We start from the raw sequence: 57,671 nt of genomic DNA on the forward strand, positions 1-57,671 counted from the left end.
GAGCTGATCCTCAAGGAAGGGCCTGAGACGATCGCAGCCTTCTGGGGCGAGCCGGTGATGGGTGCTGGCGGCGTTCTGGTGCCGCCGGACGGTTACTGGGCCGGCGTTCAGCAGATCCTCAAAAAACACGACATCCTTCTCGTCGCCGACGAGGTCATCTGCGGCTTCGGCCGCACCGGCAAGATGTTCGCCTGCGAGACGCTCGGCATCGAGCCGGATGTGCTCGTCGTGTCCAAGCAGATCTCGTCGTCCTACATGCCGCTTTCGGCGATCATCATGAGCGATCATTTCTACCAGCCGATCGCCGACCAGTCCGATCGCATCGGCGTCTTCGGTCACGGGTTCACCGCATCCGGCCATCCGGTCGCAACCGCCGTCGGTCTCGAAAACCTGAAGATCATCCAGGAGCGCGATCTGGTCGGCAATGTCGCCCGGCTGGAAGCGAACTTCCTCGGCGGGCTGGCGGAACTGGCAAAGCACCCGCTGGCGCATTCGTCGCGCGGCGTCGGCCTGCTCGGTGCGCTCGAAATCGCGCCCTGGGCTGATGGCAAGCCGGGCGATGCCGCAGCAGCCGTTGCTGCTGCCTGCGAAGAGGAAGGACTGATCATCCGCAACATCGCCGAAGCCCTGTGCTTCTGCCCGCCGCTGATCATCACTGCCGAGCAGATCGACGAGATGTTCGGCGCCGTCAAGCGCGCGCTCGACAAGGTGCAGGCAGCGCGGGCCTGAGGTTAAGGAGTGAAGGAATGAACATGATGCAGAAGACCGATCTCGGCGAAATGACCGCGGCCCAGCTTTCCGAGTTGTTCGCGAGCGGCAAGGCCTCGCCGGTAGAGGCTGCGAAAGCGTCGCTGGAACGGATCGAGAAATTCAATCCAAGCGTCAATGCCTTTGCCCATGTCGTGCCGGAACTGGCGTTGGCCGCAGCAAGAGAGTCCGAAGCGCGCTGGAAGAAGGGCGAACCGCTGTCGCCGATCGATGGCGCACCGACGACGATCAAGGAACTGACGCCGGTCAAGGGTATTCCGTGGCGGCGCGGTTCGGCGCTCGGCGAGACGACGCCTTCGACGAAGGAGTTCCTGATCATGGAGCGCCTGCGCGGCGCGGGCGTCACGGTGCTCGGCACCACGACCTCGCCGGAATTCGGCTGGAAGGGCGTCACCCACGGGCCGGCCTTCGGCAATACGCTCAACCCCTGGCGCACGGATCGTGCGTCGGGCGGTTCGTCCGGCGGTGCGGCCGTTGCGGCGGCGCTCAACATGGGCGTGCTGCACGAAGGCTCCGACGGCGCCGGCTCGATCCGCATCCCGGCGTCGTTCTCCGGCGCGTTCGGCATCAAGCCGACCTATGGATGGATCCCATCCGACACGCCGACGGCGCTGTTCGAACTTGCCCATCGCGGTCCTCTTGCGCGCACCGTCGAGGACGCGGCCCTGTTCATGAACGCCACGACCGGTCCGACGCCAAAGGCCATGTACGGCTATTGCCCGACCCCCGTGCCGGATTGGCGCGAGGCAATCAGGGGCGCAAGCGTCAAGGGCCTGAAGATCGGCTACAGCCGCACGCTCGGTTACGCCGAGGTGGAACCGGATGTTGCAGCCGCCGTCGAGCGTGCTGCGAGCCGCCTAGCGGACATGGGCGCGATTATCGAGGAAGTCGACCCGGGCTTTGCCAATCCGCAGGATGCGTTACTGGCTCTGTGGTATGCTGCGGAAGCCCGCACCGTGGAAATGGTCAATCCGACGGAAGAGCAGAAAGCGCTGATGGATCCGGGCCTGATCCGTATCTACGAGAAGGGCAAGGTCTATTCGGCGATCGACTATGTCACTGCCGAGCAGGTTCGTGCCGATCTCAAGGTGACGATGGCGCTGTTCCACGAGAAATATGACGCGCTGATGCTGCCGACCATGCCGACGACGGCGATAGAGGCCGGCGTCGACTTCCCCGGCGGCGTCGAGGGCAAGGACTGGTCGGACTGGTCGCCGTTCACCTATCCGTTCAACATGACGGGTCAGCCGGCCGTCTCCGTGCCGTGCGGCTTCGATGCCGGCGGTCTGCCGGTCGGCTTGCAATTCGTCGGCGCGCGCTTTCGCGATGACATCGTGCTGAGGCTTGCAGCCGCCTATCAGGCCGCCTATCCGGAAGAGATGCTGAGCGCTCCGCGGGTCGCCTGACACGGGAATGACAAGGGATGACGATGCGGGGGCGCCAAGCCTCCGCATCAGTACAACAACAGAATACGCATGGGGATGAAACGCATGGCTTCGACAGCCGGTCAGGCAGCGACGGGTGGATTGGGCGCAGAGCTCGAGACGGGTGTAAACGCGGTGCCGCCGGATCAGGCGCAGCGTATCGCCCGTGACAGGTATGGACTTGAAGGCCGGGTCGAATGGCTATGGGGCGAAAAGGACAGCAACTATCGCCTGACGCTGGGGGACGGGACCGAATACCTTCTGAAAATTCTCAACCCGGCGGAAAATCCGGCCATGACGAGCATGCACAGCCAGGCGCTGCTGCATGTCGAGGCGGCTGATCCGGGGATCCCGATCCAGCGCATCATCCGCACGCTCGACGGTGAGGCCGACTTTCGCATGAGCGATGACGACGGCGGTACGCGCGGCGTCCGCATGGTGACATTCGCTCCCGGCGTGTCGCAGAAATCGCAGCCTCACTCGGCCATCCAGCGGCGCCGCATCGGTGTTCTGCTTGGCCGGATGCAGAAAGCACTTGAGAGTTTCACGCATGAGGCCGCCCATCACCGCATCACCTGGGACATGAGCCATGCCGCAAGCGTGCGCGACCTGCTGCCCGTGTTCGGCGATGGCGCCCAGCGCGCGCGGCTCGAAAGCGCCATGGCAGATTTCGAAGATCTCGTCCTGCCGCGGATGAAGGATTTGCGGGCGCAGATCATTCACAACGACTTCAACATGGAAAACATCCTTGTCGATGAGAGGGAGCCGGATACGATCAGCGGCATCATCGATTTCGGCGACATGGTGCATGCTCCCCTGCTGTTCGATGTCGCCGTGGGCGCCGCTTACCAGATCGGCAATGCAGGCGATCCCATCGAGGCCATGTGCGACTTTCTTGAAGGATACGCGACGGAAAAATCGCTCGCTGACGAGGAGATCGCGCTGCTCTATCCGGCAGTTCAGACCCGCATGCTGATGCGTCTGGCCATTCCCGAATGGCGAGCAAAACTGTTTCCCGAGCACCGGGAACTCTACACCCGCAACAGCCCCACAGTCTGGGATCAGTTTGCACGGCTCGACGCCGTCTCAAAGGACGACGCCATCGCCCGCCTTGCAAACGCCTGCCGTTCATAACGCATCAGAGGGAAGAGACATGAACAAGCCAGCCACGACGATGATCAACGGTTTCGATGCCTCGCGCCTTGGCAGCCTGCCCGAACGGGAACGCTCGATGATCGAGCGACGCCAGACGATGCTCGGCCCATCCTACCGGCTGTTCTACGAGAACCCTCTGCATCTGGTGCGCGGCGAGGGTGTGTGGCTCTACGACCCGGACGGCAATGCCTATCTCGACACCTATAACAACGTGCCGTCCGTCGGCCACTGCCACCCGCGGGTCGTGGCCGCGATTGCCGAGCAGGCGGCGGTGTTGAACACGCACACGCGCTATCTCGACGAGAAGATCCTCGACTATTCGGAAAAGCTGCTCGCAACATTCCCGGATGCGCTGGATCGGGTCATGTATGCCTGCACCGGCAGCGAGGCGGTCGATCTCGCCATGCGCCTTGCCGGCTATTACACAGGCGGAACCGGCATCATCATCACCGAAAACGCCTATCACGGCACGACGGCGGCGGCTGCCGCCATTTCGCCGTCCCTCGGCCCGAACATGCCGCTCGGCATGCATGTAATGACGGTGCCGGCACCGGATGGCTATCGTGCCGATGGCCGGGATGTCGGCGAAGCGTTTGCCGAAGGCGTATCGAAGGCGATCGCCTTCATGCTGCGCCACGGCATCAAGCCGGCGGCCTTCATCGCCGACAGCATCTTTTCCACCGACGGCATCTTCTCCGAGCCTCCCGGCTTCCTGAAAAAGACGCTCGACGTCGTGCATGATGCGGGCGCGCTTTACATAGCTGACGAGGTGCAGCCCGGTTTCGGCCGCACCGGCTCGCATATGTGGGGCTTCATGCGCCACGACATCGTTCCCGATATCGTCGTCATGGGCAAGCCGATGGGCAACGGGCTGCCGATCGCGGCCGCCGTGATGAAGGGCGAGGTGCAGGAGCGTTTCGGCCGCGATATCCGTTATTTCAACACGTTCGGCGCCAACCACGTGTCTATCGCCGCCGCCAATGCCGTGCTCGACATCATCCACGACGAGGACCTGATGGGCAATGCGCTCGCAACCGGCAACTACATGATGGAGGGGATGCGCCGGCTGCAGCAGGATTTCGACTGCATCGGCGATGTTCGTGGCGCCGGCCTGTTCCTTGGGCTGGAATTCGTCAAGGATCGCGACAGCCGCGAACCAGATGGCGCCCGCTCGCTCGCCGTCGTCAACCGCATGCGCGAGCGCCGGGTGCTGATCAGCGCCGCCGGCATTCACGGCAACACGCTGAAAATCCGCCCTCCCCTGCCCTTCGGGCGCGAGCATGCCGACATTTTCCTCAAGACTCTGGAAGAGGTGCTGCACGAAACCGAATGATCGCCTGCCCCGCCTCTGCTCCCTGATCATCAAAGGATCGACCATGACTGCATCTCCGGACATCAACGCCGCGCGGCTTTGGGCCGACATCATGACGATGGGGGCGATCGGTGCGACGCAAGGCGGGGGAAGTTTCCGTCCAGCGCTTTCGGATGCCGATCGCGAGGGCCGCAATCTCTTCCGCCATTGGGCGGAGGAAGCTGGCCTGACTGTGACCGTCGATGCGATCGGCAATATGTTCGCCCGGCGCGAAGGACGCGATCCTTCGCTTTCGCCGCTGATGATCGGCAGTCACCTCGACACGCAGACGCCCGGCGGCAAATTTGATGGCGTTCTCGGTGTGCTAGCCGGCCTCTCGGTCGTGCGCGCGCTCGACGAGGCCGGTGTGAAGACGCTCCGGCCGATCGAGATCGCCAACTTCACCAACGAGGAAGGCGCGCGATTCCAGCCTGGTGTCATGGGGTCGGGCATCTTCGCGGGGATTCTGCCATTGGATGAAGCACTGAGCCGCAAGGATGACGGCGGGGCCATGCTGGGCGACGAGCTTGCCCGCATCGGCTATGCCGGTTCGCTTCCGGTTGGCGGCCGGCCGATCCATAAGTATCTGGAGCTTCATATCGAACAGGGACCTGAAATGGAAAAGGCCGGTGTGATGATCGCCGCCGTTTCCAACAGCTCCTGGGGATGCAGCGGCTTTATCGATATCAACGGCGAGAACGGTCACTCGCAGACGGCGGCCATGTCGAAGCGTCGCAATTCGCTCGTGGCCGCGGCGAAGTTCATTCTCGAGATCGAGGCGATCGGGGCGGAAAACGAACCCGACGGCATGGTCAGCGCAACCGTCATTCGCAACTGGCCGAACAACCGGGTCAATATTCCGCACCTGACCAAGCTTTCCTATGTTGCCGTACATGCGACGGAAGAAGGTCGTGCGACAATCATCCAGAAGATAGAGGACGCGGCCAGGCGGATCGCCGCTGAAACGGGCCTTTCGATCGAAGCGACGACATCGCATTACCGCCAGCGGCTGGATCTTTCCGAAGATCTTTCAAACCGGGTTCTGGATGTGGCCGAGGCGCGCGGATATTCCTCGATGAAACTGCCGACGCTGACATCGCACGATGCGCTGGCCATGCATCACCTCTGCCCGGCTGCGATCATTTTCGTACCGTGCAAGGATGGGATTTCTCACAGCGAAAAGGAGTGGTGCGAGCCTGAAGCGGTGGCTGCGGGTGCAGCGGTTCTGCTGGACATGGCGCTGATCGCGGCCAACGAGGCCTAGCCATCTTATCATTTGTTCATGTGCAATCTCCGAGTATAAGGCGGTATGTTGGTATATCGGGCGGACATGCGAGGTTTTTGAGTGAATTCACACGCCAGACTGGGGGCGGACGAGATGGGAGGCAGCGTGCCGAAGGCGCTGTGGGCCTACAATGTCATTCGCGATGCCATCATCACCATGAAGCTCGCGCCCGGTGAGACGCTGAACGAAAAGGAGACGTGTGCCGAACTCGGCATCTCCCGCACGCCGATGCGCGAGGCCGTCTTGCGGTTGGCGCAGGAGGGGCTCGTCAACATCGTCCCGAGCGGCGGTACCTTCGTCAACAAGATCGTCATGCGCAAGGTGATCGAGGGCCATCTCGTGCGCTCGAGCCTCGAGATGCGTACCGTCCAGCTGGCTGCCCGCAATTTCACGGCCGTTTACGAAAGGGATCTGGACCTTTTGATATTTCGCCAGCAGGAAGCGGCGAAACGGCAGGATATCGACGAGGCCTTCAAGGTCGACAACGACTTTCATCGGCTGCTCTGCCGGATCGCCGGTTTTCCCAATGTCTGGCAGACCATTCACAATGCCACCGGGCAGCTCGACCGCGTGCGGCGGCAGGCCTTTCCGAAGATGGGCTATTTCGAGGAAGTGCTCGACGAGCACGTCGCTCTTTATGCGGCAATCAAGGCACATGACGAACACGGTGCCGCGCAACTCCTGAAGTCCCATCTCGGTGGAATTCTGGCGGTGGTGCAGTATGTGATCAAAACCGATGCCGACATCATCAGCGGCGAGGATGACATCACGCTCCTGGAGGCATTGGCAGACATCTGACGCAAGGGCTCTGCTCATATCAGCACGGAGTGGAGCACTCACTTCTCCAGAATATCGCGATTTGGAAGATACGATTATCCGTTTTCAGTGGTCCCTGAGGCCGATCTTGGGGACCGATCTTGTTTTTTGATTTTGAAATAGGCGGGGTTGGCTGATGGCAATGGTGATGAGTTGGAGCGAGTGGTTCGCCAAGGACGGGCTCGCACTTGCCGGTCTGGTTCGAAAGGGCGACGTAAGCGCCAGCGAGCTTGGCCAGCAGGCGAAGGCGGCGATCGAGGCGGTCAATCCTGAAATCTGCGGTGTCGTTGAAATCTTCGACGATGCGGTGGCCGATGCCGGCGTCAACGGCGCCGATCCTGAAGGGACGTTTGCCGGTCTGCCCTTTCTGCTCAAGGATCTCGGCCCGACGCTCGCGGGGCGCCTGCAGGAACAGGGTTCCTTCTATATGAAGGGCAATCGCGCGACGGCCGACACATTTCTGACCGGCAAGATAAAGGCCGCGGGTCTCAATATCATCGGCCGGACGACGACGCCGGAATTCGGTTGCTGCAGTTCGGCTGAAAACCCCGCCATGTATGTGACCCGCAATCCGTGGAATACCGATTTTACCAGTTGCGGCTCGTCGGCGGGATCATCGGTGATGGTCGGGGCGGGCGTCGTGCCACTCGCGCATGCCACCGATGGCGGCGGCTCCATCCGCATTCCGTCCGGCACCAACGGCGCCATCGGGCTGAAATCGTCGCGCGGTACGTTCTCGATCGCGCCGCTCAATTCCGATTTCACCTCGGTCGTGTCGACGCAGGGCTGCATCAGCCGCACCATTCGCGATACCGCGGCCTTCGTCGACAATTGCCGCGGCGCCGCGCCTGGCGAATTCATGCCTTACTGGATGCCCGAGGAACCGTTTCTCAAGGCAATCGAGCGTGATCCAAAGAATTTGCGCATCGCCGTCTCGCATGAGTGGGGGCCGTATCGCTCGACGCCGCATATAGTGGCCGAACTCGACCGCGTCGCGCGCTTCCTGGCCGATCTCGGCCATCAGGTGGAGTGGGTCACGCCCAAGGTCGATTTCGAAAAGGCTTATGCAGCGCAAACAACCTGTTACATCACCAATTTCGCCCAGACTGTGAACAATCTCCTGAGGATGCGAGGACTGGAGAAGCCGCCTGCCGATCTCATGGAGCCGATGAATATCCGCATCTGGGAACAGGGCAAGGATGCCAGCTATACCGAGCGCGCCGACATGCAGATCGCTTTCAACGAGACGGCGCGTTCGTTTGCAGCCTTCTTCGAGGACTGGGATATCGTTCTGACCCCGATCACCGCGCGCGAGACGCCGCCGATCGGCACGACGCAATATCTGACCACGACCGACAATCCCTCGGCTCTCGACTGGTTCGCCAACCTGTGGGGCTTCTTCCCCTATACGCCGCTCAACAATCTCTGCGGTACGCCGGGCCTGTCACTGCCGCTTGCAAAACATGCGAACGGCCTACCGCTCGGCATGCAGATACAGGGAGCGATGGGATCGGACGCCCTTTTGCTGCAACTGGGCGCGCAGATAGAGCGGGCGCTCGATGGCCGCTGGAACGGCGGCGATCTGCCCAGGGTTCACGTCACCAATCTCGGCTGACCCGTGTGGCGCGCGGGCGGCCTACGCTCGCTACCGGATCCTGTGGTTTGCGGCCGTGGGTGCATCAAAGCCGCTTGGCAGAAAAGAGGTCTTCGCGCTAAGACATTGGCATGAGCGACAATGTCATCAAGTTTCAGCGCCCGCAGCAGCCCAAGCCTCCCCGCCAGACCCCGCCGTGGCTGAAGCGGGTCCTGACCGTAGTTGCGGTCGCGGCAGCACTCGTCGCCGTCTGGGCCTATTTCCAGTTTGCCAGCGGGGGCACGCCTCCGGCACTTCCGGCGCCCTGAGCGCTCGCCGCCTTCCTTAGTCGCCCGGCGGCAAGAGCTGCTGCTTGCCTTCCTTGACGGTCTGCATCGCCACGTTGGTAGACGTGCTTGCGACAAAGGGAAGGGTTGAAATCTTCTCCCCGAGAACGATCCTATACCGACGTATGTCTCTTGTGCGCACTTTCAGGAGGTAGTCGAAACGTCCGGCGATCATGTGACAGGCCTCGATTTCACGGATCTTGCGCGCAGCTTCGTTGAAGCTTCGCAGCGCCTCCTCGCGCGTGTCGCTCAGTTTCACCTCGACGAAGGCGATGTGGTCGAGCCCCATTTTCTCGGCGCTGATGATCGCGCGAAAACCCTCGATATAGCCTTCATCGATCAGCCGGCGCAGGCGCTGCTGGCAAGGCGTCTTGGAAAGACCGATGCGATTTGCCAATTCGGTGATCGACAATCGCCCATCTACCGACAATTCCTGCAGAATTCGGGAATCGAACTGGTCCAATTCACTAGAGATATGAGTTTTGGAGGCCATTATGGCGATATATTCCTCGTAAATCAGTCGAAATGAGTAGTGAAACGCGAAAAACAAGGCAACTCGAAAAATGGGGGCGTGGTATTTTCCGCGCCACATAGAAACCTCGCTTCGTGACAACCGGAAAGCACCATGACGCAGCCTCACGCCATCGACCCTGCCGCCGACGTTCCTGCCCCGTTCGCGAGTTTTGCACCTCCTGTGCGCGAGCAGGGTGAGATGCGTCGCGCGATCACTGCGGCCTATCGTCTGCCTGAAGCCGATTGCATGGCGAGCCTGCTGCCCGAGGCAACCTTGCCGGAAGCTCTGGCCAACAAGGTGCGCGATACCGCCCGCAGCCTGATCACTGCGCTGCGCGCCAAGCACAAGGGGACCGGTGTCGAGGGATTGGTGCAGGAATATTCGCTGTCGAGCCAGGAAGGCGTGGCGCTGATGTGCCTTGCAGAGGCGCTGCTGCGCATTCCCGACATGGCGACCCGGGATGCGCTGATCCGCGACAAGATCGCCAATGGCGACTGGAAGTCGCATGTCGGCGGCGGGCGTTCGCTGTTCGTCAATGCGGCGACCTGGGGGCTCGTCGTTACCGGCAAGCTGACCAATACGGTCGACGGCCGCAATCTTTCGGCGGCATTGACACGGCTGATCGCCCGTTGCGGCGAGCCTGTCATCCGCCGTGGCGTCGATATGGCGATGCGCATGATGGGCGAGCAGTTCGTCACCGGCGAGACGATCGCCGAAGCGCTGAAGCGTGCGCGGACGCTGGAAGATCGTGGCTTCCGCTACTCCTACGACATGCTCGGCGAAGCCGCCACGACGGCTGCTGATGCCGAGCGCTATTACAAGGATTACGAGACAGCGATCCACGCGATCGGCCTCGCTTCTGCCGGTCGCGGCATCTATGATGGTCCGGGCATTTCCATCAAGCTTTCGGCGCTGCATCCGCGCTATGTGCGCTCCCAGTCCGAGCGGGTCATGGCGGAGCTTCTGCCGAAGGTGAAGGCGCTGGCTGTCATCGCCAAGCGCTACAATATCGGTCTCAATATCGATGCCGAGGAGGCCGATCGGCTGGAACTGTCGCTCGACCTGTTGCAGAGCCTTTGCGAAGATCCCGATCTGGGCGGCTGGGAAGGCATGGGCTTTGTCGTGCAGGCCTATGGCAAGCGCTGCCCGCGCGTGCTCGATTTCATCATCGATCTTGCCCGCACAAACAAGCGCCGCATCATGGTCCGCCTCGTCAAGGGCGCCTATTGGGATGCCGAAATCAAGCGCGCGCAGGTCGATGGCCTGAGCGACTTCCCGGTCTATACCCGCAAGGTACACACCGACGTTTCCTATATTGCCTGCGCGAAAAAGCTTCTGGCGGCAACCGATGCTGTATTCCCGCAATTCGCCACCCACAACGCGCAGACGCTGGCAACCATCTACCATCTGGCCGGTCCAGATTTCGTCAGCGGCAAGTACGAGTTCCAATGCCTGCACGGCATGGGAGAGCCGCTCTATGACGAGGTTGTCGGTCCGTCCAAACTCGGTCGGCCGGCCCGCATCTATGCGCCGGTCGGCACGCATGAGACGCTGCTCGCCTATCTCGTCCGACGCCTGCTGGAAAACGGCGCGAACTCGTCCTTCGTCAACCGCATCGGCGACGCATCGGTTTCGGTCGATGACCTGATTGCCGATCCGGCGGAGGTCGTGCGCGGCATGGCGGAAGTCGGCGCCCGCCATGACCAGATCTCGCTGCCGCGTGATCTCTACGGCGCCCGCGCCAATTCCGTCGGTCTCGACCTGTCGAACGAGGTTGCTCTTGCGGGAATTTCCGCCACGCTGAAGGCTTCCGGCGCCCGCCGGTGGGTCTCCGCGGCCGCAGATGGCGCGATCGCCGATGCCGAGGATGGCCGCCAGGTTCTCAATCCGGGCGATCGGCGTGATGTTGTCGGTATCGTCAAGGAGATTTTCGAGGCGGATGTCGAGAAAGGCATGACGACGGCGTCCGAAGCCGCAGCAGGCTGGTCCGCCGTTGCGCCGGCGGACCGCGCCGCCTGCCTGGAGCGGGCAGCCGATATCATGGAGCGGGACATGCCCGACCTCCTCGGCCTGATCATGCGCGAGGCCGGCAAGTCCATGCCGAACGCGATCGCCGAGGTGCGCGAAGCCGTCGACTTCCTGCGCTACTATGCCGAACAGGCGCGCCGGACGCTCGGCCCCGGCCATCGCCCGCTCGGCCCTATCGTCTGCATCAGCCCGTGGAATTTTCCGCTCGCCATCTTTACCGGCCAGATTGCCGCAGCACTCGTGACCGGAAATCCGGTTCTGGCAAAGCCGGCCGAGGAAACGCCGCTGATCGCTGCACAAGGTGTTCGCATCCTGCATGAAGCCGGTATTCCGGCAGGCGTGCTGCAGCTGATGCCGGGTGACGGCCGGATCGGTGCCGCGCTCGTCGCTTCGCCGGCAACCTGCGGCGTGATGTTCACCGGCTCAACGGAAGTCGCGCGTCTCATCCAGGCGCAGCTCGCCGCGCGCCTGCTGCCGAACGGCAAGCCGATCCCGCTGATCGCCGAGACGGGCGGTCAGAATGCCATGATCGTCGATTCCTCGGCGCTGGCCGAACAGGTCGTCTTCGACGTCATCGCCTCGGCATTCGACAGCGCCGGCCAGCGCTGTTCGGCGCTTCGCGTTCTCTGCCTGCAGGAAGAGGTCGCCGACCGTATCCTGACCATGCTGAAAGGCGCGCTGAGGGAGCTGACGATCGGCCGGACAGATCGCTTGAACATCGACATCGGCCCGGTGATCAGCGAGGAGGCAAAGGGAACCATCGAGGCTCATATCGCCGCCATGCGCACGCTCGGACGCAAGGTGGAGCGGATGCCGCTTGGACCGGAGACGGAGAACGGCACATTCGTCGCGCCGGCAATCATCGAGATCAACTCGCTGAAGGACCTCGAGCGGGAAGTCTTCGGCCCGGTTCTTCACGTCGTACGCTACAGGCGTGATGATCTCGAACGGCTGATCGAGGATATCAACGGCACCGGCTACGGCCTCACCTTCGGCCTCCATACGCGCCTTGATGAAACGATCGCGCAGGTCACCGATCTGGTCCGCGTCGGCAACATCTATGTCAATCGCAACGTCATCGGCGCGGTCGTCGGCGTGCAGCCATTCGGCGGGCGTGGTCTTTCCGGCACGGGTCCTAAGGCGGGTGGGCCGCTGTATCTCGGGCGGCTTGTCGACAACGCGCCGGTGCCGCCGCGCCACAGCTCGGTACACACCGATCCGGCGCTGACCGATTTTGCCCGCTGGCTTGGGCAGCGCGGTCGCAATCGTCTGGCGCAGGATGCCCGTGAGACCGGTGCCGTGTCGGCGCTCGGCATGGTCACCACCCTGTCCGGTCCGGTCGGTGAGCGCAATCTCTACGCGCTGCATGCCCGCGGCCGCATTCTTCTCGTGCCGCAGACGGAAGTCGGTCTTTATCGCCAGCTGACAGCCGCTCTTGCCACCGGCAATGAGGTTGCCATCGATGCGGCGGTGGATCTGAAGCAGGCCCTGCGCGATCTGCCGGCAAGCGTTGCGGTAAGGATCTGCTGGAGCAGCGACTGGAAGGCCGATGCGCCGTTTGCCGGTGCACTGATCGAGGGCGATGCCGTACGCGTCAGCGATGCGGCACAAAAGATCGCCGCCCTGCCCGGCCCGCTGGTTCTGGTGCAGGCCGCGACGTCGGCGGAGATCGAGGCGAATGCCGAGCCCTATTGCCTCAACTGGCTGCTGGAAGAGGTCTCTACCTCGATCAACACGACCGCTGCCGGCGGCAATGCGAGCCTGATGGCGATCGGCTGACGCACGCGGAGCGTCCCATGGTCTCTTGATTTCCTCGGAAGGCGCTCGTCGGCGCCTTCCGCATGCTGCATCCATTGTGGCCCGCATTCTGCGCATTCCTTGTTCATGACATAGACGCCGTGATCTCGCTCGGCCCGTCTTCGGTACCGGCCCTCCGGTGTCGGTCTGGCAATCGCCATCCAAACCGCAAAACATAAGAGTCTATTGCAATCGATGCCGTCCGCGCCGTGGCGGGTGCTTCGGTGCGGCAAGCCTGACGGCCGATGCGGGTGAAGCGCCGAGCGTCCGAAAATTATCATGTGCGAATAGCAACGGGTAAAATCGTCGCACCCTTGCAAACCTGACAAAAATCAGTTTAAGGGGGAGCGCTATATTGTCGCAGAGTCCGATGACGTTACACTTCGTCACCATTGCAGTCCCGCAAAATAGCCGTAGTAACGGTGCCGGGAATGCTCACTCGAATGCGGCAATAGTCGATCGCTTGATAGCTTTACCCTATCGATCCCGTTTCGCCTCCGCCTCATGCGTGGCAAATTACCGCAGCTGGACGCCTGTCGGAGACCTGTGCACGGACGAGGCCCATTCGGTGCGCGGCAGTGGCGCGATCGTCATCAACACCATCACATCGGGCAAGCGAGACACTCGCTGCGTCCCGTCGAGGTATCTTCCGGTCAGCGAAGGGGAGTTTTTCTCCCTCGCCGGGAGCTCCTCATCCGCAATCCACCGGTCTGACGCCGAGAGGGGCAGGAATGTCGGAGGCATCAGGCATGCCGCCGTACAAATTGTCCTGGCTGAAAGTCGGGAGATGAAGAAACGCCGCTCACGCTTCGTAGCGTGCGCGGCATCACGCAACCGCTTGTCCGAGGGCACCCCAGGGACGAAGGCGACGGTTGCTTACAGAGCCATGACCTAAGAGAGGGATATTCTTATGGCAGTTGCAGGAGCATCCGGAGGCAGCGCGTCGAGCGCCGGCTTCCTGGATAAGGAACACATCATAGCCAAGCCTGGCTTCAACCGGTGGCTCGTGCCGCCGGCAGCGCTTGCCATTCACCTTTGCATCGGCATGGCCTACGGCTTCAGCGTTTTCTGGCTGCCGCTGACCCGCGCGATCGCCGGCGATCCGGACCCGTCCTGCGCCAGCATGTCGGGTCTTCACCGCGCTGTTCACCACGAGCTGCAACTGGCGCGTCGCCGACCTCGGCTGGATCTATACGCTGTTCTTCGTTCTCCTGGGTTGCTCGGCAGCCATTTGGGGCGGATGGCTTGAAAAGGTCGGCCCGCGCAAGGCCGGCTTCGTATCGGCACTTTGCTGGTGCGGTGGTATCCTCGTCGCGGCCATCGGCGTCATGACCCATCAGCTGTGGCTGATGTGGGTCGGCGCCGGCGTCATCGGCGGTATCGGTCTCGGCCTCGGCTACATCTCGCCGGTTTCGACGCTGATCAAGTGGTTCCCTGACCGTCGCGGCATGGCGACTGGCATGGCGATCATGGGCTTCGGCGGCGGCGCAATGATCGGCGCTCCGCTTGCCAACCTGCTGATGAACCACTTCCGCACCGATGTTTCGATCGGCGTGTGGCAGACCTTCATCTGCATGGCGGCGATCTACTTCGTCTTCATGATGGGCGGCGCCTTCGGCTACCGCATCCCGCCGGCTGGCTGGCGTCCGGAAGGCTGGACGCCGCCGGTTGCCAAGTCGAGCATGATCACCACCCGCCACGTACACCTGCGTGACGCGCACAAGACCCCGCAGTTCTGGCTGATCTGGGCCGTTCTTTGCCTCAACGTATCGGCCGGTATCGGCGTTATCGGCATGGCGTCGCCGATGCTGCAGGAAATCTTCGCCGGCTCGCTGATCGGCCTGCCGGGCGTCACCTTCGCCGAACTCGACATGGCTCAGAAGGGCCAGATCGCCGCGATCGCGGCCGGTTTCACCGGTCTTCTGTCGCTGTTCAACATCGGTGGCCGTTTCGTCTGGGCGTCGGCATCCGACAAGCTCGGCCGCAAGAACACCTATTACTGCTTCTTCATCGTCGGCATCCTGCTCTACGCGCTTGCTCCGACGCTTGCTGAAATGGGCAACAAGGCGCTCTTCGTGCTGGCATTCGGCATCATCCTGTCGATGTATGGTGGTGGTTTCGCGACCATCCCGGCCTACCTTGCCGACATCTTCGGTACCCAGTTCGTCGGCGCCATCCATGGTCGCCTTCTGACGGCATGGGCAACCGCCGGCATCCTCGGCCCGGTCGTCGTCAACTACATCCGCGAAGCACAGATCAGCGCCGGCGTTCCGACCGGCCCGGCACTCTATACCGGCACGATGTATATCCTCGCCGGCATGCTTGTGCTCGGTCTGATTGCCAACTCGCTCGTTCGCCCGCTCGGCGACAAGTGGTTCATGTCGGATGAGGAAGTGGCTTCGCTGCAGGCAAAGACCGCTGCCGCCAACGCCGGCCCGACCGGTTCGTTCGGTATCGGTACCGGTGGCCTCGATGCCAAGGCTGCATTCGCCTGGGCCGTCGTCGGCATCCCGCTTCTGTGGGGCATCTGGGTGACGGTCAAGAGCAGCTTCGCGCTGTTCGGCTAAGCCGCAACGATAAGGTAAGGGGCGGTCCTGCCGCCCCGCTCAAACGGAAAGGCCGGATCATCGCTTTGGTGATCCGGCCTTTTTCGTCTGTCTGCCAGGGAATTATCGCGCCCTGATATAGTTGCTCAATCGCTCGGCTGCATCCTCGATCTGTTTCGGGTCCCGCAGATAGCAGGCGCGCATGAAAGCTTCCCCGCCCGGTCCGAAAGCGGTTCCTGGCGCCATGCCGACGCCCGTGGCATCGACGATCCTGAAGGCTTCGTCGCGCGCATCGGTGACGCCGTCGATCTTGAGAAAAGCGTAAAGCGCGCCGGGCGGCTTGCGCGTCTCGACGCGGTTTGTGGCAACCAGCGCGTCACAGAGAATGTCGCGCGAGATACGGGCGCGCTCGATATTGGCGCGGACGAAATCATCGCCGTGATCAAGCGCCGCGATCGCCCCCTTCTGCATGAACTGCGCCACACCGGAGGTCGAATACTGGATAAGATTGGTCAGCGTCTGGCCAATCTCGGCTGGTGCGACCATCCAGCCGACACGCCAGCCCGTCATGCACCAGTTCTTGGAGAATGACTGGGCGAAGATGATCCGGTCCTGTCCGTCCATCACATCCATGAAGGAGGGCGCGCGGCCGCCGTCGAAGTAATAAAGGCCGTAGATCTCGTCGGCGATGATCCACAGGCCATGCTTGCGCGCAAGGCCGAGAATGTCCGCGAGGTCCTGCTTCGTCGCCGTCCAGCCCGTCGGGTTGGAGGGAGAATTGATGAACAGCGCCTTGGTCTTCGGCGTGATCGCCGATGCCAGGCGGTCGATATCGATCTTCCACTGGCCATCGACGAAGTCGAGCACGACCGGTTGCGGCTTTGCCTCGGCGACCGTGATGGCGTTGACGACATTCGGCCATGCGGGGGCAAGATAGATGATCTCGTCGCCGGCGGAGGCGACCGTCTGGATCGCCAGCACGATCGATTGCATGCCCGAACCGGTGACGTAGATATTGTCGACGGACAGATCGTGGCTGTAATGGCGCTGGTAGTAGCGCAGGATCGCCTGACGAAGCTCGGGAATGCCCTGCGTCCAGGTGTAAAAGGTCTCGCCCGCCGCCAGTGCCTCGCTCGCTACCCTGGTGATGAAATCGGGGGTCGGAAGATCGCCTTCGCCGATCCATAGCGGCAGAAGGTTGTCGCGTCCGCGCGCATGAGCGACGATTTCGCCGATGCCGCTGCGGGGTGCGGCCGCGGCGCGGGCGCTGATATCCGGTCTGATAATGGTCATGGGTGTCTCGGCCAAAGGGAGAGGATCTTGCGGGACGCTAGGAGTAGGTGCGTCGCAAATGCCCGTCAACGGTCGATCTCGATCGATGTCTAAAGCCTTGCTCTTGTGCTGCGCGGGGTGGCCAGAAGCAGGTTCGTTTCGCTGGCGGTAATGCCCTGCACCAGCCGGATGCGGCGCAACACGTTGTCGAAATCGGCAAGCGTCGCGGTGCCCAGTTCGACGATCAGGTCCCAGCGGCCATTGGTCGTGTGGATTTCGGAAATCTCCGGAAAGCCGCCGAGCGTCTGGATGACGCGGTCGGCGACGCGACCCTCGATCTCGATCATCATGATGCCGCGCACCGGCAGTTCCACCGCATCGGCCCGCAGGATGACGGTGTAGCCGAGCACATCGCGATTGCGCTCCAGCTTTTCCATCCGCGCGCGCACAGTCGCCCTCGACGTGCCGAGGTCTGCTGCAATATCCGATATGCTGCGTCGCGCGTCGTGACGCAAAAGCGTCACCAGCTTGTGGTCGAATTCATCCATGTGCAGATTGATAAATCATGCTGCCGAAATGAAAAGGCACTTTATCGCTTTTGGCAAATCGATCTATTCAATCCGCCACAAAACCATGATCATTTTCTACCAAATGGAGTAAACATATGCATTGCAGACTGATCGGCATTCCACTTCAGGACGGCGCATCGCAGCTCGGCTGCGAGATGGGGCCGAGCGCCCTGCGTGTCGCGGACCTCCAGGGAGCGCTGGAGGAACTTGGTCACGAGGTCAGCGACATCGGCAATGTGGTGATCGGCGATCTGCCCGATGTTCGGCATCCGAACCCGGCGGTGCGCAATCTGCCGCAGATCGCCGCCTGGACGGAGCTTCTGACCGAGGTCGCCTACCGCGAAAGCGGCAAGGGCATGCCGATCTTCATGGGCGGCGACCATGCGCTTTCCGCCGGCACGGTTGCCGGTGTCGCAAGGCGGGCGGCCGAACAGGGCCGTCCGTTCTTCGTTCTCTGGCTCGACGCGCACACCGATTTTCACACCCTCGATTCCACCAGAAGTGGCAATCTGCACGGCTTGCCTGCCGCCTATTACACGGGACGCCCCGGCTTCGACGGCTATCTGCCGCCGCTCTCGCATCCGGTCGATCCGGCCAATGTCTGCATGATCGGTATCCGCAGCGTCGATCCGGCGGAACGCGAGGCGCTGAATGAGGGCTCCGTCACGGTGCATGACATGCGCACGATCGACGAGCATGGTGTTGCGGTTCTGGTTCGTCGTTTTATCGAGAATGTCGAAGCGGCCAACGGTCTGTTGCATGTCAGCCTCGATGTCGACTTCCTCGATCCCTCCATCGCGCCGGCCGTCGGCACCACGGTTCCAGGCGGTGCAACGTTCCGCGAGGCGCATCTGGTGATGGAAATGCTGCATGACAGCGGCCTCGTATCGAGCCTTGATCTCGTCGAACTCAACCCTTTCCTCGACGAGCGCGGCCGCACGGCGAAGCTGCTCGTCGACCTCACCGCCAGCCTGATGGGACGAACCGTCCTCGACCGACCGACAAGGAGTTACTGATGCCGGCCGAACAGAATCTCAACATCGTCCCCTTCATCAGCGTCGAGAACATGATGGATCTCGTGCTGTCCATCGGCACGGAGACCTTCATCAGGGAACTTGCGGCCTATGTGGAGGAGGATTTTCGGCGTTGGGATCTGTTCGACAAAGTGGCGCGCATCGCCTCGCATTCCCGTGACGGAGTGATCGAGCTGATGCCGGCGAGCGATGGTCGATTGTATGCCTTCAAGTATGTGAACGGCCATCCGAAGAATACGAAAAGCGGTCGCCAGACGGTGACCGCCTTCGGCGTGCTGTCCGACGTAGACAGCGGCTATCCGTTGCTTCTCTCGGAGATGACGATCCTCACGGCGCTGAGAACCGCAGCCACATCGGCTGTCGCTGCCAAGTATCTGGCGCCGAAAGGGGCGAGGACGATGGCGCTGATCGGCAACGGTGCGCAGAGCGAGTTCCAGGCGCTCGCCTTCAAGGCATTGCTCGGTATCGAGACCTTGCGCCTTTTCGATATCGATCCCACCGCGACGGAGCGCTGCCGCCGCAATCTCTCCCAGCTGGGTTTGAACATCGTTGCCTGCCGTAGCGCCGAAGAGGCCGTGGAGGGCGCGCAGATCGTCACGACCGCGACCGCCGACAAGCAGAACGCGACGATCCTGTCCGACAACATGATCGGTCCCGGCGTGCACATCAATGCGGTGGGTGGCGATTGTCCCGGCAAGACCGAACTGCATCGCGACATCCTGCTGCGCTCGTCGATTTTCGTCGAATATCCGCCGCAGACTCGCGTCGAGGGCGAGATTCAGCAGCTGGCGGCGGATCATCCTGTAATCGAACTCTGGCAGGTCATTACCGGCAATGCCGTGGGGCGTGCGACGGAGCGAGATATCACGCTCTTCGACAGCGTCGGCTTTGCCACGGAAGACTTTTCCGCACTGCGGTTCGTCTATGACAAGCTTCGCGGCAGCAAGCATTACGAGCGACTGGATTTGCTTGCCGATCCGGATGAGCCGCGTGATCTTTTCGGCATGCTTCTGCGGCGAGAAAAGGCGTGCCGGCAGCCCGCATAGGCGGTTTTTCGACCACATCACGGCTTCGTGATGTGGTTTTTCGGGACGTGGCGTGTCCTGCGCAAACCGTTGGTGCCTCGGCTAAAGGGCGGGGCAAGCGAAGCGGTGCGAGCTGCTTGCGATAATACAAATATGATTTTTTTATGGACATTGCGGACCTGCCGCCCTACCTCTCGCCTAGCGTCAGGTCGACAAAACGTATCTTGAATTGCATATTTTAGCCGGATTGGCAGGCATGCTTCCTTGCATGCGAACAATGCATCGGATTTCTTTGTTGCGGCCTACATTCACAGCGGGGATACTTACTGATCCGCACGATATTTTACGGATATCCTTTTTGTATAGATGGCGATGCGCCTGAATACGGAAGAATGTCACTGAAGGAGAATGCTCGCGCTATCGAGCCCGGGCCCAGATTACATATGGCTTTTGCAACTGAAAATGACGCGTCGGAAAATCCGGCTACGACCAAGATCAGTATCAAGAATGTCTACAAGGTTTTCGGCGAGCGGCCCGATAAGGCACTCGAAATGGTCCGCGCCGGAAAGACAAAATCCGAAATCCACGCCCAGACCGGCTGTTCGGTGGGCGTCAACGATGCGAGCTTCGACATCAAGGCCGGCGAGATCTTCGTCATCATGGGCCTGTCGGGGTCCGGCAAATCCACCCTCCTCCGCCTCCTGAACCGGCTGATTGAACCGACCGCCGGTGCGATCGAGATCGACGGTCGGGACATCACCAGGATGTCGCGCCGCGAACTGATCGAAGTCCGTCGTCGCGACATCAGCATGGTGTTCCAGTCTTTTGCGCTGCTTCCCAATCGCACCGTAATGAACAATGCCGCCTTCGGCCTTGAAGTGGCCGGGATGGGTGAGAAAGAGCGCACCGAAAAGGCGCTGACCGCGCTTAAGGCCGTTGGTCTCGACGGCTATGCCAACAGCATGCCGGATCAGCTTTCGGGCGGCATGAAGCAGCGCGTCGGGCTTGCCCGCGCACTCGCCAGCGAGCCGACCATCCTGTTGATGGACGAGGCCTTTTCCGCGCTCGACCCGCTTATTCGCACCGAGATGCAGGACGAACTGGTCCGTCTTCAGGCCGAACACAGCCGCACGATAGTCTTCGTCAGTCACGATCTCGACGAGGCGATGCGGATCGGCGACCGCATCTGCATCATGCAGAACGGCAATGTCGTGCAGGTCGGCACGCCCGACGAGATCGTCATGAGCCCGGCCAACGACTATGTCCGCTCGTTCTTCCGCAATGTCGATGTCAGCCATGTCTTCAAGGCCGGCGACGTCGCCCGCAAGACGCAGGTGACGATCATCGAGCGCCAGGGCACGACCGCTGCCGCCGCGCTCGAGCGGATGAAGAATTTCGACCGCGAATACGCGATCATTCTCGGTCGCGACAAGACCTATCAGGGCGTCGTCAGCCAGACGTCGCTCGTCGAGAAGATGCGTGCCAAGGCGGCCGATCCCTATCGTGGCGCCTTTCTCTCCGAGATCGAACCTATCTCGGCGGACGAGCCGTTGTCGAACGTGCTCGGCAAGGTCGCGGCAAGCCCGTGGCCCGTTCCCGTCATCGACGAGACGAAACGCTATCTCGGCTCCATCAGCAAGTCGACGCTGCTCGAAACGCTCGACCGCGCCAGCTGATCCATAAGCCCTTCCCCTAACCGGCCCATAACCGGAGCAAGACATGAATTTCGATATAGGTGACGGCATCGACGCCGCCGTCAATTACGTACTGGACAATTTCTCCCCGTTTCTCGACCTGATCGCATCTGCCATCGGCTTCGTGACGGGTTCCATTCAGGATGCGCTGACCGCCATTCCGATGCCTGTCGGCGTCGCCATCTTCGTTGCCCTTTCGCTCTGGCGTGTCGGCCTCGGCTTCGGCGTTTTGACGGGTGTCGGGCTGTGGCTCGTCGATCAGATGGGCCTGTGGGGCGCGATGATGGAAACGCTATCGCTCGTCATAGCATCGACGCTGATGGCGATGATCATCGGGTTGCCGCTCGGCATCGCCATGGCGCGCAAGGATTCAGTTGCCGTCGTGGTGCGGCCCATCCTCGACCTGATGCAGACTATGCCGGCCTTCGTCTACCTGATCCCTGCCGCCATGTTCTTCGGTCTCGGCGCAGTGCCCGGCGCAATTGCGACGGTCATCTTCGCCATGCCACCGGTCGTGCGTCTCACCAATCTCGGTGTTCGCCAGGTGCATGCAGAATTCATCGAGGCCGGCAACGCCTTTGGCTGCACTTCGTCGCAACTGCTGTTCAAGGTCCAGCTGCCCAACGCCATGCCGTCGATCATGGCCGGGATCAACCAGACGATCATGCTGTCGCTGTCGATGGTGGTCATTGCCTCGATGATCGGCGCCGGCGGTATCGGCAACACGGTCCTGACCGGCATCCAGCGTCTCGACGTTGGCACAGGCTTCGAAGGCGGTCTCGCCGTCGTCATTCTGGCCGTGATCCTCGATCGCCTGACCCAGTCCCTCGGAAAACCCCGCGCCGCCTTCTGGTCGGTGCTTTTCAAGAAGAACGAGCGCGAGGAACTGGCGACGGCGAGCGCCTGAGCCTTTTCTTCCGCCGAATTATGCGGGTGCCGAACCCACGACCTAAAGCTCCCGAAAGGAGAATGAATGTTTACGCCCATACGCGCCAACCGCTTCAGCCGACGCGCCGCGATCGGCGCGGCTTTTGCCCTTGCCGCGGTCATGGTTGCAGGATCGCCCCTGCCGACCGCAGCACAGGATGTAAAGCCAGTCAGGATCGGCTGGGCCCCATGGTCCGATGCGGAATTCGTGACAAAGCTCGCTGCCAAGCTGATCGAGGACGAGCTGGGCGGCGAAGTGGAGCTGGTCCAGACGGATGTCGCACCGCTCTATCAGGGCATCGCCCGTGGCGATCTCGACGCGATGATGATGGCATGGTTGCCGGAGACCCAGGCGGACTATTTCGCCAAGGTGAAGGACCGCGTCGAAGTCCTCGGTACGGTCTATGACGGTACCACGCTCGGCTGGGCCGTGCCGGCCTATGTGCCCGAGAGCGAGGTTGCAACGATCGAGGACCTCAACAAGCCCGAAGTGCGGGAGAAAATGCCCGATACGGTGCAGGGCATAGATCCCGGCGCGGGCCTGACGCGCCTCTCAGAGCGGGCGTTGAAGGACTATGGGCTGGACGGCTACCGGGTGCAGACATCCAGCGAGGCCGGCCTTCTGACAAGCGTTGCGCGTTCTTACCGAAGCGAAAGCTGGTTCGTGACGAATGCCTGGAGCCCGCACTGGATGTTCGGCAAATACAAGCTTCGCTACCTTGAAGACCCCAAGAATGTGTTCGGCGATTCCGAGCGTGTCGACACTCTGGCGCACAAGGGCTTTTCGGCTGAGAACCCCAAGGTGGCCGGCCTCCTGTCGCGCATCAAGCTCGAGATTCCCGAACTCGAGGCGGCGATGGCACACGCGCAGGAGACTTCCTACGACGAGGCCGTGGCCAAGTATATCGAGGAGCATCCGGAGCAGATCAAGGCGTGGGTCGGCGAAGACGGCTGACGCCGACCTGCACGGCACGCTCGGTTTTACGCTGTTTGCCGAGCCGTGACCTGAAGATTGCCCCACAAGACAGAATTCCAGAAAAGGAGAACACATGTTCAAGACATTTTCCCCGACCCGCCGGGTTGCGCTTGGTGCGACGATGGGACTGGCTGCAGCGCTGGTCATGGGCTCTGCCCTGCCGACCATGGCGCAGGAGGCCAAGGAGGTGAAGCTCGGGTTCGCGCCCTGGTCCGACGCCGAATTCGTGACCAAGCTGGCGGCCAAGCTGATCAAGGATGAGCTGGGCAACGAGGTGGAGCTGGTGCAGACGGACGTGGCGCCGCTCTATCAGGGCGTCAGCCGCGGCGATATCGACGCGATGATGATGGCATGGCTGCCAGCGACCCATTCGGATTACTACGCCAAGGTGAAGGATCGTGTCGAGACGCTTGGCACCGTCTATGACGGCGCAAAGCTTGGCTGGGTTGTTCCCGCCTATATCCCGGAAAGCGAGATCGCCTCGATCGAGGACCTGAAGAAGCCTGAGGTCCAGGAAAAGCTGTCGGGCATCATCCAGGGTATCGATCCGGGCGCGGGCCTGACGCGCTTGTCGCAGCAGGCGGTGACGGATTACGCACTCGACGACTACAAGCTGCAGATTTCCAGTGAGGCGGGCATGCTGACGACCGTCGATCGCGCCGTGCGTGGTGAGAAGTGGTTCGTCGCAACATCCTGGAGCCCCCACTGGATGTTCGGCAAGTATGAGCTTCGCTACATCGCGGACCCCAAGATGTCGCTCGGCGAAGCAGAGCATGTCGACATTCTCGCCTCCAAGGACTTCAAGACCGAGAACCCCAAGGTGGCCGCATTCCTGTCGCGCATGAAGCTGCCGCTCGCAGATCTCGAGAAGGCGATGTTCGACGCGCAGGAGACCTCCTATGACGCGGCAGTGGAGAAATACATTGCCGAGCATCCCGACCAGGTAAAGACCTGGGTTGGCGAAGAAGGCTGATTGTCGCCGCCCGCGGCCGCCATCGACGGGCGGCCGCGACATCTGTCCGTGACGTCAGAAACCTTTCGGTCGGGCAGAAACTCTAGGTGACCGGCTGCCCTGCGGCGTCTTCGATGCCGACGCAGGCGGTCGGGCCGATAAGGAAAGCATATGCTGAAGACTTACACAACGCGCGACCTTCGTCGCCGAACCACGCTGGCCGCAACGTTCGGCCTTGCTGCCACGCTTCTCGCAGGATCTGCCCTGCCGACGTTGGCTCAGGATGCGGGGACGGTCAAGATCGGGTACGCTCCATGGTCCGACGCCGAATTCGTCACGAAGCTGGCCGCAAAAATCATCGAGGACGAACTCGACCAGAAAGTGGAACTGGTCCAGACCGATGTCGCACCGCTTTACCAGGGCATCAGCCGCGGCGATCTCGACCTGATCATGATGGCGTGGCTGCCGGTGACCCATGCCGACTATTACGCCAAGGTTAAAGACAGGGTCGACACACTCGGCACGGTCTATGAAGGCGCGCGGCAGGGCTGGGTCGTGCCGGCCTACGTGCCGGAGGCGGATGTCGCCTCGTTCGAGGATCTGAAGAAGCCCGAGGTGCAGGAGAAACTGTCCGGCACGGTTCAGGGCACGGAACCCGGAGCGGGCCTCACCCGCCTGTCGCAGCAGGCGCTGAAGGACTATGCCCTCGACGACTACCGGCTGCAGATTTCCAGCGAGGCCGGCATGTTATCGGCGGTTGCCCGCGCTTACCGCAGTGAAAAATGGTTCGTGGCAACAGCCTGGAGCCCGCACTGGATGTTCGGCAAATACAAGCTGCGCTACATCGACGATCCCAAGAAGTCGATCGGGGGCGCCGAACATGTCGACGTTTTGTCTCGCAAGGATTTCAAGACCGATAATCCGGCGGTGGCGGAATTCATGTCACGCATGAAGATACCGCTCGACGACCTCGAGGCCGGCATGTCCGACGCGCAGGAGACCTCCTATGACGCGGCGGTGACCAAGTATATCTCGGACCATTCGGATCAGGTCAAAGCCTGGCTCGGCGACGAGGGGTGAAACATCCGGACGGTCACTCGACGTCGGGTGGCCGCCTCTTCTCATTTGACGGGGACAGTCTTTCATGAGCAACCGAAACTATGCGCCGCTCTACGGCGTCGATGACACGATCGGTGGACGTATTTCTCTGGCACGCGATGCACGCGATATTTCCGTCGAGGATGCCGCACGTATTCTTGGTGTCGAGGCCGTTACCTGGGCTGACTGGGAAAACGATCGCGCAGAACCGCGCGCCAACCGGGTGGACATGATGGCGGGCGTTCTTCAGGTCAGCGTGTCATGGCTCATGAGCGGCAATGGCGCCGGGCCTCGCTGGGGTGGGGCCGAGCACAGTGGTGGCGCCTGCCGCTGACAGCCGGCAGGCCCGAGCCCAATCGTTCTTTAACCACCTCAGGCGGCAGCGTTGTCAAAACCGGCTAGCAGACGCCTGACCTTGTCGCCACCTTCTTCCGACAGGTCGAATTTCTGGCCGAACAGAAGCCAATCCCAGCAGATACCCTTCATCATCCACTTGAACGCACGGCTTGCCGATTGCGGCGTCCACGCGGCAGCCAGCCTTCCCTTTGCCGCCGCCGTGGCGAACATTCCCTCCAGATGCAGTGTGTGATCGCGGTCGAGCTTGTCTATCTCGTTGCGAACCGGCTGGAACTCGGCGGTGAAATTCGTTCTCAGAAGGATGGAGAGCAGGCGCTGGCGGTGCCTGTCCTTTGACAACATATCGAGCCAGTCGCATGCCATTTTCGCCACGGCAGCCAGAGGGTCCTGCCCCTCTTCCTGGGTTTGCTCGAGGTCGGCTATGTTGACGCGCGGTAGTTGTGCGGCATTGTAAATCTCTAGGAAAATATCGCTCTTGCTCTCGAAATGCCAGTAGATGGCACCGCGCGTGACGCCGGCTGTGGTCGCGATCTCGTCGAGCGAGCTGTTGGCCACGCCCTTTTCAAAGAACAGCTTTTCGGCTGCGACAAGAATAGAGCAGCGCGTTTCCGCGGCCTCGGCTTTTGTACGTCTCATTCCTCCTCCTTTCCTGCAATCGGTATGCCCGATGGCAGAAGACCTCCCCGAAGCGTGTCCGGGAAGGTCCTTTTCCATTTCGTCAGTGCGTTGACGTCGTCTCTGTCTTCGATGCGTCAGGCATAGGCTCCTTCCGGGCGCCGCCGAACAACCTCATGATGAACATGAAGAAGGCGGGCACGAAGAAGATCGCAAGCACGGTGGCCGAGATCATGCCGCCGAGGACGCCGGTACCGATGGCGTTCTGGCTGGCGGCGCTGGCGCCGGTGGCGATTGCCATCGGCACGACGCCGAGGGTGAAGGCCAGCGACGTCATCAGGATCGGACGGAAGCGCAGATGCGATGCCTCCACGGTCGCCTCATAGGTCGTCTTGCCCTCGGCGCGCAGATCCTTGGCGAACTCGATGATCAGGATGGCGTTCTTGGCCGAGAGCCCGATGATCGTGATGAGGCCGACAAGGAAGTAGACGTCGTTCGGCATGTCGCGGATCATCACCGCGGCGACCGAGCCTATGACGCCGAGTGGGACGACGAGCATGACCGACAACGGGATGGACCAGCTTTCGTAGAGCGCCGAAAGGAGCAGGAAGACGAACAGGATGGACAGCGCGATCAGCGCCGGCGCCTGGCTGCCCGACTGGATTTCCTGCAGAGACTGCCCCGTCCACTCGTAACCGAATCCGCTCGGCAGCTCGCCTGCGAGGCGTTCCATCTCGGCGATCGCGTCGCCGGTGGAGAAGCCCGGACCCGACTGACCGGCGATGCGAACCGACGGATAGCCGTTGTAGCCGACGACCTGCGAAGGGCCGCGGATCCACTCGACGGTGGCGAAGGATGACATCGGCACCATGCCGCCGCCCGAATTGCGGACGTTGAGCTTGAGGAGGTCTGCCGCCTGCATGCGCTGGCTGCCGTCCGCCTGCACGGTAACACGCTGCATGCGGCCGGTGTTGGGGAAGTCGTTGACGTAGGTGGAGCCGAGGTTGGATGTGATGGTCGAGTTGATATCGTTGAAGGTCACGCCAAAGGTGTTGGCCTTCTCACGGTCGATCACGAGGTTGATCTGCGCGGCATCCGGCATGCCTTCGATGCGCAGCCCTGCCAGTACGGGGCTCTGCCGGGCTGCGGCCATCAGCTGCTCTCGCGCTGCCGAAAGCGCGGCCTGACCGTTGCCGGCGCGGTCCTGCAGACGGAAGGTGAAGCCGCTCGAGTTGCCGAGGCCCTGGATGGGCGGCGGCGACAGGGAGAAGGCGATCGCATCGCGAATGCCGCCAACCTGGGCATTGATACGCTGCGAGATGGCCGCGGCGGAATCTTCTGGCCCACGCTCATCCCAGTCCTTCAGCGTGATGAAGGCGAGGCCGGCATTCTGACCCGAACCGGAGAAGGAAAAGCCGTTGATCGCGATGATGCGCTCGACCGCTTCTTCCTGCAAGGCGATCTTTTCGATCTGGGACAGTACATCGACGGTACGGTCGGTACTGGCTTCCGCCGGTGCCTGGATATCGACGATGAGGTAGCCCTGGTCTTCGTTGGGCAGGAATGCGCTTGGCAGCTGGATATAGGCCCAGCCCAGACCGGCAAGCAGTGCAAGGTAGATGACCATGAACCGGCCGGAGCGCTTGATGATGCCACCCACCCAGCGCGAATAGCCATGCGACGCCTTGTCGAAGCCGCGGTTGAACATCCCGAAGAAGCCCTTCTTCTCGTGATGGTCACCGGTGATCGGCTTCAGGAACGTGCCGCAGAGCGCTGGCGTCAAGGACAGAGCCAGGAAGCCGGAGAAGAGGATGGAGACAACCATCGTCAGCGAGAACTGCTGGTAGATGATGCCGACCGCGCCGGGGAAGAAGGCCATCGGGATGAACACGGCGCTGAGGACCAGGGTGATGCCGATGATGGCACCGGAAATCTGACCCATCGCCTTGCGCGTCGCTTCCTTGGGCGAAAGCTTTTCCTCGGCCATGATGCGCTCGACATTCTCGACCACGACGATGGCGTCGTCGACGAGGATGCCGATGGCGAGAACCATCGCGAACATGGTCAAGACGTTGATCGAGAAACCGGCGACGAACATGACGGCACAGGTGCCGAGCAGCGCGACCGGCACGACGAGGGTCGGAATGATCGTGTAGCGGATGTTCTGCAGGAACAGGAACATCACGACGAATACGAGGATCATCGCCTCGATCAACGTGTGAATGACCTTCTCGATCGACACTTCGACGAACGGGCTAGTGTCATAGGGTATTTCGTAGGTCACGCCAGCGGGGAAATACTGCTGCAGTTCCTCCATGATGGCGCGGACGCCTTCTGCTGTGGCGAGCGCGTTACCCGTCGGAGACAGCTGTACGCCGATCGCAGCACTCGGCTGGCCGTTCAGGCGGCTGGAGAAGTTGTAGCTTTCGCCGCCGATCTCCACCCGTGCGACGTCGCGCAGGCGAACCGAGGAGCCATCGGGATTGGCGCGCAGCACGATTGCTCCGAACTCTTCCGGAGAGGTCAGCTGGCCTTCGACATTGATGGTGGCTGAAATCTGCTGGCCGATCGGGTTCGGCGTCGCGCCGATGCGGCCGGCGGCCACCTGGGCGTTCTGTGCCTCGATGGCGCTGACGATATCGCCGGATGTAAGGCTGAGGCCGACCATCTTGTCCGGATCCATCCAGATGCGCATGGATCGCTGGGTCGAAAATAGCTGGGCGCTGCCGACTCCCGGAACGCGGCGGATTTCGCCGATGATGTTACGCTGCAGGTAGTCTCCGAGGCCGATGGCGTCCGTATTGCCGTCGGTGGAGATCAGCGAGACCAGCATGAGGAACGAGGTTCCTGCACGCTCGACACGGATGCCCTGTGAGGTGACTACGCTCGGAAGACGCGGCTCCGCGCGGGCAATACGGTTCTGCACCTCGACCTGTGCCTCGCCGATATTGGTACCGGGCGCAAAGGTGACGTTGATCGAAATTCGCCCGGACGATTCCGAGACGGATTCGAAATACAGCAGACCGGGAACGCCGTTGAGTTCGTCTTCAACCTGACGCGTGACGCTCTGATAGATGTTCTCGGGCGATGCGCCCGGATAGTTGGTCGAGATGGTGATCTGTGGCGGGGCGACATTCGGATACTGCGCGATCGGCAGCATCGGAATGGTGATCACGCCTGCCAGCATGATGAAAATCGCGACGACCCAGGCAAAGATGGGCCGGTCGATGAAGAAACGTGCCATAAAACCGGGTCCTTACTGCTGAGCGGGTGCCGCAGGCTGTTCTGCGCTGTCGGCCGGGGTGTTGTTGGCAGTCCAGGGCTGTGGGTTGACCGTGGCGCCCGGTGCCGTCTTCTGGAAGCCCTCTGCGACGACCCTGTCGCCGGCTTGGAGGCCCTGGGAAATGACCCAGCGATCGCCAAGCGACCGGCCGACAGTTACGCGGCGCTGTTCGACAGTGTTTTCCTGATTGACGATGAGAATGTTGGCCTGGCCACCGGCGTCACGCTGGACTGCCTGCTGCGGCACCGCAAAGGCTGCGCGCTCGACGCCCTGCTGGATCTGCACGCGGACATACATGCCCGGCAGAAGATCGCCGTCCGGGTTGGGGAATTCGCCGCGCAGCGTCACCTGCCCCGTCGTTTCATCGACCGCTGCTTCTGAGAACAGCAGGCGTCCGCTCTGCTGGTAAGGCGTGCCGTCATCGAGCACGAGCTTCACTTCCGCTTCATCGTTGCCGGTCATCAGTTGACCGTCCTGAAGCGCCTTGCGCAGGCGAATGAGATCGGCTGCCGGCTGGGTGAAGTCGGCATAGATCGGGTCGAGCTGCTGGATGGTTGCAAGGTTTTCGGAACTGTTGGTGCTGACCAGAGCGCCTTCGGTGATCAGTGCGCGGCCGATGCGGCCGCTGATCGGTGCCGTTACGTGCGAATACTGCAGGTTCAATTGGGCGTTGGCCAGGCCGGCCTGCGCCACGGCGACTTCGGCATCAGCCTGTGCAAGCTGCGAAATGGCGTTGTCGAATTCCTGCTGCGAGGCGACGTTGTTGCGGCGAAGCTGCTGCTGGCGATCGGCCGTCTGACGAGCCTGCAATTGGGCGGCCACGGCGCGTGCCACGGTTGCTTCGGCGCTATCGACCTGAACCTGGAACGGTGCCGGATCGATGCGATAGAGAACGTCGCCCTGATTGACCAGAGAACCCTGCTCGAACACGCGTTCGACGACGATGCCGGAGATGCGCGGGCGCACTTCAGCAAGCCTCGTCGGGGCGATGCGTCCCGGAAGGTCATTTATGATCGGCAGTTCTTCGGCAGCGATCGTGACGACACCGACTTGAGAAGGTGGCGGCGCCTGCTGGGCTTGCCCCTCCTGCTCCTGCTGGCAGCCTGCCAGAAACGCGATACCGGAAAGCAGGACGAGAGCGCGCAAGGGCGTCTTTTGCATGGAGGAGCTCCAAAGGAAGGAAAAATTGTGACGATTTACATACATACTAATACGTATGTAGACTATCGCCAATCTTTTTTGAATGTCGCGGAAGTTGTGCCGATGGCCTCTTTGCCCGCAAGGGCCGCCGCAATCCCAAGCAACTGATGTCCAAGCCGATCTGCCGTCATTCGATGCTGATCGCAGGTTTCGACATTTCGCGTTTCTGAAATAACCCAGAAGATTCAGTTATATAGAACGAGTTTTGCCCGTCGGTTGGAGCTTTTTGTGTTGCTTTGCCAAAGTCAGCGCCACATTCCCCTCATCCGAGGAAAGCTGCAATCCCGGCAGCGGTGATGACGATCACTTTTCCGACACGAATTCGCCATCGGCGTCTCTTCGTTCGATCCAGCCAGTGCTTGAGTCGCCCGTTACATTGCCGACAAATTGCCCAAAACATGAGTTTGGAAGTTGACTTTTGGGCTGCTTCGTAGAAATCAACCGCGGGATTGCCTTTGGGGGGCGGATCGATGAATGATCCGTGATCTTGCTGGCATGTCGCCAGTTTTCCGTTTCCTCCGCATGCCAAGGCTGCTTTCATGGCTCGTTTCCGCCCTCACCTGTTTGCCGCGATGCTGGCGGCGTTGCTCATGCCTGTTAAGGCGGGAATCGCGCAGGACAGGCCACCGCTTCGTATTGCGCTGGCGACCAGCATCTCCAATGAGGCGGCGGAAATTGCAGCGACGGAAGCCGAGGCCAGTGGGCTGAACGTGGAGCTGATCGAGTTCAACGACTGGAACACGCCCAACACGGCCGTCGCCGATGGCGAGGTGGATGCCAATCTCTTCCAGCATACCCCCTATCTCGAATTCACCAATGAACGCTCTGGCCGGAATCTCGTTGCCGTCGCCCCAGCCTTCAGTACGCCATTCGGTCTCTACTCGAAGAAATACCGCTCGCTGGAGGAACTTCCTGATGAAGCCCGCATCGCTTTCTCCGGCGATACGGTCAACACGGCGCGTTCGCTTCGACTGCTTGAAACGGCCAAGATGATAGAGTTGCGACCCGGCGTCGGTTACCGTGCCACGCTTGAGGATGTCACCGCATGGCGCAAGCCGCTACAGGTCGTCCAGCTCGATGGCCCGCAGATTGCGCGCGCGCTCGATGACGTCGATGCGGCCGCGACCTATCCGACATTTGCGAAACTCGCCGGTCTTGAAGCCTCGGCCGGGCTGATTTTCGAGAACGATGCGATTTATGCGTTCCAGTTCGTCACCCGGCCGGACATGAAGGACGACGAACGTCTGCGACAGTTCATCGCAATTTACCGAAGCTCGGATGCCGTCAAGATGAAGCTGCGCTCCCTTTATGGCGACTTCGTTTCGTTCCCGGACTGATTGGCGCGGTCAGTACGACATTTCAAACAGGACATTGATGATGCACGGTGAATACAAGGTACAGGGCGGCAAGCTGGTCGTGGTCGAGCTGGACGTTGTCGATGGGCGTCTTGCGGATGTGCAGGTCTCGGGCGACTTCTTTCTCGAACCGGCAGAGGCGCTCGACGACATCCGTGTTTCGCTCGATGGCCTTGCCGCTTCCGTTTCGGTAGAGGAAATCGTCTCTGCCATCAGGGCGGGCCTGAGGGATGGCGCGGAGATGATCGGCTTCAGCCCGGAGGCCGTCGCGATCGCCATACGGCGTGCGCTCGGCGTCACCGGTACCTGGCGGGATTACGACTGGCAGATCATCGAGGCCCCGGCACTTTCTCCAGCCATGCATCTGGCGATCGACGAGGTTCTGGCACGGGAAGTGGCGGCCGGTCGACGCGGTCCGTGCCTTCGCTTCTGGGAGTGGGAGCGCCCGGCGATCATCATCGGCGGCTTCCAGTCGCTGAAGAACGAGGTCGACATGCAGGCAGCGGCGGCGCTCGGCGTCGAGACCGTACGTCGCATCACCGGCGGCGGCGCGATGTTCGTCGAGCCCGGAACGACCGTGACCTATTCGCTCTATGCGCCGGGCGAACTCGTGCGCGACATGAGCTTCGCCGATTCATACGCCTTTCTCGACGACTGGGTGCTGAAGGCGCTCAATTCGCTCGGCATCGACGCTTTCTACAAGCCGTTGAACGACATCTCCAGTTCCAAGGGCAAGATCGGCGGCGCGGCGCAGAAGCGGTTTTCCGCCGGCGCTGTCCTGCATCATGTCACCATGGCCTACGACATGGACGCGGAGAAGATGGTGAAGGTGCTGCGGATCGGACGTGAAAAGCTGAGCGACAAGGGTACGGCAAGCGCCGCCAAGCGTGTCGACCCGTTGCGAAGCCAGACCGGCCTGCCGCGCGAGGAGATCATCCGCCGTATGAAAGACACGTTCATATCGCTGAACGGAGCGCAGCCCGGCAGCATTTCACCGGCGGAACTTATGGCTGCGGAAAAACTTGCATCAGAGAAATTCGCCACCGACGACTGGCTGAGGCACATTCCTTAAGGTCGTCTTCGAAGGACGAGGCCGGCGGCTTCTCGTATCATGCGGAGCCGCTTCCAACCGGGACGGAAGCGGTCTCGCCGGCTCGCGCTGACCTAAGGATCGCCGATCTCGTAGATTTTAATTTCTTTCGCTGGGCTGCCGCCTACGAACGAAAGCCTGCGCGATCTCGCCTTTTCCTGTAAAATTCACCCTTCTGGCACCGCAAGCGTGGACAATTTCATGCGCCCTTACGGGGATTGCTGAAAAGCCCGTTCTTATTGCGCCATGCAGCATTCATTCCTCGGCAAAAGTCTACAGACCTTCTAGATTTAAGGCATAGACGCAGAAGGATCAAATCATGGCAGCTTTCACTCCTATTCGCATGAGTTCGCTCGGCAAGGCCGCCATGGTGTCCGCTCTCTCTTGTTGCTCGAAAGTCGGCAAACGAATGCGCTTCGATGGCGCATCGAATGGGATTTTTGAACATCACGGACGACGAGAGCGAGACAGATATCATGCAGCGACAGGTTATTGAACACGGCGGATTGCCGGTCGGGATTGCGGTTCAGGACGAAGGGCAATTCCGCTTCATCGCGGTCAAGTTTCACGTCATAGACCTCGACAATACCCGGTTCCCGAGCATCCGGGACTTGAAGGCGGCGATCGGTCGCCACCTCACACTCGGCGAACCGATGGCGGCCTGAAGGGCCGCCATCTGCGTCATCGGTGCTTGAACTCCAGGTAACTGTCCGGAGACAGGGCATTGATGTCGCGATGGGCCCAGTCCTGATGATGCATGTTGGCCCACATATGTTCGGCACCGCTCTGAAGGTCGGCCATCAGCGCCTTCGGGTCGAAGCCGGGCACGATGCGATCCTTCATGATGAAGACGCCATCCACCATCGTCGCATTCAGGTCTTCCGGCTGGGCCGAATAGACGATGTTGCGGACGGGATCGCGCACCGGCGTCATGAACAGGCTTGCACCTTCCCAGAAAAGAAGATCGGCCTTGGCGCCTTCCGCGATGCGGCCCAGATCGTCACGGCACAGCGCCTTGGCGCCGGCCAGCGTCGCCGAATTGAAGACGTCGGCGGCGGTTGCAACTTCCGAGCGTCGGTCCATGATCTTGGAGATGACGGCGGTCCAGCGCAGGGCGTCGATCATGCTTTGCGGGCATGTGTCGGTGGCAAGCGTCATGTTGATGCCGCGTGCCAGATACTTGGAATAGCTCTCCATGGCGATGCCGCGCCTTGCGAACACCCATACAGCGTGCGCCACGTTGGTGGCGGTGTCGGCAAGAATACCGAGATCGTCGGCATGATAGTTAACCCAGCTCGACCCGCCGGGCATGATGGCGTGGCCGAGAATGACGTCATTGCCGAGAAAGCCGATCTTCTCCAGCCACTCGATCGGCGAGCAGCCGTTGCGGCGAACCATTTCCTGAAATTCCGGGACGGATTGCGACACATGCAGCGCCATCGGCACTTTCAGTTCGTTGGCGATATCACGCGAGCGGCGCAACAGTGCTTCCGAGCAGGTATCGACCTGTGCCGGCGTCAGGAATCCCCTGATCCTGCCATTGGCACGTCCGTCGATTTCTTGGATGAAGTCCACGGCCTTTTTCATCGCCGCTGCGCCGTCATCCTCCAGCCACTCATATTTCACACTTCGGCCGTCGTCCGTATACCAGCGCCCGGAGCGGTAGAACTCGCCGATATAGGCACGCAAGCCGGCCTTTTCTGCCTGATCGGCGACATAGCGTCCACTCAGGCCCATCTCCACCACCGTCGTCGTGCCGGTGCGGATCAGTTCGGGCATGGAGGCGCGGATCGAGGCCTGCCGCGCTTCCTCGGTGATCGCGCCATTGCGTGCGGTCAGGAATTCGAACAGGCCGGAGAGGTAGAAGTTGCGGGGGCCGCGATCCTCGACGAAGGAGCGATCGAAATAGCCTTCGCTGATATGTGTATGGGTGTTGATGAAGCCAGGGGTGACGATCTTGTCGGATGCATCGACGAATTCGTCTGCGTGCCCTTCGAAATCACCGCCGCCCACATGCACGATGCGATCGTCCTCGATCACGATCGTGCCGTCGCGCAGGTGCCTGTGCCCGTCATCCTGAAACGCAATGACGTGGCCCGCGCGTATGACCTTTCGCATGTGAAATTCTCCCTGCAGTGAATGACGGTATCGGCCAGACGTCGCACGAAACGCGCGACGTCTGCGTGTACGTTGGGCGCGAGGCGTTACGCCCGTTCGGCGGCAACCATGTCGAGGGCCTTGAGGGCGACTGCGAACATCTCGCCGATCTGTTCTTCGGTGATGATCATCGGCGGGCAGAAGCAGAGCGCTTCGCCGATGCCGCGGATGATGACGCCTTCCTCCTGCATGCGCTCGGCAACCGCCGTGGCGATGGCGCCCGGCGTTCCCGAAGTCTTCAGCTCGACCGCGCCGATCAGGCCGATACCGCGCCAGGACGATGCAAGCGGATGGCTGGCCAGCTGTTCGAGACCCTTCAGGAATGCCGGTGAAACGCGCTGCACATTGCCGACGAGGTCCCGTTCCTCGATGATCTTGAGGTTTTCGAGCGCAACGGCCGTTACGACCGGATGACCGGACGCGGTAAAGCCATGACCGAAGGAGCCGATGCGGTGGCTTTCGTCGGCGACGACCTGATAAAGCTTGTCGTTGAGGACGATCGCCGAAAGCGGCAGATAGGACGAGGAGATCTGTTTCGACAGAACGAGAATGTCCGGCTCGATGCCATAGGTCTCGCAGGCGAACATCTTGCCGGTGCGGCCGAAGCCGCAGATGACTTCGTCGGCAACCAGAAGGATGTCGTATTTCTTCAGGATCTTCTGAACGCCTTCCCAGTAGCCCGCAGCCGGGATGAGGACGCCGCCGGCGCCCATCACCGGCTCACCCCAGAATGCGGCGATCGTATCCGGGCCTTCCTCGAGGATGAGGTCTTCCAGTTCCTTCAGCGTGCGTTCGGTGAATTCGGCTTCCGTCTCGCCATCCTTGCCGAAATGGGGATAGGACGGGCAGGATGTGTGGATCATCCGGTCGAGCGGCAGGTCGAAACTCTCGTGATTGCGCGGCAGGCCGTTGATCGAGGCGGCGACGACGGTCACGCCGTGATAGCCCTTGATGCGGCCGATGATCTTCTTCTTGTCCTTCCGTCCAAGCGCGTTGTTGTAATACCAGACCAGTTTGACCGACAGGTCGTTCGCTTCCGATCCCGACGAGGCGAAATGCACTTTGGACATCTCGAAAGGCAGCATGGAAAGGATCTTCTCGGCCAGATCGACAGACGGGCCGTGGGTCTTGTAGTTGAAGATGTGGTAGTAGGGCAGTTTCGTCATCTGGTCGTAAGCGGCCTTGGCCAGACGTTCCTCGCCGAAGCCGACGGCGACGGACCAGAGGCCTGCGAGGCCTTCGATATAACGCTTGCCGTTATTGTCGAAGACATAGATGCCCTCGCCGCGCTCGATGACGAGCGAGCCGGTTTCCTCATGCTTTCGCATGTCGGCGACGGCCGGCATCTGTGAGCGGATATCTCGCGCCTCGATCGAGTTCGGGAGCATGTTCATTGTCTTGACCTTTCGTGCTGCGCGGCCTGGCCGTCGCAGGGATGATGCTTGGGGGCGTCCGGCTTAGGCATCGCCGGGCCGGACGCGGGGTTGCGGTTATTCGGTAAATTCGAGGTCGAGGCCCTTGTAGTAGGCCGCGCCGTAGATGGGATGCGCCTTCATCGGCTTCAGCTTGTCGGTCTGAACGATGACGATCGGCGCGTGATAGAGCGGCAGCCAGTTGACGGCTTCATGCACCTTGTAGAGCACCTTGCCGAAATCCTCTGCACGCTCGGCGTCGGATGTCGCGGCGGTGCCGGCAACCAGCAGGGCATCCGTTTCCGGGTCTTTCCAGTTGGTGCGGTTGGGAGCAGGCGTGTTGGCGGAGCGGAAATAGAGGTTCATCGCATCGCCCGCCGAGAAATACGGGTAGCCCATGGTGAACATGTCGAATTCCTGGGTGGCGAGCTTGCCCCAGACGACGGTCGCGTCAAAGGTCTGGATCTGCAGGTTGACGCCGATCTTCAGAAGCTCGGCCTGTACCTGCTGCATGATGTTCACCCACTGGCCATTGAAGCTGTAGAGAACCGGCGCGAGCTTGACGCCGTCCTTTTCGCGGATGCCATCTGCACCCTTCGTCCAGCCGGCTTCATCGAGCAGGCTTTCCGCCTTCTCAGGATCGTAATCCTTGATCAGCGTCGCTTCGACATCCTTGCTCCAGTCGAGCGTGTCTTCGGTGATGTAGGTGTAGGCTGGATCGACGGTGCCATAAAGCTGGTCCTCGACGAGCGCCACGCGGTTGACGGCGTAGTTGATTGCCTGGCGGACCGCCAGATCCTTGACTGTCGGCTTGTCGAGCTTGAAGCCGACGAAATAGGTGTAACGTGTCGACTGCGACTTGCTGGAGACGAAACCCGGCATGGTTTCGAACTGCTGCAGCGCGATCGGGGGCACGTAGTTGGAGACATCCGTCTGGCCGGTCATCAGGGCAGCCGTCAGCGTGTTTTCCTCGCCGATGATCGACCAAGTGACGTTCTCGACCTTGGCCGGTCCCTTGTTCTCGTAGATTTCCGGACCCCAGGTGTAGGCGTCGTTGCGGGTCAGCACCATCTTGTCGCGCGGCGCCCATTCGCCCCAGCAGAAGGGGCCGGTGGCATTCATGCCCTTGACGCCGAAATCGGGGCCGAGGGTTTCGACCGAGGCCTTGTCGACGACGACTGCAAAGCTCTGGGTAAGCTGGTAGAGAAGTTCCGAATACGGCTTTTTCAGCTTGTATTGCAGCGTGGTCGGGTCGGTGGCCGTGATGCTTTCGACCTCGCCGGCACGCCAGGCGACCGGCGACCTCGTGGCCGGATCAATCCAGCGGTTGAAGCTGTAGGCGACATCATCCGCCGTCATGGCCCGGCCGTCGCAGAATTTCACATCGTCGCGCAGGTGAAACGTATAGGTGAGGCCATCGGCGGAGATGTCCCAGCTTTTTGCCAGACCCGGATGCAGTGTCTGCATGTCGTAGTCGATGCTGACCAACGTGTCGGCCAGCATGAACAGAACTTCGGCGGCGGCCGTCGCCGTCGTCTTGTGCGGATCGTAGTTGTTGCTGTCGATGCGGCGAGAAATGTTGACCTCTTGCGCTACGGCAAGCGTCCCGAATGTCAGGGTGGCAGCGGTTGCAAGAGCCGCTGTCATCATGCGTCTTTGTCGTTTCGTAATCATGGCAATAGCTCCTTGTTGGGTAGGGGCATGTCAGGTGGCGGAAAAGGCGCGGTTAGTGGTGAGGCGGGGCGATCTCCGCCCGGTCAGGTGTTGAGACGTGGGTCGAGTACATCGCGCAGCGTGTCGCCGACCACGTTGGCGGCCATCACGATGACGAGGATCAGGACGGAAGGAATGACCGCGATATGCGGGGCGAAGAGAAAGAAATCGCGCCCCTGCGCCGCCATCATGCCAAGTTCGGCGACGGGCGGACGGGCACCGAGGCCGAGGAACGACAGCGATGCGGCGATCAGTATCAGCTGACCGAAGCGCAGGCTGAGGAAGATCAGTACCGACGAAATGCAGTTGAGCACCAGATATCGCGAAAAGAGCTGGGGATCGCGGATGCCGAGCGAGCGGCCAGCCGTGATGAATTCCTGCCCCATGATGCCGAGACCGATGCCGCGTGCGACGCGGGCGCAGTCGGGTATGGTCGAGACCACGAGCGCGAGCATGATCGGCGTCACCCCCTGCCCCATGGCGGCAACCAGCGCGAGGCCCAGAAGAATGGCCGGCAGCGACAGAAGAATGTCCGACAGGCGCATGATCCACGGATCGAGCGACTGGTAGAAGGCTGCAAGCAGGCCGAGGAACGAGCCTAGCACGCCGCCGATGGCAACCGACGCGAGGCCGATCAGCAGGGTCAGTCGCGTACCGTAGAGGAGACGGCTCAGGATGTCCCGTCCCTGCGGGTCGGTGCCGAGAAGGTATTCGATACTGCCGCGTGCAGCCCAGGCGGGTGGAAGCATGGTCCTGCGCGAACTTGCATAGGGATCGTATGGCGCAATCAGCGGCGCGAAAATGGCGGCGAGGCAAATCAGCGCCAGTACGGTGACGGCGACGAGCGCGGCGCGATCTCGAAGGAACCGCCGCCACCAGCTGCGCTGTCGGAGTGCCGCTGCGTCCTGTCTTGCCGTGTCCGATGCGTCTCGGGTCGTGACTGCGCTCATCTTTTCACCCGTGGGTCGAGAACCGAATAGAGGAGGTCGACGATCAGGTTGATCGCAATGAAGGTTACCGCCATGGCGAGGATGCAGCCCTGGGCGATGGTAAAATCGCTGGAGAGAATGCCGCCGACGGCAAGCCGGCCGATGCCCGGCCAGGAATAGATCGTCTCGGTGACCACGGCGCCTCCGAGCAGGTAGCCGGTCTGCAGGCCGACCAGCGTGACGACCGGGATCAGCGCATTGCGCAAGCCATGGCGGAAGACGACCGTGCGCTCGGGCAGGCCCTTGGCGCGGGCCGTGCGCACATGGTCGAGTTCAAGCACTTCAAGCACCGAGGAGCGCGTCATGCGGGCGACGGGGCCGATGAAGACCATGCCGAGCGACAGGGCCGGCAGGAAGATGTGGCTGAGGCCTTCGAGCGTCCACAAGGGGCCGCCGCGGCCGACGAAGGGAAACAGCCGAAGCGAGATGCCGAAGAGCTGGATGAGGATCAGGCTGATGAAGAAGACGGGCAGCGAGATGCCGGCGACCGACAGCGCCATGACGGCGCGGTCGGCGAGGGAGCCGCGCCGCATGGCGGCGACCGTGCCCATGGCAATGCCGAGCGGGATCGACCACACGAGGCAGGCGAACATGAGTTCTATTGTCGGGACAATGGCGGTGGCCAGTTCCTCGATCACCGGTTTGTTGGAGATCATCGAGCGGCCGAGATCGCCCATCAACACGCGTTCCAGATACATCCAGAACTGCACCAGCATCGGCTGGTCGAGGCCCATCGACTTGCGGATCTCGGCGACCACGTCCGGCGGCGCGGTCGGGCCGGCAAGTACGACGGCCGGATCGCCCGGCACCATCTGCAGAAGCAGGAAACCAAAGACCAGAACCCCGAAAAGCACGGGGATCGACAGGCCAAGGCGACGCAGGATCAATGCGATCATGTCTGGGCCCCCTCTCGGCTATAAACGACCTTGCCGCCGAGAAGCGTCATATCGCAGGTGGTTTCGAGGATGCCGGATGGTTCGATCTCGAAAAGGTCCTGCGAAAACACGGCGATGTCGGCGAGTTGTCCGGGCACCAGCCTGCCCTTGATCTCTTCCTCATGGGCGGCATAGGCGGATTCGAGCGTATAGGCGTTGAGCGCCTCGGCCATCGTCAGCGCCTGATCGGCACCCAGCACCGTTCCCCTGTCGGTCGTACGGGTGACCATGGCATAGAGGCCGGCAAACGGATTGAGCGGCGTGACCGGGCAATCGGTGGAGGCCGAGGGGCGAAGGCCGGCATCGATCCATGTGCGCATCGGATAGGCAAAATCGGATGCTTCCTTGCCCCTCGCCTCGACATACTGGTCGCCGAAATAATAGATGAAATCCGGCTGCGGTGCCGGGATGACGCCAAGCTCGACCATGGTGGCGATCTGCTCGTGGCTGAGCCAGCCGCAATGCTCGATCCGGTGGCGGCGATCCTTTGTCGGGTTGGCATCCTGAGCTGCACGGATGGCATCGAGAATACGCTCGATCGCGGCGTCTCCGATAGCGTGCACCGCCATCTGGTAGCCGAGATCGTGGGCGCGTTTCACCAGCGCATCGGTCTCGTCCTGCGTCAGGCAGAAAAGTCCGTATTCGTCCTTCGTGCCGACATAGGGCGTCTTCATCGCCGCCGTCTTGCCGCCGATACTGCCATCGACGAAGATTTTTACCTGGCGAAGCCGCAGCATGTCGTCGCCCTGGCCCGCGACATACCCTTCCTCCGTCGCCTTTTCGAGAATGTTGCGGTCTTTGTCACCGATCAGGCACATGGACACGCGCACCGGCAGACGGCCGGTTTCTCTTGCCGTCTCATAGGCCTTGAATTCCGTCCAGCCGTGGTTCATGCCGACGGCGGCATCCATAGTCGATGTGATGCCGTAGCTAAGCATCATCCGGCCGCCGGCTTCGATCGCCTCGACGTAATCTTCCAGATCCGGAACGGGCATCTTTTCGGCAACCGGCTGGCGGGCGTTTTCCGCCAGAAGCCCGGTCAGTTCACCATCGGCGCGACCGATCGTGCCGCCATCGGGGTCGGGCGTGTTGTGACCGATACCGGCGAGCTTGAGGGCAATCGAATTGGCAACGCCGACATGGCCGCAGGCACGTACGACATAGACGGGATTGTCCGGTGCGACTTCATCGAGTTCGCGCCGGGTCGGGTGGCGATTTTCGCTGAGCTTGGAATGATCATAGCCACGGCCAATGATCCACTCACCCTTCTGTCGTGTCTTCGCCGCCCCGGCGACTTCGCCCAGAAGCGCCTCGACGGATGTGATCTTGCGCGGGTTGAGATCGATGTTCTTGAGGCCAAGGCCGAAGGCCGCAAGATGGGTGTGCACGTCATAGAAGCTCGGCGTTGCAAGCCGGCCTTCGAGCGCGATCACCTCCGTCTGCGGGCCGGAAAGGGCCGCCATTTCGGCGGCAGAGCCGGAGGCCAGAACCTTGTCTGCGGAAATGGCGAGCGCTTCGGCGAAACCTTCCTTCTGACCGAGCCAGATCTTGCCGCCGGTCAGAATTACATCTGCAGTTGTCGTCATCGGGCTTTCCATTCTCTTGTCTCGCTATATCGATGCGGTTCGCGGAGCCCGCCGCGGCGGGCTCCCGGATGGCGCGCAAGGCCTTGCGTCAGGCGCGGTAGACCACTTCACCACCGAGCAGGGTCATCAGGCATGTTGCCGAGAGAAATGCTTCCGGCTCGACGCTGAAGAAATCGGTGTCGAACACCGCGATATCGGCCAGCTGGCCGGGGACGAGCCGTCCCTTGCGCTCCTCGTCATGCACACCGTAGGCGGCCTCGTAGGTGTAGAGATGCAGGGCTTCGGCAACGCTCAGTGCCTGTGCCGTGCCGAGCGGCTTGCCGGTATCGGACTTGCGCGCGACCATCGCATAGAGGCAGGGCATCGGGTCAGGTGCAGTGACCGGGCAATCTGTCGAGGCGGACGGATGCAGGCCCTCTTCCAGCCAGGTCTTGAACGGATAGCAGTGCTGCGGCCGCTCGGAACCAAGGATTGTGTAATAGCCTTCGCCGAAGAAGTAGAGGAAGGAAGGCTGGCCTGCCGGGATCACGCCCATCGCCTTCATCCGTGACAAGTCTTCCGGCACATGCCAGCCGCAATGCTCGATGCGGTGGCGGCGGTTCGGATCGGGCAATTCCGCATAGGCCTTCTCATAGGCATTCAGCACCATGGAAATTGCGGCATCGCCGATCGCATGCGGCGCGATCTGGTAGCCCATCCGGTGGGCGGCAAGCGTCAGTTCGTCGGTCTGTTCCTGCGTCAGGCAGCGCACGCCGTAATTGGTGGCGTCGTTCTCGTAAGGGATCGAGAACCATGCCGTGCCGGCACCCGCCGATCCGTCGGTGAAGAATTTCACCGGGCCGATGCGGAACATGTCATCGCCGGCACCGGTGACCAGGCCCTTGGAATAGGCATAGTCGAGAATATTGCGCTCCAGATCGCCCATCAGCGTGCCGGCGACGCGGACCGGAATGCGGTTCTGTTCGCGCGCCGTCAGATATGCGTCGAGTTCGACCTTGCCGACGGTCAGGCCGATCGCCGCTTCCATGACCGATGTGACACCGAGGCTCAGGAGCTTCTTGCCGCCGCGCTCGATCGCATCGACGATATAGCTCTCGTCGGCCGGCGGCATGACGGCACGCACGGCATCGCGGGCGTTTTCGAAAAGGATGCCGTCCGGCTCGCCATTCTGCCGGCGGATCTTGCCGCCGAACGGATCGGGCGTATCGCGATCGATTCCGCCGGCCTTGAGTGCGACGGTATTGGCGACCGTCGTATGGCCGCATGTGCGGGTCAGGAAGACGGGATTATCGGGAGAGACGGCGTCCAGATCGTATTTGGTCGGATGGCGAAGATCGGTGAGCTTGTCGTGGTCATAGCCGCGGCCGAGGATCCATTCGCCGGGCTTGGCCTTTGCCACCGCTTGCTTCACCAGGTCGACGATAGCCTGAACGGTGGTGACACCCGCTGCCGGACGCAGATCCAGCTCCACCAGGCTGATGCCGTAATGGTGGAGGTGCATATGGGCATCGTTGAGGCCGGGGGTCGCAAGCCTGCCTTGCAGATCGATGATCTCGGTGGCCGGGCCTGCAAGCGCAGCCATCTCGGCGGCAGTGCCGGTTGCCAGAACCTTGTCGCCGGCGATAGCGACCGCCTCGGCAAACCCTTCCTTCAGTCCGCACCAGATCTTTCCGTTGGTCAGCAGGCGGGTAGGCACTGTCATGCTTTTGTCCTTTATGAAATCGGGTTTGGCGGAATTCGAAAAATCAGTAGCCGGTGTCCCTGTTGACGAGGCCCGGCGGTAAGCGGCCTTCGCAAATGGCCCTGTAGTTTTCTGCGACCTGGCGCAGAATTTCGGCGGGAGTCGTGTCCGAGGCCTTGTGGGGTGTCACCATGATTTTCGGATGACCCCAGAACGGGTGATCCTGCGCCGGCGGCTCCTGCCGGAAGACGTCGATGCTGGCGCCGCTGAGGTGGCCGCCATTCAGAGCATCGAGAAGATCGGCCTCGATCAGATGCTCGCCTCGGCCGATCTGGACCAGTGCGGCTCCGGGCCGCATGCGTTCAAAGAACCCCCTGTCGAGCAGGTCGCGCGTCGTTTCGGTCAGTGGCAGGACGTTGACCAGAATGTCGGCCTGCGCGGCGACGCTGGCGATCGCATCGGCGCCGGCCAGAACCTCGATGCCGCGGGTCGGGGCTTCCGGCGAGGCCGGAACGGAATTGCGGGCAACCAACGTACGAAAGCCCATGGCGGCGATCGCCTCGGCGCAGCGCCGGCCCATCAGTCCATAGCCAAGGACACCGACGGTCACGGAGGCCGGAGACGCTGCCCGAAAACTGCGATCCCAGCTCCGGCGGGCCTGATTGGCGATATAGTCGCCCATGCGGCGGTGATGCCAGACAACATGCCATGCGGCAAAACCCGCCATCAGATCCGCCTGCGCATGGTCCCTGATGCGTGTGACGACCACATCCTTCGGCAGCGAGCGGCATGCGAGGATACTGTCGACGCCCGCCGCGATCGACGAAACCATTCTGAGATTGGGATAGGCGTCGAAGGCCCTCTCCTCGGGCATCCAGGCAAGTGCCACTTCTATGCGTTTCGGATCGGATATGTCGGCGGGAGAGACCACCCGCACCGGCGTGCCCGATGCGGCCTCGAAAATACGGCTGAGATCGAGCGTGCGCGAAAGCGCTACAATCTCTATCGCCGGCAAGGCGCTTGCGCCGCTCACAGCTGGCCACCTTGGTGCCGGCCAAATCTCGACCGATCCAGGCACCAAGTCCGCGATGCGGTAACGCCGCTCTTTTCTGCAATGGACCCGGCATGAAGACAATAAGCCAGACCCGGCGCAGCCATGGTGGCTGATCCGTTCGGTTTCGTCACGTCTGTTCCCCAATGTTTTATGCGGCGCAATCGTCAGCCGCCGTCGTTGTGAGGGGCATGATACCGACCTCTTGATTACTGTCAATCGTCGACAATCGACAAATGGCAATCTATCTTTCCGCTATTCGCATTCCCAATGTCCGTGCTTCATAATAGGGTGAAAGGCTTATGGGATGCGGCGAGAGAACCGCGTTCGGCAGAAAGGGAAGCACGATATGTTCAGGCCTCTAGAGCAGGTCGACCTGCCCGGCCGCATCGCCGACCAGGTGTTGCAGGCGATCGGCGACGGTCTGTTGCGTCCCGGCCAGAGGGTGACCGAGGCGAGGCTTGCCGAGCAGATGGGAACATCGCGGGCGCCGGTCCGCGAGGCGCTCAGATTGCTGGAGAGCCAGGGGTTGATCGTTTCGCATCCGCGCCGGGGTTTTTTCGTCAAAAGCTACAATGCCGACGAACTGGCCGAGATCTACGATCTCCGGCAGTGTCTGGAACTGCACAATGCCGAGGCGCTAGTGGCGTGCATGACCGAAACGGACCTCAAGCGGCTGGAAGCCCAGGTGGACCTGTTGAAGACGCTCGGTGCCGAGGGGCGTTCGCAGGAGCAGGTGGTCGAGGATTATGCCTTCCACCGGATGCTATGCGAGTTGGGTGGCAATTCCCGCATCCTGAAACTGTTCGACCAGATTGCGACCGAGCTTCGTTCCGGTATCGCCCTCGTCGGTCGCATCTATGACGACCCGGTGGAGCTTGCGCGCTCGCACGACCCGATCATCAAGGCGTTGCGAAAACGAGATGCCCAGCTTCTGCGTGAAGAGTTGCGCGAACACCTTCGTGACGCCAGCACGCATGTGATCGAGATCTACCGCCAATGGCCGGCCGTCGCGCCGGAAGACCTGCCCGGTCGACCATTCTGACGTGTTCTCGACGTCCGTCCGCTTTCTACCCGTCTTCGCAACACACGATGCTCTGATCAGGCAGGTCTGTGACGTCCCGGCGCCTTTCGTGGATAGGCCGCGTTCCCAGTCGAATGAGCGGCTTCCTAGCCGTCGAAGCTGATACCGCAGAAGACCTTGTTTTCGTATCGCCGGGACGGGTCGCCAAAATGAACGAAGCCGATAGAGATCGCATCGCCGGATCCGGGATCGCCGAGAGCTGAACCGTCTATGGCCTGACTTCGGCAACACCTGCAGAAGCCATCTGCATGGCGTCGATATCGTTGTGCAGGTGCCCTGCCCGGCGGCTCGCCGCGCTGCGGCCCCAAGCGCAATTGCTCCTCCTGTCCGCGATCCCCGAGTCCGTGTTCCATCCCGCTGCCCTCTCCTCTTCCCTGCAACAAGCAGACGACGGATGGTCGGCCAATGCATTGATCTGCCGCAACGCGGAGTGCGGAAAGCTTCGCCTGCACCCCTGCCCTCGGCTTCTCTCTCTCTCCTGCCTTCGCGCCAATCCAACTCACCCGTGAATACACCCATAGAGAGCAATATTGCCGCATGCAGGTATGTCGCATTGCCTTGGGATGGCGAGAGCATAGGCTGATGATAGCGCTAGCATAGGAGGCGCTAGACATTGCGATGCGCCGCGCGTTGCAAGGCTTGCATGCCGCGGGCTCGTTGGAGGGAAAACATCATGAATATCGAAAGCACGCCTCGCGTGGCGGATGCCGCGCGCGTGGGCACAATATTGAAGAAGACGAATGTCCGCTGGGGCATCGTCGTCATGCTTTTCATCGTTACATCCATCAATTACGCTGACCGCGCGGTTCTGGCGATCGCGGGGCCGGCGCTGAGCGCCGACATAGGCCTCACCCCTTCGCAGATGGGCTTCATCTTCTCGGCCTTCGGCTGGGCCTATGTGATGGGCCAGTTGCCGGGCGGCTGGGCGCTTGATCGCTTCGGTTCCAAACTCGTTTATGCGCTGTCGATCGGCCTCTGGTCGTTCTTCACCATCATGCAGGGTTTTGTCGGCTTCTTTGCCGGTGCGACTGCCGTGATCCTGCTCTTTGCCCTGCGGTTCCTCGTCGGCCTCGCCGAAGCTCCGTCATTTCCGGGCAACAGCCGCGTCGTCGCGGCATGGTTTCCCAGCCATGAGCGGGCGACCGCTGCGGCGATCTTCAATTCCGCCCAGTATTTCGCCACTGTGATCTTTGCTCCGATCATGGGCTTCATCACCCAGTATTTCGGTTGGCCATGGGCCTTCGGTTTCATGGGCGGCATCGGCATCATCGTGGCCTTCGTCTGGCTGAAGACGATCCACAATCCGTCGGAGCATCCGCGCATCAACCAGGCCGAGATCGACTACATTTCGGCCGGCGGCGGGCTGGTCAACATGGATAGCCCCGGCAAGAAGGACAGCGCCGGTGGCGCCAAGATGGACTACGTCCGCCAGCTGTTTGCCAATCGCATGATGATCGGCATCTTTCTCGGGCAGTTCTGCATCAACGCCATCACCTATTTCTTCATCACCTGGTTCCCCGTCTACCTCGTGCAGCAGCGGGGCATGTCCATCCTGAATGCCGGCATCATCGCCTCGGTCCCCGCCATTTGCGGCTTCGCCGGCGGTATTCTCGGCGGGGTCATCTCGGACGCGATGCTTAAGCGGGGATACAGCCTGACGGTGGCGCGCAAGACGCCGATCGTGCTCGGCATGCTGTTGTCGATGACGATGATCGCCTGCAACTATACCGACGTGCAGTCCGCCGTGATCTTCTTCATGGCTCTCGCCTTCTTCGGCAAGGGCATCGGCGCGCTTGGCTGGGCCGTCATGTCGGACTGCGCTCCGAAGGAAATCACGGGCCTTGCCGGCGGCGTCTTTAACATGTGCGGCAACATCTCGTCGATCACGACGCCGATCATCATCGGCTACATCGTCCAGACGTCGGGCTCGTTCAACGGCGCGCTCGTCTTCATCGGAGCCAACGCCCTGGTGGCCGCAATCAGCTACCTCGTCATCGTCGGCGACATCAAGCGCATGGTTCTCAAGCACTAGGCGCAAGGCAAAATGCCGGCAAGGGCGCTGCGCGGTTAAGGCCGTGCAGCGCATGCCGCCAGACCTTGAAAGCAAAGGCTCAAGACAAAGGTATTCGAAATGAAGGAAACACCTCTCTATATCCGGGTGCATGACAGCGACAATGTCGCGATTGTGGTCAATACGTTCGGCCTGCCCGCCGGTACGCTCTTTCCCGATGGTCTGTCGCTGCGCGAATTCGTGCCGCAGGGGCACAAGGTTGCCCTCGCGGATATTGTCGAAGGCGGCGAGATACTGCGCTATGGCGAAGTGATCGGCTATGCAGCGCGGGATATTAAAAGGGGAAGCTGGATCGAGGAATCGCTCGTCCTGCTGCCTGTCGCGCCGCAGCTTGCAACCTTGCCGCTTGCGACAGCGGTGCCAGATGCCCAGCCGCCATTGGAGGGCTACACGTTCGAAGGCTTTCGCAACCCCGACGGGTCGGTCGGAACCAAGAACATTCTCGGCATTTCCATGAGCGTCCAGTGCGTCGCCGGTGTGCTGGATGTCGCGGTGCAGAAGATCAGGAACGAGCTTCTGCCGAAATATCCGAATGTCGACGACGTTATCGCGCTGGAGCATATCTATGGCTGTGGTGTGGCGATCAACGCGCCGCAGGCGGTCGTGCCGATCCGTACGCTGCAGAATCTGGCGACCAACCCCAATCTCGGCGGCGCGGTGATGGTTGTCAGTCTCGGGTGCGAAAAGCTGCAGCCGGAGCGGCTGTTGCCAAACGGGCAGACAGCCTCGATCGTCACGTTGCAGGACGAAAGGCACACGGGCTTCGGTGCCATGGTCGCAGCGATCATGGAGATGGCAGACACGCGGCTGGCCGAACTGGATCTGCGACAACGTGAGGTGTGCCCGGCTTCGGAACTGGTTGTCGGCATGCAGTGCGGCGGCTCGGACGCCTTTTCCGGCGTGACCGCCAATCCGGCGCTCGGTATCGCTGCGGATCTTCTCGTGCGGGCCGGGGCGACGGTGATGTTTTCCGAAGTCACGGAAGTTCGCGATGCGATCCATCTCCTGACGCCGCGTGCGATCAATGAAGATGTCGGGCGGGCACTGATCCGTGAAATGGACTGGTATGACAGCTATCTGGCCGCCGGAGACAGCGACCGCAGCGCCAACCCGACTCCAGGCAACAAGAAGGGCGGGCTCGCCAACGTCGTCGAAAAGGCGCTCGGCTCGATCGCTAAATCCGGTTCGAGTGCCATTTCCGCCGTTCTGTCGCCGGGCGAGAAGGCCGTGCAGAAGGGCCTTATCTATGCGGCCACGCCGGCAAGCGATTTCATCTGTGGCACGCTGCAGGCTGCTTCCGGCTGCAATGTCGAGATCTTCACCACCGGGCGCGGGACGCCCTATGGGCTCGCCATCGTTCCTGTCATCAAGGTCTCGACGCGAACGGATCTGGCGCGTCGGTGGCATGACCTGATCGATTTCGATGCAGGCAGGATCGCCACCGGTGACATGAGCCTCGAAGAGGCCGGCAGGGAGATATTCGACATGATCCTCGATGTCGCAAGTGGCAGGCGCGAGACCTGCGCCGATCACTGGCAGCTGCGCAATTCCATGGCGCTGTTCAATCCGGCGCCGGTGACCTGAAACCGCTTCAAACGCAGGCGGGGCGACCGAAAGCCGCATTCCGGTTTGGCCGCCCGCCACCCAATTCGACATCCAATCTATCGGAGAATGACAATGACTGTATCTGCAAATGGCATCGGCTCGACGCCCAAGGTTACCGAGCTGACGGTCGTACCGGTTGCCGGTCACGACGACATGCTGCTCAATCTCTCGGGCGCCCATGCGCCTTTCTTTACCCGCAACATCGTCATCATGAAGGACAGCGCCGGCCATGTCGGCGTCGGGGAAGTTCCCGGCGGTGAAAAGATCCGCCAGACGCTGGAGGACGCGCGTTCGCTGGTCGTCGGCCAGTCGATCGGCACTTACAACAATATCCTCAACTCGGTGCGCAAGGCCTTTGCCGATCGCGATTCCGGCGGACGGGGGCAGCAGACCTTCGACTTGCGCATCGCGGTCCACGCCGTTACCGCCCTCGAAGCCGCGCTGCTCGATCTGCTTGGCCAGTTCCTCGACGTGCCGGTGGCCGCCTTGCTCGGCGAAGGCCAGCAGCGTGACGCTGTCGCGGTGCTCGGCTATCTCTTCTATGTCGGCGACCGGCACAAAACCGATCTGCTCTACCGCGAGGAGCCGCAGGCGCCGAACGACTGGTTCCGGCTTCGCCATGAGGAGGCGCTGACAGCCGAGGCGATCGTGCGCCTGGCGGAGGCTACGCACGATCTGTACGGTTTCAACGATTTCAAGCTGAAGGGCGGCGTACTTGACGGCGAGCAGGAAATCGAGGCTGTCACGGCGCTTGCGAAACGTTTTCCCGAGGCGCGCATCACACTCGATCCGAATGGTGCATGGTCGCTTGAGGAGGCGGTCCGGCTCTGCAAGGGCAAAGGCGATGTGCTGGCCTATGCCGAGGATCCTTGCGGCGCCGAACAGGGATATTCCGGCCGCGAGATCATGGCCGAATTCCGCCGCGCAACAGGGCTTCCGACCGCCACCAACATGGTCGCGACCGACTGGCGGCAGATGGGCCATGCGATACAGCTGCAGTCGGTCGACATACCGCTGGCAGATCCGCATTTCTGGACGATGCAGGGTTCGGTGCGCGTGGCCCAGATGTGCCGCGAATGGGGGCTGACCTGGGGGTCGCATTCCAACAACCATTTCGATATCTCGCTTGCCATGTTCACTCATGTGGCGGCTGCCGCACCCGGCGAGATCACGGCGATCGACAGCCACTGGATCTGGCAGGATGGCCAACGTCTGACGAAGGAGCCGTTGAAGATCGAGAAAGGGCTGATCAGGGTACCGGAAAAGGGTGGTCTCGGCATCGAGATCGACATGGATCAGGTAGAGAAGGGGCGCGAGCTTTACATGCGCTACGGGCTTGGGGCGCGTGACGACGCCATCGCCATGCAGTTCCTGGTCAAGGACTGGAAGTTCAACAACAAGCGCCCCTGCCTCGCCCCTGCCGGTTGAGGGGGCTTGCCCTTACGCCGATGAAAAGGCGCCGAGGCCGGCTGGCTTCGGCGCGTCGTCTTCGCCGTTAGAACCTATGAGCTTTCGCGCTCGATGATGCTGAAACCAAGGTCGACAATCCTTTCGACCTCCCTTCCCTCGATGCGGGCAAGCAGCATTTCGGCCGCCCGGATGCCGATTGCGTGCCGGTCGATATGGACGGTCGAGAGTGCTGGTGACGTATAGGGAGAGAATTCCAGGTCGCCGAAACCGAAGACCGCGACGTCTGCCGGAACGGCAATGCCACGGGCGCGTATTTCAGTGAGCACGCCATAGGCAAGAACGTCCGAGCTGCAGAAGATCGCGTCCACATTCCTGCCGCGTGCAAGAAGCTCGGCCGCACCTTCGCGCCCCTTCCTGAAGGTGCCGGGTGCCGGTATGGTGACGATCTCCACATCGGTAATGTCCCGTTCGCGAAGCGTGGCGAGAAATGTCGTCTGGCGGATGCGCGCACGCTCGTCGGAGGCCCAGACCATGCCGAACTTCCGATAGCCCTTGCCATAAAGGTATTCCGCCACGCTGCGCCCGACCTTTTCATGGGAAAAGCCGATCAGCATGTCGATTGGTGTCGGCGTGTAATCCCAGATTTCGATAATCGGCGCCTTGGCCGCAAGAAGGCGGCTGCGGGTGATGCGCGAATGGTTGATCCCGGTGACGAAGATCGCATCCGGCCGCCGCGCGAGCACGGCGCCAAGCAGGTCCTCTTCCTTGGCGGATCGAAAGCCGGATATGCCGAGGATCACCTTGTAGCCGGCCTGATCCATCCGCTCGGTGAAAAGCTCGATCGTATCGGCAAACACCGAGTTGCCGATCGTCGGAACGATGGCCGCGACAAGCCGGCTTTTCGTTGACGCGAGGCCGCCGGCCAGGAGGTTCGGCACATAGCCGGTGCGTTCGATCGCCGCATGTATGGCTTCGAGCTTCTGCGGAGCAACCAGCTCCGGCCGGTTGAGCGCGCGTGAGACGGTGATCGGGGAAACGCCCGCGAGCTTTGCCACTTCCTGAAGGGTTATGGCACCGGAAGAACGGGGTTTTCGGGCTTTTTTGGGAGGAAGGCTGGACGTCGACAAGATGCGGATATCTCATTCTCTATTGTCGTTCCAAACTAGCAGAGCGGGCTTGAGGTTTCAAATTTCGATGGTCCATTCCGCGCATTCCAAACGACGAATTGCCGCATGGGACGCATCTAGGAAAATGCCGAGGACAGGCGAATGATAGCGGTACCAGAGGAGGCGGGCCGACTGCATTTTCGAGGTCGATGGGGAAGCACGCTATTCGGGAATATGCGCATTGAAGCAGGAGAGGATATTCAAAATGAAATTGGGCTTTATCGGTTTGGGCATCATGGGAACGCCCATGGCAGGACACCTTCAGGCTGCCGGCCATGACCTTTTCGTCAACACGATCGGCGATGTCGCCGAGAGCCTAACGGCAGGCGGCGCCGTGGTTTGTGCCTCGGCCAAAGAGGTGGCAGAGAGGGCCGAGATCGTCTTCGTCATGGTGCCGGATACGCCGGATGTCGAAAAGGTGCTTTTCAGCGAGGGTGGTGTGGCGGAGGGCCTGTCTGCGGGCAAGATCGTCGTCGACATGAGCTCCATCTCGCCCGTCGCCACCAAGGGCTTTGCAGCGAAGGTTGTCGCGCTCGGTTGCGATTATCTGGATGCCCCGGTCTCGGGCGGCGAAGTCGGCGCCAAGGCGGCGTCCCTGACGATCATGGTCGGCGGACCGGATGCGGCGTTCGACAAGGTGAAGCCGCTTTTCGACCTGATGGGCAAGAACATCACGCTCGTCGGGGGCAATGGCGACGGCCAGACCACCAAGGTTGCCAACCAGATCATCGTTGCGCTGACGATCGAGGCGGTTGGCGAGGCGCTGCTGCTCGCTGCGCGGGCCGGGGCCGATCCGGCACGGGTACGGCAGGCGCTGATGGGCGGGTTTGCCAATTCGCGCATCCTCGAAGTGCATGGCGAGCGCATGGTCAAGCGCAGCTTCGAGCCGGGTTTCCGTATCGCGCTTCACCAGAAGGATCTCAATCTGGCGCTATCGACGGCGCGCTCACTGGGGCTTTCCCTGCCCAACACGGCAACGGCGCAGGAACTGTTCAATGCCTGCGTCGCCCATGGTGGCTCCACCTGGGATCACTCCGGCATGGTCAAGGCACTCGAGCTTATGGCCGATTTCGAGATTGGTCAGAACGCGGCCGCCTGAGGCGCGCGCCTCGCGGCTGAAAGCCGAAAGACATGTGCGGGCCGCCAATGGCGGCGGCCCGCGGTAACGGGGGTCGGCATGGCACCGGCCGCAAACACACGGAAAAGACCGGTGCGGCAATGTCGCCGGGTCGAGAAGAGAGGAGTTGGGAGAGAATGTCTATTCATGTGCCTTACACTGCGTTTCCAAACAAGTTCCGTCAGGACCTGCTGGCAGGCAAGCCGCTGATCGGTTGCTGGAGCGCGCTGGGAAGTCCCATCACCACGGAAGTACTTGGTCTCGCGGGCTTCGACTGGCTGCTGATGGATCTGGAGCACGCGCCGAACGACATCCTGTCGCTGATCCCGCAACTGATGGCGCTGAAGGACTCGCCATCGGCACCGGTGGTACGACCGCAATGGAACGATACGGTGATGATCAAACGCCTGCTCGATGCCGGCGTCTATAATTTCCTCATCCCCTTCGTCGAAAGCGTCGATGAGGCAAGGGCGGCGGTTGCCGCCACGCGTTATCCGCCACATGGCGTGCGCGGAGTGTCGGTGGCGCAGCGGTCCAATCACTACGGCACGGTGACCGACTACATGAAGGTGATCAACGACAACGTTACCGTCGTCGTGCAGATCGAGAACGCGGCCGGTGTCGCAGCATCGGAGGCGATCGCGGCGATCGACGGCATCGACGCGCTGTTCGTCGGGCCGTCCGACCTTGCCGCCGCCTGCGGGCATCTTGGTAATGCGGGGCACCCAGACGTGCAGGAAGCGATCAGAGCCGTTTTCACGGCTGCGAAGTCGCAGGGCAAATCATGCGGCATCCTTGCGCCGGTGGAGGCCGATGCGCGGCGCTATCTGGAAATGGGGGCGAGTTTCGTTGCCGTTGGCTCGGATCTCGGCGTTTTTCGTGCTGCAACGCAGGCGCTCAAGGACAAGTACGTTCCCGGATGACGCGGCACGACGCGTCCTGCGGCAATCGCGTTCCCGACTTGGTGAGGCGCTGCGGGCGTGCAAGACCGCTCACATTTCGAACGTCCAGATACCGCATGCCTGTCCGGCATGCGGTTTTTTCTTATCCGGCAGCCTGGGCCTCGCGGCGCTGAAGCGCCTCGATGACGATGCGGGCGCTATCCTCGATCGCGTGTTCGATTGCCTCGCGGGCAAGCATCGCGTTGCCTTTGCCGAGCGCAGTGATGAGAAGTTCGTCATGGTTTTGCTGGTCGTCGGAGGCCGAGTGCGCTTCCCGGTGGAGGTAGCTGAAGCTCGGTCCGGCCTTCAGCCACAGCATTTCGATGACGCCAAGCAGGGTCGGCATGCGCGCCGCGGCATAAAGGACGAAGCGGAATTCCTTGTTCAGCGTCAACGCCAGATGCTGATCCCTATCGGCCTTTGCCTGCAGGCAACGCTCGAGCAGGGCCTTCATCCGGTCAATTTCATCGTCGTTTATCTGCGATGCGGCCTTGTATGCGGCGAGGCCTTCCGCCGATTTTCTGATCTCCGAGATCTCAGCATATTGCGCCACACTCATGGCGGGGACGCGGAAGGACTGTGCAGGCTCGGCGGTCAGAACGCCGGAGGCGGCGAAGCGGACCAGTGCCTCACGCACCGGCGTTATGCTCATGCCCAGCGTATCGGCCAAGTCCTTGGTCACGAGACGAGTGCCGGGTTCCAGCCTGCCCTCGATGAGGGCCGAGCGGATCTCGCCTTCCACGTGGGTGACTAGGCTCTTTCTCGGAGCCGCATTGAACAAAGCTTTACTCACTGAAACCTCTCGATCGGAAAATGGCTGTTTTTGTCACGGCTCTGAAATCGCCTGAATTTTATTGAATTAAAATATATCATATATCGCATTTATGCTGACGCTCCTTAGCGAGCGCGCGGCACCAAGGTACCAGATCCAAGTTCCAGCGGAAGTGAAAGTCTGCATGAAAAGATGGCTGCCATAACGGTCGCTGCTTCGATCGTCCCGCCATCCCATGTATCCATCGGCGCGGCCCGCCCGTCCAAGGTTGGCGCATGCGCAAATGCGCCCGTGGCGATTGCCGCCTCACCCGTGCTCGGCGCATTATCTGCCGGTAGGCCGAATCGGTTACAGGTAATGGGAGACTATGGAATGAAGCCAATCTGGGCGGTCGGGCTGATGACCGGCACGGTGCTTGACGGCAATATCGACGTCGCGCTGCTGAAGACCGATGGCGAAAGCGTCGATACGTTCGGCGCCTATACATTGGCTCCCTATTCCAGCGAAACCCGAATTCTGCTGGAGGAGACCCTCCGGCAGGCGCGCGCGTGGAACTTCGACGGCGAGGAGCCGGCAATCTTCCGCGAGGCGGAAGAGGCGCTGACGCGTGCCCAGTCAACGGCCGTACGCGAGCTGGTTGAGAGCGCCGGCCTGTCCATGGCGGATATCGGCGTTGTCGGTTTCCATGGTCAGACAGTGTTGCATCGGGCGCCGGTCAAGGGGCGTCTCGGCGACACGCGACAGCTTGGTGATGGCCGGTTGATGGCGGAAATTCTCGGAACGAAGGTGGCCTACGATTTCCGCACCGCCGATGTTCGCGCCGGCGGACAGGGCGCGCCGCTAGCTGCGATCTATCACACGGCGCTGCTGCGCGGTGTCGATCTGAGCGGTGACAGTGCCATTCTCAACCTCGGTGGCGTCGGCAACATTACGTGGTGGGATGGCGAGGATCTGCTCGTCGCTTTCGATACCGGGCCGGCCAATGCGCCGCTCAACGATTTCATCGCGAGCCACGGTCTCGGCGAGATGGATCGCGACGGGGTGCTCGGTGCGTCCGGAACGGTCGACGAGGAGCGTCTGGCGCGGCTGCTGCGGCACCCGTATCTGACGGCCGCCTATCCGAAGTCGCTCGACCGTTTCGATTTCACCGCGGCAATGGCTGAAGGGCTTTCGGTGGCCGACGGCGCGGCCACGCTTTCGGCCTTCACGGCCTGCGCCGTCGGCAAGGCGCTCGACCTTTTGCCGCGGCGGCCAAAACGGCTTATCGTCAGTGGCGGCGGACGCCGCAATCCGACGATCATGGCCATGCTCGAACAACGCGCCGGAGTGGCCGCTGTCTCCGCCGACACATTCGGTTGGCGCGGCGATGCCGTCGAGGCGGAGTGTTTCGCCTTTCTCGCGGTTCGTACGCTTCGCGGCCTGCCGATCAGCTTTCCGACCACGACCGGCGTGCCGAAAGCGCAGACGGGCGGTCGGCTGGAATAATCATGATTGGAATGATCATATATTTGTAGCGATCACGCGCCTATCGGCTCGCGTCAGAAATAAATCGATTTAAAAACTTGAGGCCTGCGACACATCGTCCTACTTATCCTGTCGATTCTCAAACTGCATCGAGAGGCTTACACATGCAGATCGGAATGATGGGACTGGGCCGCATGGGCGGCAACATGGCGCGGCGCCTTATGCGTGCCGGTCATGAATGCGTCGTCTATGACGTCAACCCAGCGGCAGTCGAGACGCTGGTCGGCGAAGGCGCGACGGGCATTTCCTCCGTCGAAATGTTCCTCGAGAAACTGACGCCACCGCGTGCCGTCTGGATCATGCTGCCGGCGGCGATCACCCCGGCGATCGTCGAACAACTGGCGACCTTCATGGAGCCGGGCGATATTATTATCGATGGCGGAAACTCCAACTATCGCGAGGCGGTCGACCAGAGCGCCAAGCTTGCGGCCAAGGGAATTTCCTATGTCGATGTCGGCACGAGCGGCGGTGTCTGGGGTCTGGAGCGCGGCTTCTGCCTGATGATCGGCGGGCCGGACAAGGCTGTTCAGCATCTCGACCCGATCTTTGCGACGCTGGCGCCGGGAGCGGACCTCGACCCGTCGCTTCGTGCGGCCGAGCGCGGCTATCTGCATTGCGGCCCGAGCGGCGCCGGCCATTTCGTCAAGATGGTGCACAACGGCATCGAATACGGCATGATGCAGGCCTATGCCGAAGGTTTCAACGTGTTGAAACAGGCCAATGCCGGCCACGCCCATCGTGAGGCCGATGCAGAGACCACTCCCCTGCCCGACAAGCAGTATTATCAGTTCGACATGGACATAGAAGCGATCAGCGAAGTCTGGCGTCACGGCAGCGTGGTCGGTTCCTGGCTGCTCGATCTGACCGCCGATGCGCTGAAGGCCGATCCGTCGCTCAGCGGTTTCGGCGGCCGTGTCTCCGACTCAGGCGAAGGCCGATGGACGATGAAGGCGGCTATCGACATGGGCGTTCCGGTGCCGGTTCTTTCGGCTGCGGTATTCAGCCGTTTCGACAGCCAGGGCAATGCCGAATACGCCAACAAGATGCTGTCGGCCATGCGCAAGGCTTTTGGTGGTCACATCGAGAAGCCGCACAACAAGTGATTGCACTATAAACATTTGTTGACACGGTAGTCGGAAGTTTGCATGACTGATCGGAGCGGAGGCGCGCGTCTTCCGCTCCGATTTTGTTTCTGCACATGGGGACGCAAGCCTGTCTTGTTGCGCATGTGGAAGGCCGATGTGATGAACCAGCCGCTTGCACCACAGGAAAGCGCCGTCCTGGCCCTGATCCGGCAAAACCCCTTTGTCGGCCAGCAGGAAATCGCCGATGCGCTTGGCTTGGCGCGTTCGACCGTTGCCGCGCATATCGTCCAGCTGATGAACAAGGGCCATATACTTGGTCGT

Annotated in this window: 46 protein-coding genes and 1 pseudogene (2 of these 47 cut by a window edge); 30 read left to right on the plus strand and 17 right to left on the minus strand. The window is 61.5% G+C overall.

Annotated features, from left to right (window positions below):
- The 8 genes from AC0JZ4_RS23425 to AC0JZ4_RS23460 form a co-directional block, all read left to right on the plus strand.
- A protein-coding gene (locus tag AC0JZ4_RS23425; RefSeq protein ID WP_471888865.1) for an aspartate aminotransferase family protein crosses the window boundary here: on the plus strand, positions 1 to 729 show its 3' portion. It extends 624 nt beyond the left edge of the window; 729 of the gene's 1,353 nt are visible here — the last part of the coding sequence; the start codon falls outside the window, past its left edge; it ends in the stop codon at positions 727 to 729.
- 17 nt (positions 730 to 746) lie between these two features.
- Positions 747 to 2,174 (plus strand): amidase, encoded by a 1,428-nt coding sequence (locus AC0JZ4_RS23430; RefSeq protein ID WP_471888866.1) that lies wholly within the window; start codon positions 747 to 749, stop codon positions 2,172 to 2,174.
- 84 nt (positions 2,175 to 2,258) lie between these two features.
- Positions 2,259 to 3,326 carry a phosphotransferase gene (locus AC0JZ4_RS23435; RefSeq protein ID WP_471888867.1) on the plus strand — a complete coding sequence of 356 codons (1,068 nt, stop codon included), beginning with the start codon at positions 2,259 to 2,261 and terminating at the stop codon, positions 3,324 to 3,326.
- A 19-nt stretch (positions 3,327 to 3,345) separates the two neighbouring features.
- A complete protein-coding gene (locus tag AC0JZ4_RS23440; protein WP_471888868.1) occupies positions 3,346 to 4,680 on the plus strand; it encodes an aspartate aminotransferase family protein in 1,335 nt (444 codons plus the stop codon).
- Between the two features lie 43 nt (positions 4,681 to 4,723).
- Entirely contained in the window at positions 4,724 to 5,962 is a 1,239-nt protein-coding gene (locus AC0JZ4_RS23445; RefSeq protein WP_471888869.1) for a M20 family metallo-hydrolase, read from the plus strand.
- An 81-nt stretch (positions 5,963 to 6,043) separates the two neighbouring features.
- On the plus strand, positions 6,044 to 6,781 hold the full coding sequence (locus AC0JZ4_RS23450; protein WP_471888870.1) for a GntR family transcriptional regulator: 738 nt from the start codon (positions 6,044 to 6,046) through the stop codon (positions 6,779 to 6,781).
- Between the two features lie 154 nt (positions 6,782 to 6,935).
- Positions 6,936 to 8,414 (plus strand): amidase, encoded by a 1,479-nt coding sequence (locus tag AC0JZ4_RS23455; RefSeq protein ID WP_471888871.1) that lies wholly within the window; start codon positions 6,936 to 6,938, stop codon positions 8,412 to 8,414.
- A 110-nt stretch (positions 8,415 to 8,524) separates the two neighbouring features.
- Positions 8,525 to 8,701, plus strand: coding sequence for a hypothetical protein (locus AC0JZ4_RS23460; RefSeq protein WP_471888872.1), 177 nt, complete (start codon positions 8,525 to 8,527; stop codon positions 8,699 to 8,701).
- A gap of 16 nt (positions 8,702 to 8,717) precedes the next feature.
- Here the strand turns inward: AC0JZ4_RS23460 and AC0JZ4_RS23465 are convergent, their stop codons facing one another.
- Positions 8,718 to 9,212 (minus strand): Lrp/AsnC family transcriptional regulator, encoded by a 495-nt coding sequence (locus AC0JZ4_RS23465; protein ID WP_471889082.1) that lies wholly within the window; start codon positions 9,210 to 9,212, stop codon positions 8,718 to 8,720.
- A gap of 132 nt (positions 9,213 to 9,344) precedes the next feature.
- On the opposite strand from AC0JZ4_RS23465, the gene putA reads away from it, so the two are divergent.
- Positions 9,345 to 13,040, plus strand: coding sequence for a trifunctional transcriptional regulator/proline dehydrogenase/L-glutamate gamma-semialdehyde dehydrogenase (gene putA, locus AC0JZ4_RS23470; RefSeq protein WP_471888873.1), 3,696 nt, complete (start codon positions 9,345 to 9,347; stop codon positions 13,038 to 13,040).
- A 928-nt stretch (positions 13,041 to 13,968) separates the two neighbouring features.
- Positions 13,969 to 15,625 (plus strand): annotated as a pseudogene (locus tag AC0JZ4_RS23475) (OFA family MFS transporter).
- A gap of 102 nt (positions 15,626 to 15,727) precedes the next feature.
- Here AC0JZ4_RS23475 and AC0JZ4_RS23480 read toward each other — a convergent pair.
- Both AC0JZ4_RS23480 and AC0JZ4_RS23485 read right to left on the minus strand, forming a co-directional pair.
- The gene (locus AC0JZ4_RS23480; protein WP_471888874.1) at positions 15,728 to 16,897 is read right to left on the minus strand and encodes a pyridoxal phosphate-dependent aminotransferase; all 1,170 of its coding nucleotides are present in this window, start codon (positions 16,895 to 16,897) and stop codon (positions 15,728 to 15,730) included.
- Between the two features lie 89 nt (positions 16,898 to 16,986).
- On the minus strand, positions 16,987 to 17,424 hold the full coding sequence (locus tag AC0JZ4_RS23485) for an Lrp/AsnC family transcriptional regulator (protein ID WP_471888875.1): 438 nt from the start codon (positions 17,422 to 17,424) through the stop codon (positions 16,987 to 16,989).
- Between the two features lie 116 nt (positions 17,425 to 17,540).
- Between AC0JZ4_RS23485 and rocF the strand changes: the two genes are divergently transcribed.
- The 8 genes from rocF (at position 17,541) to AC0JZ4_RS23525 (ending at position 25,485) form a co-directional block, all read left to right on the plus strand.
- Positions 17,541 to 18,461, plus strand: a complete 921-nt coding sequence (rocF, locus tag AC0JZ4_RS23490; protein ID WP_471888876.1) for an arginase — start codon at positions 17,541 to 17,543, stop codon at positions 18,459 to 18,461.
- Positions 18,461 to 19,525, plus strand: coding sequence for an ornithine cyclodeaminase (locus AC0JZ4_RS23495; protein WP_471888877.1), 1,065 nt, complete (start codon positions 18,461 to 18,463; stop codon positions 19,523 to 19,525). Before rocF ends, AC0JZ4_RS23495 begins: the two co-directional genes overlap by 1 nt.
- 422 nt (positions 19,526 to 19,947) lie before the next feature.
- Positions 19,948 to 21,180 (plus strand): glycine betaine/L-proline ABC transporter ATP-binding protein ProV, encoded by a 1,233-nt coding sequence (gene proV / locus AC0JZ4_RS23500; protein ID WP_471888878.1) that lies wholly within the window; start codon positions 19,948 to 19,950, stop codon positions 21,178 to 21,180.
- A 43-nt stretch (positions 21,181 to 21,223) separates the two neighbouring features.
- Positions 21,224 to 22,105, plus strand: a complete 882-nt coding sequence (locus AC0JZ4_RS23505) for an ABC transporter permease (RefSeq protein WP_471888879.1) — start codon at positions 21,224 to 21,226, stop codon at positions 22,103 to 22,105.
- 66 nt (positions 22,106 to 22,171) lie between these two features.
- Positions 22,172 to 23,080, plus strand: a complete 909-nt coding sequence (locus AC0JZ4_RS23510) for a glycine betaine ABC transporter substrate-binding protein (RefSeq protein WP_471888880.1) — start codon at positions 22,172 to 22,174, stop codon at positions 23,078 to 23,080.
- Positions 23,081 to 23,174: 94 nt separating this feature from the next.
- Positions 23,175 to 24,074, plus strand: a complete 900-nt coding sequence (locus AC0JZ4_RS23515; RefSeq protein WP_471888881.1) for a glycine betaine ABC transporter substrate-binding protein — start codon at positions 23,175 to 23,177, stop codon at positions 24,072 to 24,074.
- A 150-nt stretch (positions 24,075 to 24,224) separates the two neighbouring features.
- Positions 24,225 to 25,133, plus strand: coding sequence for a glycine betaine ABC transporter substrate-binding protein (locus AC0JZ4_RS23520; protein WP_471888882.1), 909 nt, complete (start codon positions 24,225 to 24,227; stop codon positions 25,131 to 25,133).
- A 64-nt stretch (positions 25,134 to 25,197) separates the two neighbouring features.
- Positions 25,198 to 25,485 (plus strand): helix-turn-helix domain-containing protein, encoded by a 288-nt coding sequence (locus AC0JZ4_RS23525; protein WP_471888883.1) that lies wholly within the window; start codon positions 25,198 to 25,200, stop codon positions 25,483 to 25,485.
- A 38-nt stretch (positions 25,486 to 25,523) separates the two neighbouring features.
- Here the strand turns inward: AC0JZ4_RS23525 and AC0JZ4_RS23530 are convergent, their stop codons facing one another.
- From AC0JZ4_RS23530 to AC0JZ4_RS23545, 4 genes are all read right to left on the minus strand, one after another.
- Complete coding sequence (locus tag AC0JZ4_RS23530) at positions 25,524 to 26,144, minus strand: TetR family transcriptional regulator (protein WP_471888884.1); 621 nt, start codon at positions 26,142 to 26,144, stop codon at positions 25,524 to 25,526.
- An 82-nt stretch (positions 26,145 to 26,226) separates the two neighbouring features.
- A complete protein-coding gene (locus tag AC0JZ4_RS23535; protein ID WP_471888885.1) occupies positions 26,227 to 29,367 on the minus strand; it encodes a multidrug efflux RND transporter permease subunit in 3,141 nt (1,046 codons plus the stop codon).
- A gap of 12 nt (positions 29,368 to 29,379) precedes the next feature.
- Positions 29,380 to 30,567 (minus strand): efflux RND transporter periplasmic adaptor subunit, encoded by a 1,188-nt coding sequence (locus AC0JZ4_RS23540; RefSeq protein ID WP_471888886.1) that lies wholly within the window; start codon positions 30,565 to 30,567, stop codon positions 29,380 to 29,382.
- Between the two features lie 301 nt (positions 30,568 to 30,868).
- Entirely contained in the window at positions 30,869 to 31,147 is a 279-nt protein-coding gene (locus AC0JZ4_RS23545) for a hypothetical protein (RefSeq protein ID WP_471888887.1), read from the minus strand.
- On the opposite strand from AC0JZ4_RS23545, the gene AC0JZ4_RS23550 reads away from it, so the two are divergent.
- The 3 genes from AC0JZ4_RS23550 to AC0JZ4_RS23560 all read left to right on the plus strand — a co-directional run bounded on the left by AC0JZ4_RS23550 (position 31,146) and on the right by AC0JZ4_RS23560 (position 33,716).
- Entirely contained in the window at positions 31,146 to 31,943 is a 798-nt protein-coding gene (locus AC0JZ4_RS23550; RefSeq protein WP_471888888.1) for a MetQ/NlpA family ABC transporter substrate-binding protein, read from the plus strand. The two genes, AC0JZ4_RS23545 and AC0JZ4_RS23550, sit on opposite strands and share 2 nt — an antisense overlap.
- Before the next feature lie 37 nt (positions 31,944 to 31,980).
- A complete protein-coding gene (locus AC0JZ4_RS23555; RefSeq protein WP_471888889.1) occupies positions 31,981 to 33,033 on the plus strand; it encodes a lipoate--protein ligase family protein in 1,053 nt (350 codons plus the stop codon).
- 494 nt (positions 33,034 to 33,527) lie between these two features.
- Positions 33,528 to 33,716 (plus strand): hypothetical protein, encoded by a 189-nt coding sequence (locus tag AC0JZ4_RS23560; protein ID WP_471889083.1) that lies wholly within the window; start codon positions 33,528 to 33,530, stop codon positions 33,714 to 33,716.
- Positions 33,717 to 33,732: 16 nt separating this feature from the next.
- Here the strand turns inward: AC0JZ4_RS23560 and AC0JZ4_RS23565 are convergent, their stop codons facing one another.
- The 8 genes from AC0JZ4_RS23565 to AC0JZ4_RS23600 all read right to left on the minus strand — a co-directional run bounded on the left by AC0JZ4_RS23565 (position 33,733) and on the right by AC0JZ4_RS23600 (position 44,557).
- Complete coding sequence (locus AC0JZ4_RS23565) at positions 33,733 to 35,169, minus strand: amidohydrolase family protein (RefSeq protein ID WP_471888890.1); 1,437 nt, start codon at positions 35,167 to 35,169, stop codon at positions 33,733 to 33,735.
- Between the two features lie 86 nt (positions 35,170 to 35,255).
- Positions 35,256 to 36,602, minus strand: a complete 1,347-nt coding sequence (locus AC0JZ4_RS23570) for an aspartate aminotransferase family protein (protein WP_471888891.1) — start codon at positions 36,600 to 36,602, stop codon at positions 35,256 to 35,258.
- A gap of 96 nt (positions 36,603 to 36,698) precedes the next feature.
- Positions 36,699 to 38,267, minus strand: coding sequence for an ABC transporter substrate-binding protein (locus AC0JZ4_RS23575; protein ID WP_471888892.1), 1,569 nt, complete (start codon positions 38,265 to 38,267; stop codon positions 36,699 to 36,701).
- A 110-nt stretch (positions 38,268 to 38,377) separates the two neighbouring features.
- Positions 38,378 to 39,283: an ABC transporter permease gene (locus tag AC0JZ4_RS23580; RefSeq protein WP_471888893.1), complete on the minus strand. Its 906-nt coding sequence runs from the start codon at positions 39,281 to 39,283 to the stop codon at positions 38,378 to 38,380.
- A complete protein-coding gene (locus AC0JZ4_RS23585; RefSeq protein ID WP_471888894.1) occupies positions 39,280 to 40,218 on the minus strand; it encodes an ABC transporter permease in 939 nt (312 codons plus the stop codon). The genes AC0JZ4_RS23580 and AC0JZ4_RS23585 overlap by 4 nt, the downstream gene beginning before the upstream one ends.
- Positions 40,215 to 41,843 (minus strand): amidohydrolase, encoded by a 1,629-nt coding sequence (locus AC0JZ4_RS23590; RefSeq protein WP_471888895.1) that lies wholly within the window; start codon positions 41,841 to 41,843, stop codon positions 40,215 to 40,217. Before AC0JZ4_RS23590 ends, AC0JZ4_RS23585 begins: the two co-directional genes overlap by 4 nt.
- An 88-nt stretch (positions 41,844 to 41,931) precedes the next feature.
- Positions 41,932 to 43,545 carry an amidohydrolase gene (locus AC0JZ4_RS23595; protein WP_471888896.1) on the minus strand — a complete coding sequence of 538 codons (1,614 nt, stop codon included), beginning with the start codon at positions 43,543 to 43,545 and terminating at the stop codon, positions 41,932 to 41,934.
- A gap of 43 nt (positions 43,546 to 43,588) precedes the next feature.
- Entirely contained in the window at positions 43,589 to 44,557 is a 969-nt protein-coding gene (locus tag AC0JZ4_RS23600; RefSeq protein ID WP_471888897.1) for an NAD(P)-dependent oxidoreductase, read from the minus strand.
- Positions 44,558 to 44,924: 367 nt separating this feature from the next.
- Here AC0JZ4_RS23600 and AC0JZ4_RS23605 point away from each other — a divergent pair, with 367 nt between their 5' ends.
- The 4 genes from AC0JZ4_RS23605 (at position 44,925) to gudD (ending at position 50,763) form a co-directional block, all read left to right on the plus strand.
- Positions 44,925 to 45,620 (plus strand): GntR family transcriptional regulator, encoded by a 696-nt coding sequence (locus tag AC0JZ4_RS23605; protein ID WP_471888898.1) that lies wholly within the window; start codon positions 44,925 to 44,927, stop codon positions 45,618 to 45,620.
- 712 nt (positions 45,621 to 46,332) lie between these two features.
- Entirely contained in the window at positions 46,333 to 47,691 is a 1,359-nt protein-coding gene (locus AC0JZ4_RS23610) for an MFS transporter (protein ID WP_471888899.1), read from the plus strand.
- 99 nt (positions 47,692 to 47,790) lie between these two features.
- On the plus strand, positions 47,791 to 49,314 hold the full coding sequence (gene garD / locus AC0JZ4_RS23615) for a galactarate dehydratase (RefSeq protein WP_471888900.1): 1,524 nt from the start codon (positions 47,791 to 47,793) through the stop codon (positions 49,312 to 49,314).
- An 87-nt stretch (positions 49,315 to 49,401) separates the two neighbouring features.
- Entirely contained in the window at positions 49,402 to 50,763 is a 1,362-nt protein-coding gene (gene gudD, locus AC0JZ4_RS23620; RefSeq protein WP_471888901.1) for a glucarate dehydratase, read from the plus strand.
- Between the two features lie 74 nt (positions 50,764 to 50,837).
- Here gudD and AC0JZ4_RS23625 read toward each other — a convergent pair whose 3' ends face one another.
- Positions 50,838 to 51,800 carry a LacI family DNA-binding transcriptional regulator gene (locus AC0JZ4_RS23625; RefSeq protein WP_471888902.1) on the minus strand — a complete coding sequence of 321 codons (963 nt, stop codon included), beginning with the start codon at positions 51,798 to 51,800 and terminating at the stop codon, positions 50,838 to 50,840.
- A gap of 316 nt (positions 51,801 to 52,116) precedes the next feature.
- On the opposite strand from AC0JZ4_RS23625, the gene glxR reads away from it, so the two are divergent.
- Positions 52,117 to 53,010: a 2-hydroxy-3-oxopropionate reductase gene (gene glxR / locus AC0JZ4_RS23630; RefSeq protein WP_471888903.1), complete on the plus strand. Its 894-nt coding sequence runs from the start codon at positions 52,117 to 52,119 to the stop codon at positions 53,008 to 53,010.
- Between the two features lie 155 nt (positions 53,011 to 53,165).
- On the plus strand, positions 53,166 to 53,951 hold the full coding sequence (gene garL, locus AC0JZ4_RS23635; protein WP_471888904.1) for a 2-dehydro-3-deoxyglucarate aldolase: 786 nt from the start codon (positions 53,166 to 53,168) through the stop codon (positions 53,949 to 53,951).
- A 121-nt stretch (positions 53,952 to 54,072) separates the two neighbouring features.
- Here garL and AC0JZ4_RS23640 read toward each other — a convergent pair whose 3' ends face one another.
- Complete coding sequence (locus AC0JZ4_RS23640; protein WP_471888905.1) at positions 54,073 to 54,762, minus strand: FCD domain-containing protein; 690 nt, start codon at positions 54,760 to 54,762, stop codon at positions 54,073 to 54,075.
- A gap of 351 nt (positions 54,763 to 55,113) precedes the next feature.
- Between AC0JZ4_RS23640 and AC0JZ4_RS23645 the strand changes: the two genes are divergently transcribed.
- The 3 genes from AC0JZ4_RS23645 to AC0JZ4_RS23655 all read left to right on the plus strand — a co-directional run.
- Positions 55,114 to 56,226 carry an anhydro-N-acetylmuramic acid kinase gene (locus AC0JZ4_RS23645; RefSeq protein WP_471888906.1) on the plus strand — a complete coding sequence of 371 codons (1,113 nt, stop codon included), beginning with the start codon at positions 55,114 to 55,116 and terminating at the stop codon, positions 56,224 to 56,226.
- A 143-nt stretch (positions 56,227 to 56,369) separates the two neighbouring features.
- The gene (gnd, locus tag AC0JZ4_RS23650; RefSeq protein ID WP_471888907.1) at positions 56,370 to 57,368 is read left to right on the plus strand and encodes a phosphogluconate dehydrogenase (NAD(+)-dependent, decarboxylating); all 999 of its coding nucleotides are present in this window, start codon (positions 56,370 to 56,372) and stop codon (positions 57,366 to 57,368) included.
- Positions 57,369 to 57,509: 141 nt separating this feature from the next.
- On the plus strand, positions 57,510 to 57,671 hold the beginning of the coding sequence (locus AC0JZ4_RS23655; RefSeq protein WP_471888908.1) for a carbohydrate kinase. 951 nt of this gene lie beyond the right edge of the window; the window shows 162 of its 1,113 coding nt (coding positions 1–162); the start codon lies at positions 57,510 to 57,512; its stop codon lies off the right edge, out of view.

The organism is [Rhizobium] kunmingense (genome assembly GCF_977018605.1).

Excerpts from the sequence above, each read along its gene's own strand:
- AC0JZ4_RS23570 (WP_471888891.1), bottom strand. The coding sequence starts at position 36,602 with ATGAACATGCTCCCGAACTCGATCGAGGCGCGAGATATCCGCTCACAG.
- AC0JZ4_RS23455 (WP_471888871.1), top strand. The coding sequence starts at position 6,936 with ATGGCAATGGTGATGAGTTGGAGCGAGTGGTTCGCCAAGGACGGGCTC.
- AC0JZ4_RS23575 (WP_471888892.1), bottom strand. The coding sequence starts at position 38,267 with ATGACAGCGGCTCTTGCAACCGCTGCCACCCTGACATTCGGGACGCTT.
- glxR (WP_471888903.1), top strand. The coding sequence starts at position 52,117 with ATGAAATTGGGCTTTATCGGTTTGGGCATCATGGGAACGCCCATGGCA.
- AC0JZ4_RS23530 (WP_471888884.1), bottom strand. The coding sequence starts at position 26,144 with ATGAGACGTACAAAAGCCGAGGCCGCGGAAACGCGCTGCTCTATTCTT.
- AC0JZ4_RS23605 (WP_471888898.1), top strand. The coding sequence starts at position 44,925 with ATGTTCAGGCCTCTAGAGCAGGTCGACCTGCCCGGCCGCATCGCCGAC.
- AC0JZ4_RS23585 (WP_471888894.1), bottom strand. The coding sequence starts at position 40,218 with ATGATCGCATTGATCCTGCGTCGCCTTGGCCTGTCGATCCCCGTGCTT.
- AC0JZ4_RS23610 (WP_471888899.1), top strand. The coding sequence starts at position 46,333 with ATGAATATCGAAAGCACGCCTCGCGTGGCGGATGCCGCGCGCGTGGGC.
- AC0JZ4_RS23510 (WP_471888880.1), top strand. The coding sequence starts at position 22,172 with ATGTTTACGCCCATACGCGCCAACCGCTTCAGCCGACGCGCCGCGATC.
- AC0JZ4_RS23445 (WP_471888869.1), top strand. The coding sequence starts at position 4,724 with ATGACTGCATCTCCGGACATCAACGCCGCGCGGCTTTGGGCCGACATC.
- AC0JZ4_RS23545 (WP_471888887.1), bottom strand. The coding sequence starts at position 31,147 with ATGAAAGCAGCCTTGGCATGCGGAGGAAACGGAAAACTGGCGACATGC.
- AC0JZ4_RS23485 (WP_471888875.1), bottom strand. The coding sequence starts at position 17,424 with ATGGATGAATTCGACCACAAGCTGGTGACGCTTTTGCGTCACGACGCG.
- AC0JZ4_RS23540 (WP_471888886.1), bottom strand. The coding sequence starts at position 30,567 with ATGCAAAAGACGCCCTTGCGCGCTCTCGTCCTGCTTTCCGGTATCGCG.
- garL (WP_471888904.1), top strand. The coding sequence starts at position 53,166 with ATGTCTATTCATGTGCCTTACACTGCGTTTCCAAACAAGTTCCGTCAG.
- AC0JZ4_RS23535 (WP_471888885.1), bottom strand. The coding sequence starts at position 29,367 with ATGGCACGTTTCTTCATCGACCGGCCCATCTTTGCCTGGGTCGTCGCG.
- AC0JZ4_RS23505 (WP_471888879.1), top strand. The coding sequence starts at position 21,224 with ATGAATTTCGATATAGGTGACGGCATCGACGCCGCCGTCAATTACGTA.
- putA (WP_471888873.1), top strand. The coding sequence starts at position 9,345 with ATGACGCAGCCTCACGCCATCGACCCTGCCGCCGACGTTCCTGCCCCG.
- AC0JZ4_RS23590 (WP_471888895.1), bottom strand. The coding sequence starts at position 41,843 with ATGACGACAACTGCAGATGTAATTCTGACCGGCGGCAAGATCTGGCTC.
- AC0JZ4_RS23460 (WP_471888872.1), top strand. The coding sequence starts at position 8,525 with ATGAGCGACAATGTCATCAAGTTTCAGCGCCCGCAGCAGCCCAAGCCT.
- gudD (WP_471888901.1), top strand. The coding sequence starts at position 49,402 with ATGACAATGACTGTATCTGCAAATGGCATCGGCTCGACGCCCAAGGTT.
- AC0JZ4_RS23430 (WP_471888866.1), top strand. The coding sequence starts at position 747 with ATGAACATGATGCAGAAGACCGATCTCGGCGAAATGACCGCGGCCCAG.
- proV (WP_471888878.1), top strand. The coding sequence starts at position 19,948 with ATGGCTTTTGCAACTGAAAATGACGCGTCGGAAAATCCGGCTACGACC.
- AC0JZ4_RS23560 (WP_471889083.1), top strand. The coding sequence starts at position 33,528 with ATGCAGCGACAGGTTATTGAACACGGCGGATTGCCGGTCGGGATTGCG.
- garD (WP_471888900.1), top strand. The coding sequence starts at position 47,791 with ATGAAGGAAACACCTCTCTATATCCGGGTGCATGACAGCGACAATGTC.
- AC0JZ4_RS23515 (WP_471888881.1), top strand. The coding sequence starts at position 23,175 with ATGTTCAAGACATTTTCCCCGACCCGCCGGGTTGCGCTTGGTGCGACG.
- AC0JZ4_RS23645 (WP_471888906.1), top strand. The coding sequence starts at position 55,114 with ATGAAGCCAATCTGGGCGGTCGGGCTGATGACCGGCACGGTGCTTGAC.
- rocF (WP_471888876.1), top strand. The coding sequence starts at position 17,541 with ATGCATTGCAGACTGATCGGCATTCCACTTCAGGACGGCGCATCGCAG.
- AC0JZ4_RS23465 (WP_471889082.1), bottom strand. The coding sequence starts at position 9,212 with ATGGCCTCCAAAACTCATATCTCTAGTGAATTGGACCAGTTCGATTCC.
- AC0JZ4_RS23525 (WP_471888883.1), top strand. The coding sequence starts at position 25,198 with ATGAGCAACCGAAACTATGCGCCGCTCTACGGCGTCGATGACACGATC.
- AC0JZ4_RS23580 (WP_471888893.1), bottom strand. The coding sequence starts at position 39,283 with ATGAGCGCAGTCACGACCCGAGACGCATCGGACACGGCAAGACAGGAC.
- AC0JZ4_RS23440 (WP_471888868.1), top strand. The coding sequence starts at position 3,346 with ATGAACAAGCCAGCCACGACGATGATCAACGGTTTCGATGCCTCGCGC.
- gnd (WP_471888907.1), top strand. The coding sequence starts at position 56,370 with ATGCAGATCGGAATGATGGGACTGGGCCGCATGGGCGGCAACATGGCG.
- AC0JZ4_RS23480 (WP_471888874.1), bottom strand. The coding sequence starts at position 16,897 with ATGACCATTATCAGACCGGATATCAGCGCCCGCGCCGCGGCCGCACCC.
- AC0JZ4_RS23495 (WP_471888877.1), top strand. The coding sequence starts at position 18,461 with ATGCCGGCCGAACAGAATCTCAACATCGTCCCCTTCATCAGCGTCGAG.
- AC0JZ4_RS23435 (WP_471888867.1), top strand. The coding sequence starts at position 2,259 with ATGGCTTCGACAGCCGGTCAGGCAGCGACGGGTGGATTGGGCGCAGAG.
- AC0JZ4_RS23555 (WP_471888889.1), top strand. The coding sequence starts at position 31,981 with ATGATGCACGGTGAATACAAGGTACAGGGCGGCAAGCTGGTCGTGGTC.
- AC0JZ4_RS23520 (WP_471888882.1), top strand. The coding sequence starts at position 24,225 with ATGCTGAAGACTTACACAACGCGCGACCTTCGTCGCCGAACCACGCTG.
- AC0JZ4_RS23595 (WP_471888896.1), bottom strand. The coding sequence starts at position 43,545 with ATGACAGTGCCTACCCGCCTGCTGACCAACGGAAAGATCTGGTGCGGA.
- AC0JZ4_RS23550 (WP_471888888.1), top strand. The coding sequence starts at position 31,146 with ATGGCTCGTTTCCGCCCTCACCTGTTTGCCGCGATGCTGGCGGCGTTG.
- AC0JZ4_RS23565 (WP_471888890.1), bottom strand. The coding sequence starts at position 35,169 with ATGCGAAAGGTCATACGCGCGGGCCACGTCATTGCGTTTCAGGATGAC.